Source organism: Paenibacillus glacialis (genome assembly GCF_001637205.1).
Classification (GTDB): Bacteria; Bacillota; Bacilli; order Paenibacillales; family Paenibacillaceae; genus Paenibacillus_AQ; species Paenibacillus_AQ glacialis.
The window spans coordinates 1-57,671 of sequence record NZ_LVJH01000029.1 but is presented as its reverse complement, the minus strand read 5'-3'; the positions used below and the strand labels follow the sequence as shown (position 1 = coordinate 57,671).

The following is a 57,671-nucleotide window of genomic DNA, read 5'->3' as shown; positions in this document are numbered from 1 at the left end:
CTCCCATTTTCAAGCACCTCCTGTGATTGGTTTTTTGTGTCCTCCGCCAACCGTCATCTCCCTTAAAGACTTTCTAACAAAAGAAAGCACCCTTACAGGGATCACTTGGCGTGTGTTTTTAACACCGACAATTAATATACCATAAGTTATAAGTCGTTGCAACCATTTTTCATCATGAAATATGGTTTATTTTTGTAAGTAAAGACGATGTGAAATGTAATCAACAAAAAAACCGTCTGCTATTCTTAGCGAGACGATTGTATTCTAATTTTGGATATAATAGATTCAATGTCTTCACCTTTATAAAACGTGTAACTCCCATCGCGAATCTTTCTATTTATCTTTTGATCTGCAGCTTGTTTAATAAATTGATGACTGCTTGCAATCACACCTATTTTTTCTAGATCCTCTGCAACACTTTTCAGGTTGCTTCCCTTTTTGATCTTATAGGCTACCGCTTGAGCATCATCTGTCTTTGAAGGAGCTACTGGCGTCTTCGTAGGTAAGGTACTTTGTACTTTGGTTGACTGAACACTAGAAGAATCACTCTCATTCTTCTTCACTGGTTGTGCAGGTGATGATGGTTGAACAGGTTCTGTAGCCGGTATCGCCTTCGTAGGTACTTCTGTCGACTTCCCTTTATCCTTCGTACTCTCGTCAGATGATTCAGTCACTTTTAAATCCAACGCTTTGGCGTTCTCTTCAATCTGTTCTCTAGTCAGAACAGCAGATTGATCCGAAATCGGTGAGTCTTGGCCCTCACCCATGATCATCAATTGAAGCAGGATGGCTCCTATAATGAGTCCTATACCTAACCCGCTCATAAATGAACGATTCTTCATCACAGAGACTCCTCCTGTTTCGCTAGTTGAAGAATAAGCTGAACTTCACCACGCTGTAATCCGACTGATTTGCCAATAATATCAATCGATTTCCCTTGGTTGTGTAGTTCGAACAGTTCCGAATAACGATGCTTGATAGAATTGACTGGTTCAGACACCACATCAGATTGCTCATGCTCAATTACTGGTACTTCAGTTATAGATGACACTTCTACACTACGAACCTCCGCTAAAGCTGTAACTTGACTTTCTGCATCCGTTATACGAGCGCCTTGTTGTGCTGAGTATTGTTCTACCTGAAGTAATCTTTGCCGCATTTCGCTCAGTTGCTCTTCCATTGCCAAATGTTTAACCGAAGTATCTTTCTTCATTTGTCCAACGAGTTCAACCAATGTATCATTTTCCTCTTCTATATCAGCCATATACTGCTCCAAAGTGGACTCCACTTCTTTGATCACTTGTTCCGAGGACATCTTCCCTACTTGTCTCGTAGGAAGCATTACAGCATATACCAAGGCTGCAGCCCCCAACATGACGATTATAATCCATGGTTCCAAAAGCCTCTAATCTCCTTTGGTCTGTCTTAGCAATATGTTTAAAGAGACAGATCGATATGATGACCCTTGTAGGGGTGCTCAGCCGGGTGATGCTCTGAGGAATGCTCTTGTTGATTGGAAGCTGATTGCCCGTCACTTTCAGAGGAATGTTGTTGCTTTCCCTCTTCCCGAATCAAGGACTTTGCTGTTTCAGCAACACCGGAGCTACGTTGTCGCATCTCAAGACTTTCTTTGATTTGTTGATTCATTAATAAACTTTGTTCTTGAGCGGATCTCTGATGAAACTCGTTTTGTATTTTCCCTGCTTCTTGGGTTCTCGGCACAGCGATTTGTAATTCTACCGATTTCATACTCACGATATCCACCTCACTCTGGAGAAATTTAATTCCCTAACCATTCCTTTATATGTAAGGAACCATCATTATATCGCCTTCGGAATAATAAAAGGAAACTCGTTCTGCAGTATCTTTAACAAATCGAGTATATCTACCAATGACAATCTTTGATCCTCCATAAATCGTATTGATGATTTCAACCTTAGATTTATTTGTATCTTCAAGCATCTTCTCTATATCCAATATCCGTTCTTTATTCTCAGACTGCTCTTTAACATGGGATTTGAGAGTTGCATTCAATTTAGCACGCATACTCAACTTGTCAGAAGACAATTGTCCTACCGAAGCTAGTTGGTTTAATAAATTTAGAGCCTGCTCCGATTTCACTATGTTATCGGCTTGAAACCTCATTTGATTCCGAAGCTCAGTTAGTTCATTCCTTAGTTCAGGTACGACACCTACTTCAATCGTAGTGATCGTGGACATGGTATTACCTACTGTCCGAGCGATTACTTTTTCACCAGCCTGAATACTTCCACCTACGATTAGACCCTTTACATCTTTACATATCACATTTTTAGCTGCTCTTATATTAGAGTGCATAATACTCTGAGATACAATCACATCTTCACCAGCGATCACATTCCCATCTTGTATGAAAGATGTTTTCACATTTACTCCTGCTTTGACATGTCCTTTGTTGTATCCAATAATGCCACTTGTAATTTCAACAGATCCATTTGCATCAATCTCAGCACCCTCAACTCCACCAATCACACGAATATCTCCAGCTGCTTTAATTCTAAAACCAGTGAGAACATTGCCACGGATGATAACGTTACCCACAAAATCAATATTTCCAACACTGTAATCCACGTCACCATTCACTTCATAAATTGGAAATACGTTAATTTTACTTTTGTCAGAAATCGTTATCATTCCATCAAGAGCAGCATACATGGCTGTTTTGTCTTCATTAACAACAACATTTTTTCCCACTTTAAAATTAGCTTCTTTACCTGTTTTAAATGGAATCGCTTCATTCATAACCGACATCCCTAATTTACCAGGTATAGGCTCTATTCGTTTAGCAATGATCTGGCCTTTTCGTACATTGTTGAGATTATTTATTTCCTTGTGATCGACCTTCCCATGGTCTGATTCCAACGGACTATGGCCTTTTCCCTCAGCTAATTTCATTACCATTTCAATTCGCCCATCTATTCCTTGAACAGGAGAAAACCCGAAAGCAATGGGAGTCTTAGCTGAATAGAATTTTTTAGGATTCTCTGAAATTTGTTGGAGTGTAGAACGATCTAGTCCATATTTAACTTGTTGCGTATGAATGAAACGTTCGAGATCTTCCTGAGTGCAACTAAACTCATCATCTTGTTTTAAGAACTGGAGGTACGCTTCAGTTTTGTCATCAGAAATACTCACTATTAAATATGTTTCGAGCAAATAGTGATCCGTCAAACTTATTCCCCCTTAATAAATCTCTTCAAACATCCGCTCGTTATCAACACTCTATTAATCGCTTTCCATCAATAATCCTTTATTTTTCTGTAACGTCCCTCTTAACCTGAGAATAGCTTTAGAATGTAGCTGTGAAATACGAGAGGGTGATAGAGACATCACTTCTGCTATTTCACTCAGAGAAAGATCTTCATAATATAGAAGTGATACAACGGTTCGTTCTTTATCCGTGAGTTTCTCAATACCTTTAATCAAAGATTCCTTCATATAAAATTCATTAATCTTATAATCTGGATTCTTAGCCTTATCATCAATCATCATGCTCAATCGAGTTTCTGATTCTTCCTCGCGAATCGGATCTTCTAATGAACACAACGTCATAACCGCCACTTCCTGAAGCATATTATGGTATTCCTTTTCAGACACTTCTAAGTACTGACTCATTTCCGAATCATTTACGGATCGTAAATATCTTTGCTCCAAATGCTGAAATGCATCTTCAATTTTTTTCGCTTTTTCACGAACAGAACGTGGCACCCAATCACCCTGACGTAATGAATCAAGGATAGCCCCACGAACGCGCCATGAACCGTAGGTTTCAAATTGAAAGCCGCGTTTATAATCGAATTTATCAATAGCATCGATAAGACCCATAACCCCATTACTGGCCAAATCGTCTATAGAAACATTCTTTGGGAGACCTATTGCCAATCGACTAGACACATAATCTACGATATGCAAGTAGTTCTCAATAAGCTTCTTCTTAGCTTCTATGTCGTCATGTTCCTTCCATGACATCCATAAGTCCATATGATTCAGGGTAGAAACTTTCTGCTCGATCAAGTCCTTTCACCCTCCTTATTTTTCTGTCAGGTGACGAACGGCCTTAGCCAATTGCTCAGGATCTTGCGCGGAAACTAATTTCGGTAGATTCAGCGGTGTAAATCCGGTGTCGCCTTCAATAGATGATTCAGGCTTTGGTGTTAACAGATCATTCAATTCTTCGCTGTCATCAGGTAACGTTAAGTCAAATCGTGTTCCACGTTGATCACTTGTCTGTTCGGCTTCAATCTGCCCCTGAAGATCATTATCTGCATGTGTTGTCATAACACCTAATACCCATCTAAAAACAACCGCAAGCAGAAACCATATAACAAAAGCGATCGAAGATCTTATTAAACTCGTCATGTAAAGATTATTTAAGGACGAAGTTATGAACGTGAGTATAAATCCAAACCCAGCAATCAACAAATTAAATCGCATATTTCTCATATTCGCTACAATTCCTTTACGCCCATTTGTACACTACGGATGAATAATATGCCGGTACTGCAGTCAAGTTCAATGGTACGTCCATAGTTGCCGCCTGTATCTTCCCCAATAAGTGGAATACCTAGCTCTTGCAATTTCGCTCTACATGATTCCGTATTTCTAGGTCCAATTCTCATGGTGTCGTTCTGTCCCCCAAAGGCAAACATCTGTGAACCACCCGCCATTTTCGCTACAAGATTGCTCTTAGAAGAACCCATTTTCTGTAGTCTCTCTAATAATGCAGGTAATGCCGTATCTGCGTATTTAGCAATATTAAGTTCGCCTTCTCGCGCAATTTCAGAAGAGGGTAACATGACATGTGCCATCCCAGCCAAATGAAGAATTGGATCATACATTGTAAGCCCTATGCAAGAACCTAATCCAGAAGTTCGAATCAGTCCATATTGTTTAATGACATTCAGGTCAGCCATAGCTACTTTTACAACATTTTGCTCAATCATTCTCGGTTGGCACTCCTAAAGATTCGAATATTATAGCAAACGATTCCGGATCAGGTATAAGGAAGAATTGACCTTCAACTTCATGATTTCCTTCTAAAAATGTAGTGTCAATAAGGAGTGCATCGTCTCCCATTTCACCGTACTGCAGAAGACCATAACTTAATATAGCTCCTGCCATATCAATAGCTAAAGACGGCACTGTTGGCGACATAGATAATTTCGTCAAATCAGCAAGAGCTGACAGGTATGAGCCCGATAGTATATTTCCGATCTCATTAAGAGCAGACATTTCCATATCATTAAATGAATCATCATTGGCAACTTTGATTCCTGCTAGCCGTTTCAGCAGACTCTTAGCGGATTTAGGACTTAAAATAAAAAACAAATTGCCAGGTGCGTCACCTTCAACCCGTAAAAATATAGCAACGACGACTTGTTCTGATCCCCCAACCTTGTCAGAAACCTCTTCAAACCGAAGAATTTGTACTTTGGGCACTGCCATATCAATAGGCTTGTTTAGAAGATGAGAAAGTGCCGTTGCAGCATTTCCCGCACCAATATTTCCAACTTCCTTAAGAACGTCCATCTTCAATTCTTTGAATTGCTTAAAGACTCGCATATTTATTCCTCAATACTTTCCAATTGAATAATCTCATTCTTATTCAGTACTTCAGATAGATTGAGCATAATGAGAAGGCGTTCTTCGTTGATCTTGGCAACCCCTTGAAGATATTTAGCTTTAATCCCCCCAACAACCTCTGGCGGATTCTCAATTTTGTCCGTATTCAGGTCAATAACATCGTTAGCCGAATCTACAATAAATCCTACTTCCATATCATTTACAGCCACAATAATAATACGTGTACTTTCTGTGTTCTCTATCAGAGGTAAGCTAAAGCGCCCACGCAAATCAATAATAGGTATTACAACACCACGTAAATTAATAACACCTTTTACAAAAGTGAACGTTTTGGGAACACGTGTGATGGGAACCATCCGCTCAATAGTCTGAACTTTATCCACTTCGATACCGTACTCTTCGTCTCCTAATTTAAACACGATGACCTTAATATCTTCTCCCATTTCAATAACCTCCTAATGATTTTCCGCTACCTAATTAATCTAGTACAACTCATCTGACTATTTGATAAATGCGTTCGGATCTAGTATCAAAGCAACCTGTCCATCTCCGAGTATAGTCGCACCAGACACCCCACTAATCTGAGGCAGGTATTTCCCTAGACTCTTCAGTACGATTTCACTTTGTCCTATGAAATCTTCAATAGCTAGAGCAGCCATTTTATCACCTTTTCGAATCACGATGATCTCCGACTCTTCTTCTTGACTCTCGTCGAAATCAGGAACGCTAAATATACGACTAAGAGAGATTAACGGAATTTGTACGCCACGAAACTCTACCATTTTATTACCGTGAACTGTGCGAATTTGATTGTGATTAATTACACCTGTCTCTACGATCGATGTAAGTGGAATAGCATATTTCTCTGATCCCAATTGAACTAACATTGCAGAAATAATAGACAACGTTAAAGGTAATTGAACTGAGAAATTAGTTCCTTGTCCTGGTTTTGAAATAATGGTAACATGACCGCCAAGAGCTGTAATCTTCGCTTTCACGACATCCAATCCAACGCCACGCCCAGACACATCTGAGATAACCTCGGCAGTACTGAACCCAGGGGCAAAAAGAAGCTGATGTACTTCTTCATCTGTCATAGCCGATCCTTGCGCTTCAGTTACAACACCTTTTTTAATCGCTGACTTAAGGACATTCTCACGGTATATGCCACGGCCATCTTCTTCAATTTCAATAAACACATGATTTCCACTATGAAAAGCACGTAAGTTTACTGTTCCTGTTTCTGATTTACCAGCGGCCAATCGGTCTGCAACTGATTCAATCCCGTGGTCAACAGCATTCCGAAGTAAATGTACAAGGGGATCGCCGATTTCATCAATAACGGTTCGATCTAGCTCTGTTTCAGAACCAGTAATAACCAAATCAATCTTCTTGTCTAAAGATTTGGCTAAGTCACGTATCATCCGCGGAAAACGGTTAAATACGGTATCTACTGGAACCATTCTAAGCTTCAGTACAATATTTTGAAGATCAGAACTTACACGACTCATATGCTCTACGGTTTCTGTTAGCTCACTATTACGAACCTCACTTGCTAACTGTTCCAACCGAACACGATCAATCAACAACTCGCTAAACAGATTCATTAAGACATCTAGTCGTTCAATATCGACACGAATAGTACGCGTTGATGCACTACTAGTTGTTTTGGCTACTTCCTTTGAAGCTTGCTTCGTAGGTTCCGTTGATAATTGAGGAGCTACGATGTTAGACTCAGTTGGTTTTACCATTTCTGCTGTTGTAGCAACTTCTCGGGTAGAATTATTTATCTCACCCATCAATTTCAAAGATTCATGATCTAATTCCACGACACTAACCTTATCGATTTCGGATAAGTTCAATATCATCCGCTGCATCTCATCCGCACTTTTTTGTGTTATGTAATATAATGAAAAGCTCCGTTCAAACTTCTCCTGCTCAATATCTTCTACGGACGGATGAGTCTTAATGACCTCGCCGGATCTTTCCAATAAATCAAACACCATATAGGCACGTACAGCTTTCAAATGACAATCCTCACGAATAAAGACTTCCAGATAAAGCGCTCGATGCCCTTCAGTAATAGACTGATCTAAGATCGAATATTGAAACTCATCTAACTGAATCAAATGATTCATATTGTCTTTCCGTTGATCTACTGTTGTACTCTTATTCCCACCTTGGGTAGATGGGGTCTCACCAAGGACGATCGCCTGTAAGGAAGTCACAATGGCTGACACATCCGCTTTTCCGGTACCACCGTTTGTAATATCTTCAACCATAGATTCAAGGGCATCCAAACTTTTAAATAATGTATCAAATATAAAATCTTGCATTGCTAGCTTTTGATTACGTACCAAATCTAGAACATTCTCCATTTGATGCGTTAGTGAAGCAAGATCTTCATACCCCATTGTCGCAGCCATACCTTTAAGGGTATGTGCTGATCTAAATATAACTTGTACAATACTTAAATCATCAGGATTGGTCTCCAGTTCAAGCATTTTTTCGTTTAGCGATTGCAGATGATCATTCGACTCGTCAATAAACATAGATAAATATTGATTCATGTCCATTGAGGTACACCTCCCTTATGAGATCACTTTCCATTATTTAATCATTCGAACTAGCATACTAGGAATATCTAATAGAGGTAAAACATGCCTCACACATTTCAATTCCACCGCAGAACGAGGCATACCATACACAACGCATGTTTCTTCACTTTCCGCATAGGTGTCGGTTACACCTGAATCATACAACGTTTTCATTGCTTTGGCTCCATCACTTCCCATACCTGTCAGTAGAACTACATGACGAGTTAGCGTATTAAATGGGAGCAATGAATCAAACATGGTATCAACGGAAGGCCGATGCCCATTACGCGGACCTTCCTCTGTTAAAGAAATCTCATAATGGCCAGCTGACGCCCGTACGATCTTCATGTGGAATCCACCAGGTGCAATATAAGCATACCCTCTATGCAAGACCATACCATGCTCCCCTTCTACTACTTCTAGAGAACTGAATGAATTAAGTCTTTGTGCTAATGATTTAGTAAATTTAGGTGGCATATGCTGCACAATGACTACTGGAGCTGGTAATTCCCCTGGAATACGCTCCAAGAGTTCCTTCAAAGCTCTAGGTCCACCGGTTGAACAACCAACCGCAACAAGATGTTGGAATGAACTGGATTTACCCTCTAATTCGCTTGAAATCTTGCTTGAAGAATTAGAAAATACAAGTGGCGTAGACTCTTTAGTCGATTTCGCTAGTTTGCTCGCCTTGATTTCCTTCTCCACAGACGGTTTACGATTTGATACTAACGGCCTACTAGAATCGTTATTGTTTGGTTTTTTTTCTGCCTTCTGAGAGATAGCTGTACGTTTCGTGTACGCATTCTCAGTATTTATAACTTCTGAGAGTGACTTATTTGGATCATGACTTGGTTTCGAGAGAATACCGTTTGCAGTCGGTTTTTCTATTCCGATACTACTTACTTGCTTCTTCATTCCTTCAGATCTTACAAGTTCTTTAGTTTGCCAAGCAGCTCTTCTTTTTTTAGCTTGCATGGCGACCTTCATTTTCTCAAGGAGAAGTTCCCCAACTTGATTAATATCATTAGAGACGCTTGCAGAAGGTTTTCGGATGAAGTCAAATGCCCCGGACTCCAGAGCTAGGATTGTTTCTTTCATCCCTTCCTCATTAATTCCAGATAACATGATCACCGGTATGGGATTATCCATCATAATAGCTTTTAATGCTTCCAATCCGTTCATTTCCGGCATCTCCACATCCATGGTGACAATGTCGGGCTTTAGTTCCGCTACTTTCATGAGTGCTTCATATCCATTAACTGCAGTTCCAACGACTTGGAATGAAGAATCTCTTTCAATGAGATCAGAAATGATCTTTCGCATAAAAGGAGAGTCATCCACAACAACGACCTTATAATGCATTATGGTTCATACCTCCCTGTGTCTTTTTACAGAAGAATCATTTTGTTCGACTTAACCATTTATGCATAAATCCTTTGATTCCTGTTAAAGTTTCTCGTTCTGAAGCGGAAGGAACTTTTACATAATACTTTGCAAGACGTTGAACATCTTTTGAAGCCACACTATTAGGAAAAGCCATGGAGAAAGGCACTTGTTTTTTCACGGCTTGAACCACATGGTAATCATCACTTATATATCCAAGCATCGTGATATCTTTATCAAGAAATTTTCGAGCTACAAGCTTGATTTTATTGGCTGTAAACATTGCCTCTTGTACATCATCCACTCGATTAACAATCAGTTGAAAAGCTACATCTTGATCGATACCATGAATGATTTTGATCAACGCATACGCATCTGTAATCGCTGTAGGTTCAGGTGTAGTTACCACAAGACATTCATCAGCGGAGGTAATGAACTGTATATTCTCTTTGGATAACCCTGCTCCAGTATCAAAAATAATATAGTCCACTTGACTCGCTAAGAGTTCAATCTGTGATGTGAAGTATTGGAGATCATGTTCTGACAGTGATATGAGATCAGTAATACCTGACCCCCCTGAGATGTAAGACAACCCATTAGGACCTATAGCGACAATCTCTTGAATACTTTTCTCGCGTTGAAGTAAATGATGCAGATTATACCTCGAAGTCGTTCCCATGAGCACATCGATATTCGCCATACCAATATCAGCATCAAAGATCAATACTCTATGCCCCAATGACTGTAAGGAAAGAGCGAAATTCAAGGTAAAATTAGATTTCCCTACACCTCCTTTACCGCTAGTAACAGTAATGAATTTCGCTAAGCCCGAATCCTGATTCCCCTGAGGATCCAATGAACGAGCTCTCTCACTGTTCGATACAAGTTTCCTCAAGGATTGAGCTTGATCATTCATGACTATCTTCCCTCTCTCCTAAAAGGAGATCACATAACATCTTTTGATTCGGCATAATCACGTCATCTGGGACATTCTGTCCATTCGTCATATAAGAAAGATGAAGTGGAAAGTTATTAAGTAAATTAAATATAGTTCCATAACTTCCAGTCTCATCTAGCTTCGTAAAAATCACCTTATCAAGACCATACTTACTGAAATGTTCCGTGATTTTCATCATGTCTTGGGACTTAGAAGTCAAGCTTAACACCAAGTAGGTTTCACTATCTCCAGCATGTGAAAGCAGGCTTTGAAGCTCCGATACTAATAATTCGTTGCGATAATTCCTACCAGCCGTATCCATGAGTATAAGATCACAGTAGTCAAGACGTTGCAGGGCTCGTTGCATATCACCAGGCGATTGGACTACCTCTAATGGTACATTTAAGATAGACGCATACGTCCTGAGTTGTTCCACGGCAGATATACGATAGGTATCAGATGTAATAAAACCTACCTTTCGCTGATATCGAAACAACTGCTCTGCAGCAAGTTTGGCTATGGTTGTTGTCTTTCCAACACCTGTAGGACCTGCAACATAAACAATTCTTGTATTAGCTTCAATACCACCACCGAATCGATTTGAAAGGAAAGAATAAGCTTTATCGTAAATAAATTGTTGGAGTTGATCATCCGTTAATGAATGCCCACTATCCTCCCATTTCTCAAAAGCGGCTTCAATCCACTCTGCTCTTAAGTGTATATCCACTTCCTGCTGGATTAGTTGTTCCTGTAATCTTTGAAGTGAATCAGGTAATTCCTGTTTCATCATAGAGTGCTTGGCCATTTTGGCCATCCACAATTTCATTTCTTTTATTTCCTGTAAAATCGGCTCGTTTGAAACTGTCTGATCTATCATCTTATTTGAGGTATCTGAATGATGTCGCTCTGTAATATCCCCCTTAAATAAGGATGATGATAAAGGACTATCTTGATCAGGTTTTTGCACTTCTGACGTCGCTGCAGCACTTAGAAATGAAGTTTCAAGATCGTCGGCGACATCATTCATACCTGCTTTAAGAACAGCGTTTGTTCTTTTATAAGCTTCCGGAACAGCCTTATACGGTACGCTCATTGTCGAAGGACCTGCTTTAGGCGTACTTTTAATTGAATTCACATCTCTCAATTCATCATTGTAATGTCCAGATGGTTTGTTCTCACTAACTGAATTAACTTTAGCTTCTTTTTCCACAGCAGCGACAACCTCAATCCTCTTCTTCTTAAACATTCCAAGGAAGCCGCCTATTTTTATTTCTTTAGTACTAAGAATGACAGCATCTCTACCTAGTTCACTGCGGATTCGCTGCATCGCATCCGGCATATGTTCGACTATGTACCGCCTCACTCTCATAAATTCACCACTCCAACGCTCTGAATTTCTACATTTGGCTCTAATTCACTATAAGAAAGAACCGGGATATCTTGCATAGTACGTTCAATGACTTGTCGCAAATACATACGAATTGTTGGTGATGTTAAGAAAATTGGTTGTTGTCCCGATTGCAACAATCGGTTAATTTGTTCATTTAATTTCTGATATATCGTCTGTGTAGACATCGGATCCAGAGCAAGATAACTCCCTTGGTCAGACTGCTGAACACTTTCCGATATTTTCTTCTCTAACGTAGGACCTAAAGTTATAACCTTCAGTGTCTCTCCTTCTTGTGAATATTGCTGAGTAATTTGTCTGGATAAAGATTGACGCACATATTCTGTTAGAACATCCGGATCTTTCGAATAGGTTCCACAGTCTGCTAATGTCTCAAAAATCGTTACCAAATCACGTACAGAAATTTTCTCGCGGAGTAATTTAGACAACACTTTTTGAACATCCCCCACAGATAATACTGAGGGAATTAACTCATCGACAAGAACAGGATAGTTTTCTCGCAAATTGTCGATAAGTGTCTTTGTCTCTTGTCGACCAATTAACTCGTGAGCATGTTTCTTAATCAATTCTGTCAAATGTGTTGCTACCACAGAAGGAGGATCCACTACAGTGTATCCAGATAATTCAGCACGCTCCTTAGTACTTTCATCAATCCACAGTGCTGGAAGACCAAATGCAGGCTCTAAAGTCTCGATACCTGATATGGATTCGTCATCATAACCTGGGCTCATCGCCAAATAGTGATTAAGTAATAATTCACCACCGCCAACGGTATTTCCTTTAATTTTTATGACATATTCATTCGGTTTTAGTTGAATATTGTCGCGAATTCGGATAACAGGGACCACAAGTCCTAATTCCAGTGCACATTGTCGACGGATCATGATAATCCGATCTAATAAATCTCCACCTTGTTGAGTGTCTGCTAGTGGAATAAGTCCATACCCAAATTCGAATTCAATAGGGTCTACTTGTAGTAGATTAATAACACTTTCCGGACTTCTAACCTCTTCAATTTGCTGTTCTTCTTCCAATTGTTCATCAGCTAATTGTCTCTTATCCAAATTCTGTTGCATCTTTCTTGCAGCGAATATTAATAACACAGCTATAGGTAGCGTCGTAATAACATGAATCGGTGTAAAGAAACCAAGCAATGCTATGGTCCCACCTACAATGTATATCAACTTCGGATACGCGAATAATTGCCCCGTTAAGTCATCTGCAAGATTCCCTTCGGATGAAGCACGTGTCACGATCAGACCAGCAGCTGTAGAAATCAATAACGCTGGAATCTGACTAACTAATCCATCCCCAATAGTCAGAATCGAGTATGTCGAAATCGCATCACCGAATGACATTCCATGAATGGTCATTCCAATAATAAATCCACCAACCAAGTTAATGATCAAGATAATAATACTAGCAATAGCATCACCTTTAACGAATTTACTGGCACCATCCATAGCACCATAGAAATCCGCCTCACGTTCCACTTTACTACGTCTATCTCTAGCTTGTTTCTCATTGATTAATCCAGCATTTAAATCTGCATCAATACTCATTTGTTTACCGGGCATAGCATCTAACGTAAACCTTGCTCCTACTTCAGCAACACGTTCAGATCCTTTTGTAATCACGATAAATTGCACAACGACAAGGATTAAGAATACGATAAACCCAATGGCAATTTGACCACCTGCGATCCAGCTACCAAATGTCGCTACAACTGTACCTGCTTCCCCATCCCTGAGAATCAACTTCGTTGTTGATATATTCAATGCCAGTCGAAATAACGTCGTAATAAGAAGAAGTGATGGGAAAATGGAAAACTCTAGTGCTTCCTTGGTATTCATAGATACCAATAAAATCATGAGTGCAATTGAAATGTTAATCACGAGCAAAATATCTAAAAGCCACGCCGGGATTGGAAGAATCATCATCATAACAATACCTATGATTCCTGTCAGGACGGTGATTTCTTTAATTTTCACGGGTCTCTTTGCCTCCAATCCCACATTTATGATTTTTTACCTTTTAGTTTATATACATAGGCCAGTACTTCAGCTACCGCCTGAAACAAATCCGCAGGAATCGAATCACCGATTTCTGCTCTTTGAAAGAGTGCGCGGGCTAGAGGCTTATTTTCCATTGTAATGATGCCATGTTCCTTGGCGATTGCTTTAATTCGTAGTGCCATATAATCTTGACCTTTAGCAATAATCGTTGGAGCTTCCATGGTAGAACCATCATATTTCAAAGCGATCGCAAAGTGAGTCGGGTTGGTGATAATAACGTCTGCTTTCGGGATTTCTTGCATCATTCGTTGCATAGCCATCCTTCGTTGACGTTCCCTGATCTTCCCTTTAATTAACGGATCGCCTTCCATTTTTTTGTATTCATCTTTGATGTCTTGCTTCGACATCCTTATGCCCTTTTCATATTCATAACGCTGGTAAATATAATCCAAAACAGCTAGAACAAATAAGGCAATTGCAATTTTAAGTCCTAAATTCATCGTTAAACCAGAAACAAACTTCATGATATTATCTAAGTTTATTTCAGACAATGACGCAATTTCTACCCTTTTACCCCATAACGTACTATAAACGAGATAACCGATAATCGTTAACTTGATTATCGATTTAGCAAATTCTACCAATGATCTCATTGAGAATATATTCTTAAACCCTTTGATCGGATCAAGTTTGCTGAATTCCATTTTTAGGCCTGTCAGCAAGAAACCCACCTGCATAAAATTGACTACAAGTGCCATGACGACCACCGTTAAAAACAAGGGGGCCATCATTAGCAATACTTGAACTCCATATTCTTTAAACATCATCATGACATTGTTTATCGTAATCTCTGTCAACAACCGGTTCATAAATATATCGCTATACAAATTAATAAGTCGTTCCTTAAAATAACTACTAAATATAAGGAGACAGAGAAAAGCAGAAAGAAGCGTGACGGAGCTTGAAATCTCCATACTTTTTGCAACTTGTCCCTTTTTTCGTGTATCCTGGCGCTTTTTAGGAGTTGCCCTCTCTGTTTTCTCTTGAGAAAATAACTGTAAATCCAAAGGATACCTAAAGGACACGATCAAATCCTCCATCCTGCTCAATTCGGCTGTTTCCCAATGACCCCTAGCAGGTTATGCATAGATTCGAACAAAATTTCAAAAAGGTTGCCGAATACATAAGAAAAGCTCGGGACGAGCAATAACAACATTCCCAATCCTAAGAAGATTTTCAGTGGAACCCCTATAACGAAGATGTTAAATTGAGGTGCAGTTCTCGCTAAGAAGCCAAGTCCAACATCCGTTAAAAACATCGCGACTACCAGCGGAGCTGACATTTGAAAAGCTAACACAAAGGATTGACTAAAGGTTCTAATTAAAAACTCCGTAATACTACCACCATACAATTTCATATAGAAATCATTGCTTAATGGAATCCATTCATAACTATCAAAAATGGCGTCTAATAAATACAGATGACCATTCATACTAAGAAAAAGCAGCATTGCAATCATGTATTTGAAGTTACCTAGCATGGGTACAGAAGCGCCTGTCATAGGATCTAATACATTGGCAATACCGAAACCAATCTGTATATCTATGAATGATCCCGCTGTCTGAATGGCTGTAATCAACATGTAGCCAACAAACCCAAGAAGTAATCCCACCATGATTTCACTTACGATGAGCAGAACATAAGTCATATCTTGTGGAATAGACTGATGAATACCATAGGTTAGATAAATGAGTAAACTGATAAAGAATGATAACCCAATCTTAAATTGATTAGGCACCCCTTTTGATGAAAAGACTGGTGCGACGACAAAAAAAGATGTAATTCGACAAAAAATAAGCAAAAAGATCGGGAAACCTTGCATTAATAATTCCATTGACATTCAACCTAACCGATATATTTATACAAATTGTCTAATATATTGAAGGTAAAGTCTACGAGTGTCGTTAAAATCCAAGGACCAAACAACAATAACGCTAACAATACTGCGATTATTTTTGGAACAAAGGCAAGTGTTTGCTCCTGGATCTGAGTGGTTGCTTGAAATATACTAATAATCAAACCAACCACTAGCCCCAAAAGTAACATTGGTGCACTTACTTTAAGTGCGGTATAAATCGCTTGTCCTGCCAGTCCAATAATAAAATCTGAGTTCATGACTGATCTCCCTCACCACATATACGTCCTACAGTGCACTATGTGTTAAAACTAAGTAGTAACGATTTAACAATTAAATACCACCCATCTACGAGTACAAATAGTAGAATCTTAAACGGGAGTGATATCATAACAGGTGGTAACATCATCATCCCCATTGCCATTAATACACTTGCAACAACAATATCAATAACTAGGAATGGAATAAAAATCATGAATCCCATTTGAAATGCTGTCTTAAGCTCACTAATTGCAAAAGAAGGTACCAACACCGTAAGCGGAATATCATTATATGTAGCAGGCTTCTCCATTTTGGTATAGTTCATGAACAATAACAGGTCTTTCTCCCGCGTATGTGAAAACATGAACTTTTTAATGGGTTCTGAAGCTTTGGTTAATGCTTCTGTTTGTGTAATGTCTCCTTTTAAATACGGTTGTAGGGCAACATCATTCATTGATGATAATGTTGGTGACATTACAAATAATGTTAGGAACAACGCAAGTCCAACTAATACCTGATTCGGTGGCATCTGCTGTGTTCCAAGCGAAGTTCTTACAAAACCAAGTACAATCACTATACGAGTAAAACTCGTCATTAACACCAATATAGCCGGAGCAATGCTGATCACCGTGATGAGGAGAATTATTGATAAGGAGCTTGTAGCTGGTTTCCCAGCACCTGAATCACCGATCTGAATATCAATATTAGGAATAGGGTCAGCAAAAGCTGCCGTGATGGAGAATAAGCTGACAATTCCTAATAATAAACATACTAATATGAGCTTTTTTTTCATGGATCCATCAACCGATCATTATTATTATCTTCTCGGAGCAGTTCTTCCATTTTGTCTTTTCGGCTAGACATCCGACGAATCTTGGAGTCAAACACTTCATGAAATGAAGTCCCATCGTCTAGTTCAATCTCCTGCGAAGGCTGCTCTCTTCGCAATTTACTAACTATTTTACTTAAGAATGGAGGCAGCACATTACCTTTCATCGCTGCCTCTTCCTGAAGTGCCGCCAATATAGAGATAACTTCATCTGGATCGGAAATTTTATCAACAAGGTTAATATTTTCACCTACGCCGATCAAGTACACACTATTTCCTACTTCAATCACTTGTAATGTTTTGTTTGGGCCGAGTCCAACACCACCAAGTATTCGGATGGTTGGATTACTGAACCAAGATTTGTTTTTAGTGCCCAAGAAACGAATCAACAAAATTATAAGTCCAATGATAACAGCCAATACAACTATCACATAAACAATATTCAACCCGTAATTCACAGTATCAAGTCCTTGATCCGTTTCACTCATAAACAGTCCTATACGCCAAGTGTTTTATTGATCGCTTCAACAACACGATCAGATTGAAACGGCTTAACGATAAAGTCTTTTGCACCTGCTTGAATGGCATCAATAACCATTGCTTGCTGACCCATTGCAGAACACATGATAACCTTAGCACTTGGATCAATTTTTTTAATCTCTTTAAGTGCTGCAATACCATCCATTTCTGGCATCGTAATATCCATTGTAATCAAGTCTGGACGAACTTCTTTGAATTTCTCAATTGCCTGAGCACCATCCTGTGCTTCTCCAACTACTTCAAAACCATTTTTCGTTAAAATATCACGGATCATCATTCTCATAAAAGCTGCATCATCCACGATAAGAATTCGATTTGCCATTGGTAAAAACCCTCCTCTAATTATGCTTATTGTAATTTCTGTATACGGTCCCACTGGCTAATGATATCTATCACACGCACACCAAAGTTTTCATCGATAACAACAACTTCACCTTTGGCAATTAGTTTGTTGTTTACTAAAATATCAACTGGTTCACCAGCGAGCTTGTCTAGTTCAACGATAGAACCTTGAGACAATTCAAGAATATCCTTTATTTGCTTATGGGTCCTTCCTAATTCTACGGTGATCTTAAGGGGAATGTCCATCAATAATTCCAAATTGTTTTGATCAATCTGATTAAATGGAGCTGACTGTAGATTAGCGAACTGCACTGGCTGTACATTTAGGTTACGATTTGGTGCCCCATAATGCTGTGGTGGCGCCGCATATTGCATTTGCTGATTCGGGTCATACCCAGGCATAATAGGTTGCTGCCCATATCCATTAGGCGGCACCTGTAACGGCGCATGATTGCTAGGGATAGGTGGAGCTGGCGTAGGAGCAGAATAACTCACAGGAGTCTGTACAGGCTCCACTGCTGCCGGCACCTCTAATGGTGCTGACTCTTCTGTTCCACTGATTAATATCCTCACCATTTCTTTTGCGAAGTTTACCGTGAGAAGTTGCATGATGGTCGAGTCAATTAGATCTCCGATAGTTAATCGGAATGAAATTTTGATCAACGTCTCCTCAGGAATACTTGACATTCCTTCACCGCTCTCAATATCTAAGATATTGATCCCTGGAGGTGAAATGTTTACAAAACGATTAAACAGTGTTGACATGGAAGTTGCAGAAGACCCCATCATTTGGTTCATTGCTTCTTGAACGGCACTGATATGTATCTCATTCAACTCTTCAGTAGAAGGATTCCCCTCACCACCAAGCATCAAATCTGCGATAACTTGTGCATCTCTATTCTTGATTACAAGTGAATTAATGCCTTCAAATCCTTCAACATACGTCACATGGACTGCAACATGAGGTTTAGGAAACTCATCTTCGAATTGCGATCGGGTAATGATAGAAACTCTTGGTGTTGTAATCTCCACCTTTTTCCCTAGCAATGTCGAAAGCGCTGTGGCTGCACTACCAAATGTAATATTACCAATTTCGCCCAAGGCATCCTGTTCAAGCGGGATCAGATAGTCATCAACTGTTTCTATGATTTCCGCGGAAGTATCTGAATCAGATTGTCTAAGAAGAGCATCAATTTCCTCTTGGGACAAATAATCTTTACTCGTCACGTTCTTCAACTCCTTCACTGACAATTTCATCAATTTGTACTGCAATGCGATCCTTCAAAGTTCCAGGACTACCAATAAACTTCAGCTTATCTCCTACTTTTATAGATAGTCCTGAGTTGACCGGCTTATTTAAACTGATGACATCCCCCACAGACAATCCCAAAAATTCAGATATAGACAATTTTGAATTACCCAATTCTGCTACAACCTTTAACTTCGCATGTCTAACATGTTGCTTTAAAGATTCGACTTCAACAGGTTCACTTATTTTCTTCTGTGATACAAACCATTGGTGTGCCGACAGTCTGGACATAATAGGCTCAAGAACAACGTGAGGGATACACAGATTTATCATCCCAGTTGTATCTCCGATTTTGGTGCTTAATGAGATCAATGCTATCGTTTCATTTGGTGAAACAATTTGCATGAATTGCGGGTTAGTCTCCATAGCTTCCATACGTGGAGTTATATCCAAAACCGTCTTCCACGCTTCTTGTAGGCTTTCAAATGCTCTACCAAAAATTCGCTCCATAATCGTCGTTTCTATCTCAGTGAGCGAAGTAATTTTGGAAGGCGCATTCCCCATACCACCGAGCAATCGATCTAACATTGCGTAAGCTACATTCGGATGAACTTCCATGACCATTCTTCCTTTTAGCGGCTCGGCTTCAAAAATATTAAGAATCGTCATCTTAGGTATTGAACGAATAAATTCATCATATGGAAGCTGTTCAACCTGAACGACGCTAATTTGCACAAAAGTTCTTAGCTGTGCTGAAAAATACGTTGTGAGATATCTCGCAAAATTTTCATGGATCCGTGTTAAGCTGCGTATATGATCTTTAGAGAACCGTACGGCTCTTTTAAAATCATAAGAACGGATTTTCTTCTGTGTTTCTTCCTTTTTGAGCTCTTCAGCGTCCATTTCTCCAGAAGATAGTGCAGCGAGCAGGGCGTCAATCTCGTTTTGTGATAATACATCTACCAATCATCTCACCCCCTTACAGGATTATCTCCAATGTTTCAATTATTACGTTGTTGCTAACAAGAAATCAGTGATCTCGATTTGAGTTAATTTCCCCTCGGTTAAGGTTTTATTTATCAAATTGATCAATTTTGCGCTTAATTGATCTTTACCATTCGCCCCTTTTAAATCCTCAGGTTTCGTATCTGCAAGTGTTTTGAGGATAATCGGTTTGATTTTGATATCTTTGATCTTGTCGAACTCTTCCTTAGACTTCTTGGTATCCAATTGAAACGCAAAATTCATCAATACGATATAATCGGGATCCGCGAGGTTTGTCTTAATTCCTGTGATTTCTGAAGTTACTTCTACCATTTGATCCGCTGTCAGATGTCTCATTTCAACAGAATTCACAGCAGCCGCGGTATCATCCTTAGGAAACAGAGTTGGAAACAACACAGCGACGGTTATAAAGATCAAAGTGATAGCTAATAGAATTGTAATCATCCAAGGTAACATCTTTTTCATGGGGTTTCCTCCGTTTGTTGTACTTTAATAGTTGCATTATTCAGGCCAATCTCTTGACTATATTGTTTCACAAGGGAGATTACCTCGGCAGCCTTCTCAAGTACAATTAATCTTTTTCCTGTGACTAAAGTAATGTAGGTATCAGGCGTTTCTTCTACCATTTCAATTAGAAGAGCGTTTAACCACATTTGCGAACCATTTATTCTTGTTACAGAGATCATTATTAGCCTCCTATGAAAATTTGGGAGAGGAGATTATCCCTCCCCTCCCGCTAAATCATTAACGTTTCAGATTAACCACTTCTTGGAGGATTTCATCAGATGTTGTAATAATTCGAGAATTGGCTTGGAATCCGCGTTGGGCAACAATCATCTCAGTAAACTCACCTGTGAGATCTACGTTAGACATTTCTAATTGTCCGGCAACGATAGCTCCAGTACCTGACTCAGCGTCATTTGCAGTACCTGGTACAAGTCCAGCATCACCAATCGCATTTAACGTCACACGGTATAAGTTGCCACCAATCTTCTCAAGGCCTTCAGGATTAACAACCTTGGCTACGCCAAGCTTCGTTTCACTGTCTGTTTGTCCATCAGATAATTTCTTAACAATAGAACCGTCTTGTGCAATGGAGAAGGATGTTACTTCTTCATCAATTGTTATATTTCCGCCCCCTGAATCTAATACAAAAAGTCCATCTGAAGTTACTAGATTACGAGCTGCGTCCAGATGAAAGTCACCCGCACGTGTCAGAAAAGGAGGCTCCTGGCCCGCCTCCATTGCTACTAAAAAGAAACCATCTCCGTCAATCCGTAAATCGGTTGGATTGTTCGTTGTCATGGCACTACCAGCCAAATGCAATGTGTCAATAGATCCAATCGATACACCTAAACCAATCTGCTTAGCATTCACACCACCCTGAGTATCATCCGTAGGAGGTGTGACACCAGAAACGGTTTGGCTCATAACATCTTTGAACATCACTCGACCAGACTTAAATCCAATCGTATTCACATTGGCAATATTGTTACCAATAACATCTAACTTTGTTTGAAAGCCTTTCATACCCGAAACCCCTGAATACATAGATCTTAACATGCTATTATTCCTCCTTATTAAGTACATGAACTGTATCAATCGATCAACAGTCCTCTGGCTTCCGGTTCGGGCCAGCCAGTTATGAAATAATGACAGCACTATCAATTTTAGTGAAGACGTTATCCTTCATCGATCCGCCGTCCATCGCCGTGACAACCGTACGATTCGGTATATTTACAATCAATGCCATGTCATTCAATAATATAAGTGATTCTTTACTACCTTTTGCTGCTGCCTGATCAACAGCATCTGATATTCGTGCCAACTGTTCTCCAGGAATTTCAATTCCTCGTTGCTCTAAGCGTTTTGTAGCATGATTGCTGAACTTGAGCATATTTTTCTGTAACAGTTGATCAAAGGAGGTCTTACCCAATTCAACCTGTGATTTACGGACGTTACTTCTGTTTGAAGTAGAAGCGAGATTTATTTGGGTAGGATATAACTGCCCAATCGTCATCCGTTCAGTCATGGGGTTACCCCACTTTCTTCTGCATCAGGTTCTACTTCAGGTTTCGTATCGGGCTGTACGCTAGGATCCTTGATCACTTCTTTGGGATTCGCTATTTCGAGTATTAGATTAACTGGAATAGCTTCTTTTCCTACCGTTGCATACTGTACGCCATCACGTACAACAATTGAACTCACAGTACCTGTTTTCACTTCCGAGGTAGTTCCAGACGTTTCTTTACTGACCCAACTGATGTCCTTGCCAATAAGTCCAGATACACTACCAAGTGATTGGTTCAATGTCGTTAATTGACCAGAGATATTCATCAATTGCTCAACGGATGTAAACTGAGCCATCTGTGCAATGAATTCCTTATCTTCTAGCGGTTGCATCGGATCTTGATTCTTTAGCTGCGCCATCATAATCTTTAGGAACTGATCCTTACCCATCGTTGATGCATCCTTTTTACTTGCTGTCTGGACGTTACTTGTAGAATAATTAGGCCAAATATTTTTTGTTGAAATGTTATCTGAAGCCACATGCTCACCTCCTATCCTTAAGCCTTCGCTGTAAATGAATTACCTTTATCTGATTCAACTTGATCTAATAATCTTTGATTCCATTCTTCCGTCAGTTCAGCTACCACTAATGAATCATCAGATTGGCCTTCACGTTCTTTGGATCGACGATTAGATTGTTGTTGACCTGCACTAGGTTGACGACCATCTTGGTACATATGTGATTGAAGTGATTGATTCTGCGTCACTTCCAACTTCTCGACTTGCAGTCCTTGAGACTGTAGTGCGAATCGAAGTTGAGACATTTGCTGTTCAAGCAATTCTTTTGCACCAGCATGCTCCGTCATAAACGTAGCTACCAATTGTCCATTCAACATCGTAATCTTAATATCTACTTGTCCCAAATGTTCTGGATAAAGAGATATTCTTGCTTCACTCATCCCATTTTGCTTCACAATGTCCAGCTTATTAACTACAAAACTAGTCATTTCTTTGGCAAATTGTTCAACAGGAATAGCCGCTGCAGCTGCTTTCAAAGGATTCTTTATACCTTCTCTCATAACGAGTTCACCAGCTGTAAACGTTCCTTCACTTGAGCTTAGAGCATCAACTTCCTGAACTGTCGATTCTTCATCCACAAGAGTACCCATTAGTTGGTTACTTTCAGTAAATAAAGTCCCTTGTAGCGTCTTAACGGATGGATCAGCTTGCACAGCTGTAGACGTCAGAGCTACATTCAGATTACTCAAGACAGCCGCTCTACTCGAAACAGATGTCCCCTGACTATCGCCTAATCGACTCCCATTAACATTTTGGTATGAAGAAGCTTGTCCAGTCGTTGTATTACCTTGAACAGTACCCAAGGACTTCTGTGGATCGACAACTCCTGCTTCTTGCAATACACTCTGAAATGCAGCTAATAATTGTACCGCTTGACTAGAAGTATTCGTAGTAACCTCTTTATTCTGCAGTAAAGCTACTAATTGACTTACCCCATCTTGCAATGCAAATCTTATCGTTGCAGGATCTTCTGCTAGAGCGGGTATAGTAGAGGAATCTTCTACATCAACATTCTGGGAACCCATTTCATTAGTGCTTAACAATGTATTTACTTGTTGTATCCAACCTTGAAGAATCGCCATAAGTGCTGGGTCTTCCGTTATGACTTCATCAAGTTTAGACATTTCTTCATTAAGCCCTTGCAGTAGTTGGACGAGCGGATCCGCTTCTGTTAATGCATTCTCTGGTAGAGAAGTATTCTGAAGCAATCCTTCCAACAACGTAGCTGCATCAGAAAGAGAAATCAGTGGTTTTGTAGTCTCTCCTCCTCCCAATAGTTGAGAGAACGATTGATCTAGCATGGGAACAGAGCCATCACTAGCGTTAACGGAAGCTTCAGCCGAAACTTTCCCACTTGCCGTTGTGCCCGTACTCACATTGGAGGTGCTACTCGCCATATTTTGAAAAATGAGCGTCATTGTATTTTTCACCTCCTTTCACATCATACAAAGTTAATGCTTCTACCTACTTACTCATAAGTTTATTAAGTATTTTGGCTGTCGTCACTGAATCTATAGAAGACATTTTGCCAAGTATAAATGAACGTGTCTTATCGTCCACAGAATTTAATATGGTTAACGTCTTCTCTGGACTAATTTTGTATGTCTGAAAGAGTAGGTCTGCAGCACTCTGTGGCGTCATGGTAGCAAAGGTCTGACTCAACTGACTCTTATTTAGCTTATCTGAAGTTTCTTTTGTTACTGTATCATTCTTCTTCACTCGCGATTGAAGTGCAGCAATTTGTAAATCTTGAGCTGGTTTAGCATCCTTCATCAACATTGTCACTTCTGCTGCAACTTTCGGATCCATTTTCTCAAAGATAGCGATTCTTTTATCACTCTTCATGGAATCGAACATGAGCACCATCTCTTCCAATGTCAAGTTTTGTATGATGGGTGCTGCTTTACTTGGACTCAAGTTTCCGTACATCTTAGCTAGTTCATCAATTTGCTTTTGATAGTTATCAACCGTTTGTTCTGGATTTTCAGCCAGAATGGTTTCATTTTGCAACGTTTCTATCTGATTCTGCAAATCTTTTAACTGCGTATCTTGTTGAGTTTTACCTTCAGTTACTTGCTTCAACTCAGTTTCCTGTACAGTCAATTTGTCTTTTAGCTCTTCAATCGTAGCTTCTGCACTTTTCACCGCTTCTTTACTCTCTTGTAGCTTCGTTTTTTCCGGATCTAGATTTGGAGCAGGTACCCAATTCTGTACAATCGGAATTTTATTAGCAAATTCAAGAACTGCATTTCGCATATTCATATTAAATAGAATTAATAATACGCCTATGAGAATAATTGTGAAAATTATAGGGATCATTAACACTAGGAATCGCTCAAAGCCCCCTGCAGATTCCTTCTCAACTTCTTCAAAATCATTATAATTACGAGCCACTGTTATTCCTCCCTAAGGGGCAAGACATTTGGTACACCTTCCATATGGTGACTCTAACGAACATTCATAGCAAATCGTACCGTTGCTATTTCATCAAGTTCGTTTTGTTCCCGAAGGTTACATTCAAATTGAAACTTGTCTTTTGCTTTCTCACGCGACTTCACCCATACTTTTTCATCCACCATTTTATCAGTCAAATGACTCTGACTCTTACGAACGACCACGTTTGCTTTACGAACATCTAGGAGTTTATTGATAATACACTGGTCTAGATGCTCTATGTAAGTCTGAATCTCCCGGATTTTAGCAACTGAAGCTGCATTCTCGACCTCTAATTGAAGTTGGTCCGTCATATTCATTCTAATATTCTCATATTCATGTAATGACTTTTCTTCTTCTTGAAGTTTAACGATGGCATTAGATAACAACCATTCTGCTTGGGCCTTCTCATTCCCCTTCAGATTCACAATATTCTGAAATGCATAATGAAATCTCACGCTTTAGTAGTCATCTCCTCGAAAATTCAGAAATCAAACGTTCCTTTACTTCTTCCAACGTTACTTTCTCATCTACCTTTTGCCTGCTGAAATCCCATATCTGTTGAATAAAATCAATAGATTCATCGATACTATCGTTAGATCCTCGTTGATACGCACCAATGTTAATTAAATCCTCAGAATCCGTATATACTGCAAGCAATCGTTTTAAATTCTCCGCAGCCCCAGTATGTTCGTCCGTCGAGATATCCTTCATAACACGACTGATGCTTGCTAGAATATCAATGGCTGGAAAATGTCCCTTGTTCGCAATATTTCTATTCAACACGATATGACCATCAAGAATACCACGAACGGCATCTGCGATAGGTTCATTCATGTCATCTCCATCCACCAAAACGGTATAGAAAGCGGTTATAGAACCCGTAGGCCCTGTCCCTGCTCTCTCTAGCAGCTTCGGTAGATTAGCGAATACCGATGGTGTATACCCTCTCATCGCTGGTGGCTCACCAATCGCTAGACCCACTTCACGTTGTGCCATCGCATAGCGAGTGACAGAATCCATCATTAACATGACATTCATGCCACGATCCCGGAAGTATTCTGCAATCGTTGTTGCTATGAGAGCACCCTTGATACGAATTAATGCAGGTTGATCAGATGTCGCTACAATGACTACAGAGCGCTTCAATCCTTCAGGTCCTAGATCTCGTTCAATGAAATCTAATACTTCACGACCACGTTCCCCTATCAGAGCAATAACATTAACATCAGCGGAAGTATTACGGGCAATCATCCCCATGAGCGTACTTTTACCCACGCCCGAACCTGCAAAAATACCAACCCTTTGCCCTTTACCAATGGATAGCAATCCGTCTATCGCTCGCACACCAATACTTATAGGTTCAAGTACTCTTGGACGATTCAGTGGATTTGCAGGAGGTCTAAACGTTGAACTATATGCCATTCTTGTTGGTATCAGCGATCCATCCAAGGGTTGACCTAATCCATCCAAAACCTTTCCTAGCAATTCCGATCCTACCTGCACACTTAAAGGTTTTCCAGTTCCAACCACGTCACAGCCAGGTCCAATGGACTGAAGGTCTCCTAAAGGCATTAGAAGCACTTTATTATCACGAAAACCTACGACTTCAGCTTGTAGAGGCTTTGAGCTTTTACTAGGATAGATGTAGCAGACTTCACCAATATTAGCATCCGGACCTTCAGACTCAACCATTAATCCAATGACCTGTGTCACTTTGCCATTGACTCTCACAGGGTCCAATTGATCAAGATGATCCTTGTACTGCTGACTATCAAGCACCTTCATCCTGATTTCTCCGATCCTCATTATCTAGTGCAATACGAATCAACTCTTTCTTGATCTCAGCGAGTTGCGTATCGATTCGAGCGTCTACACTCCCAAATGATGAGCGGATAACACAACCATGATCCTTTACAGTGGCATCAGGCAGTATTTTGAGTTCAGCCTGGGAATCAATCGCAAGACTTAGCTCTTCCCTAGCCGCTTGTATAAAAGCAAACTGTGTCGGAGCTACACATAGAATGATCATCCCTTGTTCTCTTTTTCGAGATAGATTCTTTCTAATCAAATCAATCATATACTCACTCTCGATGGTCAATTGTTTGTCTATGACTTTTTCAGCTATCGCAGTACTTAGCTCTACTAAGAATGGCTCAGCTTCCTGAATAATTTGATCTTTCGCATGATATGCCTCATCCAACACCCTTTGAGCCTCGGCCATCATTTCTTCTACTCTAATTTGAAGTTCTTCTTCAGCCTTGATGCGACCCTCGTTATAACCTTGTTCATACCCTTCTGACCTCAGTGCATCAACTAAATGTTCATCTTGTTCTCGACGCTCTTTCCACCAAAGATCGATGTTTTCAGTTGCATCTGACAACATTTGTTCAGCTTCTCTTGATGATTCACGAACTTGGCGCTCCGCAAATTCCTGAGCATCCTGTAACATTTCTGCCTTTAATCTTTCTGTTTCTTCATCGACTTTAATTACAATCTCTTGAATTTCAGGCGTTACTTCCTCTAATGAAGGTTCTTCTTCTAAGAAGTTGTACTGTTTGGCTAAATCCAATTCCTTCAGCGCTTCCACAGACACATACTGGGAATGCTTAATCAAATTAGACAATGATGTCATCCCCTCCACCGCGTGCAATTATGATCTCACCGGCTTCTTCCAATCTGCGAATGGTTCCTACGATACGCGTTTGTGCTTCTTCAACATCACGCAATCGTACAGGACCCATGTATTCCATTTCTTCTTTGAATGTTTCCGCCATACGTTTGGATACATTTCGGAAAATAACGTCTCGCACTTCTTCACTAGCCACTTTAAGTGCAAGTTGAAGATCTGCGTTCTCAATATCTCTAATGATACGTTGAATGGATCTATTATCCACATTGACGATATCCTCGAATACAAACATACGTTTCTTGATATCCTCTGCCAATTCCGGATCCTGAATTTCTAGTGAATCGAGAATGGTCCGTTCGGTACCACGGTCAACCCCATTCAATATTTGAACGATAGACTCAATACCACCAGCATTCGTATAATCCTGTGTAACCGTTGAAGAGAGCTTCTGTTCCAATACTCTCTCTACTTGATAAAGGACTTCAGGTGAAGTACTGTCCATAACCGCAATCCTTCGAGCTACATCTGCTTGCTTCTCCTGTGGTAAGGAAGACAGGATTGCTGCTGATTGTTCGAATTGTAAATAGGAAAGTACCAAAGCTATCGTCTGAGAATTTTCATTTTGGATAAAGTTCAAGATCTGGTTTGGATCAGCTTTACGTGCAAAATCGAACGGGCGAACCTGTAGAGTAGCTGTTAATCGGTTAATAATTTCAAGTGCTTTATTCTCTCCAAGTGCCTTCTCCAATATATCCTTGGCATAGTTAATGCCACCCTGTGAAATATATTCTTGTGCAAGACAGATCTGATGAAATTCAGCCATAATGGTATCTTTTTCAATGCTATCCACTTTATGAACATTGGCAATTTCGAGCGTAAGTTGTTCGATCTCTTCATCACGTAAATGTTTGAATATTTGTGCAGAAACTTCAGGTCCCAAGGTGATGAGTAGAATCGCCGCTTTCTGACGACCACTCAACCCTCCAGAACTAGTTGACCTTGCCAATACACTCACCTCTATTCGTCCGCCAGCCATGTACGTAGCAAGTTGACGAATTCGTCTGGTTTCTTCTTCGCCAGAGTTTCGAGCTGTTTACGCACTTGACTTTCATTAGTCATACTTTCCAAGCTAATCGAAGGGAATTCTGTTGGAACTTGAAAAGGAATATCCTCTTCGAACTCTTCTTTTTGTTTGCGACGTCGGTACAATAGAAAGCCACCTAGTCCCAATAAAGCTAATGCAGCTAAACCTATCCCCCATAAAACACCTTTGGAAAGTTTCAAACCAGTTGATTGAACTTCAGTATCACCAAAATTTTGAGAATAGACTGAAACTTTTTTGGTTAAATCAGCGTCTGTATATGTAATACCAGAATCTGCAACAGATGCTCTTACGATATTTCTTAAAATGTTCTCTATCGCATCTTTTGTTGCTGGGTCTAAACTTTCTTGCCCTGTAGGTGGTTCAACCGCAACATTAATGGTTAAATCTTTTACAGAATAAGGACTAGATATAATATCTCTTGTAATACGGTTAACATCATAGTTCACAGTTTCAGATAATTCCTCAGAAGTCGTGTCGCCTGAAGTCGTAGTACTCGGATAACCCGGAACTTCTTCTTCACCCGTTCCAGCCACACCACTTTCTGGACTTCCTGCACCAGAATAATTCTTAGATATCTTTTGAACGCTGATTTCTATACCCTTCATATCCTCTTCATTTACAGGGGTGACCAGTTTTTCATTACTTTGGATTTTGTCGAAGTTTAGCTTTGATGCTACAAGCACTTCCACTTTGTTTTCACCCATAAATTTAGATAAGAATTGTTTAACATTTTGACGAACATCATTCTCAAATCTTTTTTGCAGTGCGAAGTTAGCCTCAATGGCTGTCTCCATGACACCTTGACCACCCTTTGCCGTAGATGCAAGTTCAACTTCGTCATTCGAAATTGTTATGTTCTCTATCGGTAAATTCGGAATAGCATTCTTCATAAGATTGTAATAACCATCAATTGCTTCTTGATTCGGACGATATCCCGCTTTAAACTTCAATACCGCGGATGCAGAAGCTTTATCCAGGCCATCTCCACTGGCAAAGACACTTTCCTCCGGCAGATTGATAAGCACTTTAGCACCTTGAATACCTTTCATACCCTTCAAGAGCTGTTCCACTTCTCCATTTAATGCATTATTGTACTTAACATTAAATTCACTGTCCGTCATACCTATCGCAGATGAACTCTGTTCAAAGATCTTGTATCCGATTGAGCCGTTCTCAATAATATCCTGGGATCCAACATCTACCTTTACACGAGCCGCCTCTGTACTTGGTACAGAAATACTTTTACCATCAGCACTCAACTTATATGGAACGTTGCTTCCATCCAGAAAGGTCATAATCCCTGCTGCATCATTTGAGCCCAAATCTGTAAATGCGACTTCATATTCTGTCTTTGAGAACATCATTGTCACAATAATAAATGCAAGAATGATTAACGATACTGTAGAAATAAATATTATTTTTTGAGTTTTGCCAAATTTATTCCAATATTGGATTATCTTGTCCTTATATTGGGAAATTCTTTCATTCACAATGTCACCCCACCCGAAGCTTAGCTAGAAACAACTATATTTGTGTTCTCATAATCTCTTGATATGCCTCAATCACTTTGTTTCGAACTTGTGTTGTAAGCTGTAAGCTTAACAAAGCCTGTTCGGAAGCAATCATAACCTGATCTACATTCACTTGTCCGAGTAACAATTTGTCACTCATCATATTTGAATTTTTTTCTTGGTCAGCCACTTGTTGAATTGCGTTTTCCAAAAAGGATCCAAAATTACTAAGCGATTCTGCAGGTGTAGTCGTAACTTGCTCTTTATTAGCTTGTAGCTGAAGTGGCTTCAATGCCTGGGTGCTGAACATCGTATTCTGGATCAAAATTCATTTCCCTCCTCTTTCTCTAATTTTCTAAGCACTACATGTTATTTCCCGATTTCTAAAGCTTTCATTATCATAGATTTAGATGCGTTAAGAGCTGTTACGTTAGCTTCATAAGCACGTGATGCAGCAATCATATCAACCATTTCTTTTGCAATTTCAACATTCGGCATGGATACATATCCTTCTGAGTTAGCATCTGGATGTGTTGGATTATAGACTAACTTTAAAGGAGAGCTATCTTCTTTAATCGCCTTCACTCTAACACCTGTACCGCTACCTTTTGATGCTTCACTACCCATTTGCGATTGTAGCATACTAGAAAATTTCGACTCATTTGGTGTGAACACAACCATTTTCCGTCGATAAGGAACCACTTCCCCATTAACTACACTGGCTCTTGTTGTTTCTGCATTCGCAATATTAGAAGAGATAATATCCATCCGAAGTCTTTGTGCTGTTAAGGCAGATGCACTAATACCGAAACTATTACTAATCGTCATTTAGGTCTATCTCCCTTCCACAGCTGTACGCATCATTCTAATCTTCTCATTCATCAGTGAAATATATGAATTATAACGGAGTTGATTATCTGCTAATAATGACATTTCCTGATCAATATCCACATTGTTTAAATTATTGTTCATAGTTGTCGAATCATCCTGAGAAATGACAGGTGTAGGAACTGATGAGATGGGCCCAATAGAAAAATGTCGTGAGTCAGTCCTAATCCCTTTGAGAACAGGCATGTCTCCGCTCATTTCTTGTTGCAGCAAGCTTTCAAAAGATACTTCAGAACGTTTAAAATAAGGTGTTTCATAATTGGCTATATTGTTTGAAATAACTTGCTGTCTTGTATTCGCTGCATTCAAGGCTCCTTGCAACTTTTGAAAAGTTGCGCCATTCAACAATTCCAACCCCAATCCCCTCTTTCCTTGACTTCCAAGTATATACATTTCATTTACAACTTTTTTTAAATACATCTACAACTTTAAAATAATTCTACAGCGATGCTTAAAACCCTCTTTTTTTTCGACAAAAATAAAAATAACCGTGAAAAAACTCGTACTTTAGTGAAAAATGAGGTTTTGTTGTATAGCTTAAGTTTCTTAGAGATTAGGGTTTATTACAATAAGAAAAAAGCCCTATTTTTTTTAGAAATAGGGCTTCTTTTTCTTAACACTTACTATATTTTTTTCATTTAGTTTCTAAATAGGACAGTGTAAGGGTCTAGGGGTATGACAAACGATGTTTTTCGAGTAAGCCGTGTCGAAATTTGTAATAATTCCTTATATTCAACATGCACAATAGCGAAAACCAGCTACTTATTACCCATTTTCGCTAAAGATAACATTATAGCTTATTTGCGATTATAGAATATATTGACTCAAATCTCGATCTTGAGCGATATCCCCAAGTTTTTCGCGTACATATTCAGCGGTGATCGTCAAGCTTTCTAGTGTTAGTTCAGGAGCTTCAAATGATAAATCCTCCAGTAACTTCTCTAGAATCGTATGCAGTCTTCTCGCACCGATGTTCTCTGTGTTCTGGTTCACTGATGCTGCCATCTCTGCAATAACACGAATCGCAGCTGAATCAAATTGGAGATCAATATCTTCCGTCTTAAGCAAATTCACATACTGTTTCGTCAGCGCATTTTCTGGCTCAGTTAAAATAGATATAAAGTCTTCTAACGATAAGCTATTCAACTCCACACGAATCGGAAAGCGTCCTTGCAGTTCAGGAATCAGATCTGAAGGCTTAGCGATATGAAAGGCTCCCGCTGCAATAAAGAGTACGAAATCAGTCTTTACAGGACCGTATTTCGTCATAATGGTTGATCCCTCAACAATCGGAAGGATATCACGCTGAACTCCTTCACGCGACACATCAGGTCCAGAACCTTTCCCAGGGCTAGCAACTTTATCTATCTCGTCAATGAATATGATCCCCGATTGCTCTGCACGTCGAACGGATTCCGTTATCACTTCATCCATGTCTATAAGCTTGGTTGCTTCTTCTTGGATGAGAACTTCACGTGCTTCTTTGATAGGAAGCTTCCGCTTCTTCGTTTTGCGCGGCATGAGATTCCCCAACATTTCTTGCATATTCATGCCCATTTGTTCATTTCCTTGACCAGCAAATAGATCCATCATCGATGAACTACTATCCTCAACATCTATTTCAATGACATCATTCTCAAGATTACCTGACAGTAAGTTGAACTTCACTTTCCTTCTACGTTCAACCACACTACTATCCTCTTTCTCCTCCGGCGGACTCTGTTGACTATTGTTGTTACTCCCGCCAAAGAGCATATCGAAAGGATTACGTTGGCTTTTAGAGCTTGAACTTGAAGGAACAATGATTTCAATAATACGGTCATTAGCCAACTCGATCGCTTGCTCATGGACTTTCTCGGTGCGTTCTGATTTCACCATACGAATCGATGTTTCAACTAAATCCCGCACCATCGACTCCACGTCACGCCCAACGTATCCAACCTCTGTAAACTTCGTTGCTTCTACCTTAACAAAAGGAGCGTTCACCAGTTTAGCAAGTCTCCTTGCGATTTCTGTCTTACCGACACCGGTAGGACCGATCATAAGGATGTTCTTAGGGACAATTTCGTCTCGTAAATGGTCTGGAAGTTTATTGCGTCTATAACGGTTGCGAAGTGCTACCGCCACAGATTTCTTAGCTTGCTTTTGTCCAACAATATATTTATCCAGCTCGGCTACAATCTGTCGAGGCGTCAAAGATTGATTAATCATCATGGTTTCCTCCACCCTCTTGGGTATTCTCAATCACAATCTTACAATTCTTCCACCACAATATTTCCATTCGTGTATACACATATCTCAGAAGCGATTTGAAGCGCTTCTCTAGCTATCTCTTTAGCCTCAAGCTCCGGAGCATGCCTTTTGAGAGCTCTACCAGCTGCTAAAGCAAAATTACCGCCTGAACCAATCGCAATCACATCATCATCAGGCTCAATAATTTCTCCGCCACCAGATATTAGTAACATGCCATCTTTGTTCATGACAATCATAAGAGCTTCCAATTTGCGAAGAATACGATCTTGACGCCAATCTTTTGCCAATTCCACAGCTGCTCGTTGCAGATTTCCATGATGTTCTTCAAGCTTACCCTCAAACTTCTCAAACAATGTAATCGCGTCAGCCACCGACCCCGCAAATCCAGCAATGACCTGTCCACGGTAAAGACGACGAACCTTTTTGGCTGTCGTCTTCATAATGACGCTCTCACCAAAGGTAACTTGACCATCTCCAGCTATGGCTGAATTGCCATCATGTCGAACTGCACAGATCGTTGTAGCATGAAATGTTAGATCCATTTCTATGGCCTCCTAAACTTTTAATTGAACCATTGAATTCACAAACTTTATTCTGTAGCGTTCGCTAGTCCATTCTGTTCCTTGAAGGATTCGATACTCTCTAGAGCTCTTGCTGCTAGCGCTGCATTCTTATCTTGCTTGCTGCGCATTCGCTTCTCTAGGCTAGGCAATAATCCGAAATTTGCATTCATCGGTTGGAAATGGTCTGGATCCGCATTCGTAATATAATGTGCCATACTTCCTAGTGTAGTTAGCTCTGGAAATACTAAGCATTCCTCACCCAATGCCATTCTAGCAGCGTTAATGCCTGCTATAAGACCAGAAGCTGCCGATTCGACATAACCTTCCACTCCTGTCATCTGACCCGCAAAGAAGAGCTTCTCATTGCTTTTCAGTTGATATGTAGGATGAAGGAGTCTTGGTGAATTAATAAATGTATTGCGGTGCATCACACCGTAGCGAACAATTTCAGCATTCTCAAGTCCAGGAATCATGCCAAACACACGCTTCTGTTCGCCCCATTTAAGGTGAGTCTGAAATCCAACCAGATTGTAAAGTGTACCCGCTGCATTATCCTGGCGTAACTGAACAACCGCAAACGGAAGCTCACCTGTATGTGGATTTACCAAGCCCACGGGTTTCATTGGGCCAAACAGAGCCGTCTGCTTACCACGTTTCATCATGACTTCTATCGGCATACAACCTTCGAAGTAGATTTCTTTCTCAAATTCTTTAAGTTCCGCAACCTCTGCAGCAATCAGAGCATCATAAAATGCATTAAATTCCTCTTCATTCATAGGACAGTTTAAGTATGCAGCTTCACCTTTATCATAACGTGAAGCTAAATATACTTTATCCATATCAATAGAGTCTTTTTCTACAATTGGTGCTGCAGCATCATAGAAGTAGAAATACTCTTCACCCATTAATTCACGGATCTGAGCAGATAACGCTGGGGAAGTCAGAGGACCTGTCGCCATAACAACAATCTCTGATTCAGGTATATGTGTAAATTCTTCATTAATGACTTCTATTAAAGGATGATTATGAAGTGTATTCGTTATTTCTCCTGAGAAACCATCACGATCAACCGCAAGAGCACCACCAGCAGGCACTGCATTTCTGTCAGCTGCCCCAAGCACTAGAGAATTCAACATTCTCATTTCTTCTTTCAACACGCCTACTGCGTTAGCTAAACCGTTGGCACGTAAGGAGTTACTACATACTAATTCAGCGAATTTATCGGTATGGTGCGCCGGTGTCTTAACCACTGGTCGCATTTCATATAATCTTACCGGAACGCCACGGCTAGCAATCTGCCAAGCCGCCTCACTACCTGCAAGTCCTGCTCCAATAACCGTTACTCTTTGTATTTCTGTCAACTTCATTACCTCCTGCAATTGTTCATTCTGCATTATCATCGTTGTCTTCAACCATTTCAACATGGTCACACGCTGTACATTGTAATTTATTTCCTTGTTTATTTCGTTTCTCAACCATCATGGACTCACACTTTGGACATGGCTTCAGTGATGGACGATCCCATGACACAAAATCACATTCTGGGTATCGATCACAACCGAAGAAGATCCGCCCTTTCTTGCTACGTCTCTCTACTACATGACCTTCCTTACATGCAGGACAACTAACACCTATATCTTTAATTATAGGTTTCGTGTTCCTACAATCGGGAAATCCAGAGCAAGCTAGAAACTTACCGAATCTACCTAATTTATATACTAGGTGCTTCCCGCATTTTTCACAGATTTCATCGGATACTTCATCTTCAATTTCTATTTCTTTCATTTCTTCCTCAGCTACGGTTAGACGTTTCTCGAAAGATTCATAAAATTGTGCAAGTACTTTTACCCAATCTTCCGAGCCTTCACCCACATGATCTAAGTCTTCTTCCATATGTGCTGTGAATTCAACATCCAGAATTTCCGGGAAAAATTGTTCCATTTGCTCAATAATTAACTCACCCAACTCGGTTGGCATGAACTTTTTCTCTTCCATAGCGATATAACCACGTTTTTGAATAGTCTCAAGTGTCGGTGCATATGTACTTGGACGACCTATACCGAGTTCCTCAAGCGTTTTTACAAGACGCGCTTCCGTATACCGAGGTGGTGGTTGTGTAAAATGTTGTTTGGGCTCTATTTCATTTTTAATCAACGTATTCCCTGCTTCAAGAGCTGGTAAGAACTTATCATCATCCGTAGTCCCGTCGTCATTTCCTTCTACATATACCTTCATGAACCCAGGGAACCTCACCTTGGAACCCACTGCTCGGAATGTCGCTGTACCCACACTAATATCTACAGAAAGCGTATCCAGTATAGCCGATGCCATTTGGCTTGCAACAGCACGTTCCCAGACTAACTTGTAGAGTCGTAGTTGATCACGACTTAAGAATGCCTTAACGCTTTCAGGCTCTCGTAGAACTGATGTTGGACGAACGGCTTCATGCGCTTCTTGCGCATTTGCTGATTTCTTAGAGAATTGACGCGGAGTCACTGGCACAAAAGCTTCTCCAAATTTATTCCCGATAAATTCTTTAATTTCTTCTGCAGCAGAAGCAGCAAGTCGTGTGGAATCTGTACGCATATAAGTAATAAGACCCACGGTACCCTCTTTACCTAATTCAACACCCTCATAGAGTTGCTGAGCCACTGACATCGTCTTAGCTGCACGGAAATTAAGTTTTCTTGCTGCCTCCTGTTGCAATGAGCTCGTCGTAAAAGGAGCAGATGGATGACGCTGACGCTCTTTCTCTTTGACTTCACTTACCGTATAAGAAGCTCCCTCAATCTCTTTCAATACTTCTTGAACATCCTCTTCGCGAGATAACACCTTCTTCTCACCATGAAGACGATGAAACTTCGCTTCGAAATGGGTGTCTCCCTTAGCCAACTGCGCTGTAATACTCCAATACTCCTCAGGTACAAAGTCATCAATCTCATTTTCACGATCCATAATAATCTTAACCGCGACAGATTGAACACGTCCTGCAGACAATCCTTTTTTGACTTTCTTCCATAATAGAGGGCTAATTTTGTACCCTACTAATCGATCCAGAATTCTACGTGCTTGTTGTGCATTCACTAGATCCATATTAATTTTACGTGGTGTTTTAAAAGCATCCTTCACAGCTTGCTTCGTGATCTCATTAAACACTACGCGGCAATTCTGTGTTAGATCAACATCAAGTGCATGTGCCAAATGCCATGCAATAGCTTCACCTTCGCGATCCGGATCGGCTGCGAGATAGACATGTTTCACTTTTTTTCGAGCATCTTTCAATTCTTTCAATATAGAACCTTTTCCGCGAATCGTGATGTATTTAGGGTTGAAATCATTCTCAACCTCTACGCCAATCTGGCTTTTAGGTAAATCCCGTATATGACCCATAGATGCTTTAACAATATATTTACTTCCTAAGTATTTGCCTATCGTCTTCGCCTTAGCAGGCGACTCTACGATGACTAGTGAATCTGCTGCCATGGATTCATCTCCTCTTCAACAATCAACCATCAATCTGTCAAACAACCATATTATATGATCTTATATATAGCACCAGCTAATTGGGTAATTTGCTTTTTTATGATTAAAGATAACAGAACTGAATGCAAATGTCCAAAATCCCAATGGCTTAGTAACAGCAACTGATCCAGTGTAAAAGGTCCCTGCTCGAGTATATGGTATAGTTCAACCTCATCAGTTGTCAAATCTTCAAATGATGTACTAATACTTTTAGCTCCTCCTTCGCTCCCTACTTTAGGCGTTTTTTTACAAATTTCTGAAAGTTGAGATACGTACTCCTCAAGTATATCTTTACCACTCGTTACCATCTTTGCACCTTGCTTAATCAATTCTAGTGCACCCTTGCTCTTAGGAGAAGTTATGGGTCCAGGAACAGCATATACATCTCGACCTGCTTCCATAGCCGCATCCGCTGTTATCAGTGATCCGCTACGGACATCCGCTTCAACAACTAGCGTGCCTACACTTAGTCCAGCTATAATTCGATTACGCTGAGGAAAGAGCCCAGGATGGGATGGGGTACCCAGTGGGTATTCTGTCACGATTAAACCCAATTTGGCAATTTTCTCAAACAAAGAACGATTTTCTGCGGGGTAAATAACATCCATGCCTGTCCCCATAACTGCAATTGTATTCCCACCACACGCAAGAGCTGCTTCATGACATACGCTGTCTATCCCTTTTGCCATTCCACTTACAACGGTTACACCAGCATTGCACAGTTCTTCTGCTAGCACTGAACCTACTTTCCGTCCATATGCTGTCGGAACCCTTGTACCAACCATAGCGACACTAAGTGTATGCAGTAAATCACGTTGACCGAGACAGTATAATACCCATGGCGGCTGATGTATTTCTTTTAACAACTCAGGATAATGATCATCCCAAATCGTAATCACTTCTATTCCTCGTAAGGTAAGCTGTTCCCAACGTTTCTCCATCCGTTCCTTCGACAATTGTCTAACGACAGATTCCGCCCTTTCTCGCGTTAATCCAATAATCTCCCAATCTTGAGGGTTATAATTCAACATTTGATGCGAAAGAGTGCCATGTTTCAATATTCGATCAATACTTTTCCATCCGATCCCATCCAATTCATGTAACGCGACAAGCATCAATCTTTCTTCATTCATACTCATATTTACCTCCTTAAATGGTTCGAGAGACCCGCTCCCGCAATTGAATTAAACAACAATATAGAATAACGCAAAAAAAGCAACCTTCCATTCCTCAAAAGGGAATAAAAGGTTGCTTACCTTGTAGGCTCATTATACATGAACAAATATTACTGTGTCATACATTTGTCTAGCATGCCACGTTCTTCTAGAACACTAACTAAAGTAGATCCCATTTCTGATGGTGTAGGAGCGACCTTGATGCCACACTCTTGAAGCTTGGCAATCTTCTCAGCCGCAGTTCCCTTACCTCCAGATATGATCGCACCTGCGTGTCCCATTCGTTTTCCAGGAGGTGCAGTCACACCACCAATAAATCCAACTACAGGTTTCGTCATGTTCTCACGAATCCACTCTGCAGCTTCTTCTTCCGCCGTTCCGCCGATTTCACCAATCATAATCACTGCATAGGTATTCGGATCTTCGTTAAAAAGATTCAGAATATCAATGAATTCAGATCCTTTTACAGGATCTCCACCGATTCCTACAGCCGACGATTGGCCAATTCCACGAGTCGTTAGTTGATGAACCGCTTCATAAGTCAACGTTCCACTTCTAGACACGACACCAACATGTCCTGCACGATGGATGTAACCAGGCATGATGCCAATTTTACATTCCCCTGGCGTAATAACACCTGGACAGTTAGGTCCGATTAGTACCGTCTTCTTACCTTCCAGATAACGAGAAACATTAATCATATCTAATACAGGTATTCCCTCGGTAATACAAATGACAAGATCAAGTTCCGCATCTATAGCTTCCATGATCGAATCTGCCGCAAAAGCAGGTGGAACATAAATTACGCTTGCTGTTGCTCCTGTGGATCTTTTCGCTTCCACAACGGTATTAAATACCGGTAAGCTAACCGTCTCACCATTCTCCAATGTAATATCTACATTCGTACCACCCTTGCCTGGAGTTACGCCACCCACCATTTGGGTTCCATAATCCAATGCGCCTTTGGTGTGAAATAGACCTGTCGCACCCGTAATACCTTGGGTAATGACTTTTGTATGTTTATCGACTAAAATGCTCACGATTACTTCACATCCCCTATCGATTAAAAGTAAATGTTCAAAAAGTCGGCTATTCAGCACCGAAAAGGTTAGTTCAGACCGAAGAAGGAGTAGCAGAGTGTAGGTAACCTACATGAGCAACGGACTTCGAGGAATGAAATAAGATTTGATGCCGAATATTCTAGAGACGTTACTTCGTGATCAATAGACGTCTTTTTGAACAACCTCTAAAAAGTGATTATTTTACGAGCGCGACTATTTTTTGCGCACCATCAGCCATTGAATCCGCAGATACGATGTTAAGTCCCGACTCCGCTAAAATTTTCTTACCAAGTTCAACATTTGTTCCTTCTAGACGTACAACCAGTGGACGTGTTAATCCAAGCTGTTTAGCGGCTTCGACAACACCATCAGCTATAACGTCACAACGCATAATTCCACCAAATATATTAATGAATATTCCTTTAACTTGCTCATCGGATAAAATAATTTTGAATGCTTCCGTAACTTTCTCTGTGGTTGCACCGCCCCCAACATCGAGGAAGTTAGCGGGTTCTCCTCCATAATACTTAATGATATCCATCGTCGCCATGGCGAGACCAGCACCATTGACCATACAGCCAATATTACCGTCTAATGAAATATAACTAAGATCATATTTCGAAGCTTCAATTTCCTTCAAATCTTCTTCTTCTAAGTCGCGAAGTTCTAGAATGTCTTTATGACGGAGCAAGGCGTTAGAATCGAAATTAAGTTTGGCATCCAGTGCGATAACATCACCGGAACCTGTAATTACAAGCGGATTAATCTCGGCAATTGAACAGTCTTTATCAACAAATGCACTGTATAATGCCACCATAAACTTAGCAGCCTTGTTCACTTGTTCATTCGGAATGTTAATAGCGTATGCTAATTTACGAGCTTGAAACATTTGTAACCCTATTGCTGGATCAACCACTTCTTTAAAAATCTTTTCTGGAGTCACAGCAGCAACTTCTTCAATCTCAGTGCCGCCTTCCTCAGACGCCATCATTACAACACGGCCTGTATCACGATCAACAACAACACCTACGTAATATTCTTTTCGAATATCACAGCCTTCTTCAATTAATAGACGTTTGACTTCTTTACCAGCTGGACCCGTTTGATGAGTAACTAATACTTTTCCAAGAATCTCTTCTGCATAAGCACGTACTTCATCCAAACTTTTAGCGACTTTAACACCGCCAGCTTTCCCACGGCCTCCAGCATGAATTTGGGCTTTAACGACCGTTACCGGGCTTCCCAAAGATTTAGCTGCTTCTACCGCTTCTTCCACGGTGTAAGCAACCTTTCCATTAGGAACGGAAACACCATACTGTTTCAAAACTTGTTTTCCTTGGTATTCATGGATATTCATTAACGGATCCTCCTATCAACATGACTGCAACAAGTCGAGACTTCCAAGTAGAATGGGCTAGAATCTCTTTAATAAAGAAACTTTGCACTTTTCTTCAAGAAATATAAGTGAAGTATACCATTAAATGTATTCTACTTATATTTAAATTGGAAATTAATATAAACCCAACTCATTGTATCATGTTTTTAAAACGCTTTCCTTAATATATGGACATCAAATAGACACTCTTTTGATATCGGTTTCATCCCTTATTGCGAACAATTGGTAAAATAAGTAAATATAACTTGTTTCTACTGATTATTATATCTAATCGGAGGGACACCTTCCTAAATTTAAGTCATCATCCGCTAGTTTGACAAATCTTTCTATTCGATCTAAGATTTATCTAATCATTCCATTTGCACAAAAAAAGGAAGCACCTTTTTTCTAGTAAAGTATACGTTCTCCGACGTATCTACTTATATAGAAGAGAGGTGTTTTTATTTATGTACGGAAAAATGTTTAGCGCTTGTTTATATGGCATCGATGGCGTGATCATTCAAGTCGAAGTGGATATTTCAAATGGGCTACCACAGACTTCTATTATTGGTCTTCCTGACTCTGCCATCCGTGAAGCTGTTGAAAGAGTTCGAGCAGCCATCAAGAACTGTGGATTTCGATTTCCCAATCAAAGAGTTACGATCAACTTAGCGCCAGCCGACCTCCGCAAGGAAGGTTCAGCATTCGATTTAGCCATAGCGCTAGGTATTCTGGTTACCAGTGGGCAGATTGTTCTTCCTTCTGATATCCGATTACTGATGATCGGTGAGCTTGCATTAGATGGGACTTTGAGACCGGTGTCAGGCGTTCTATCTATGGTAGATCGTGCGAAGCAAGAAGGGTTTAATGCGGTTCTATTACCCGAAGAGAATGGTGCCGAGGCAGATTTAATCAAAGAAATAAATGTCTATAGCCTAGGACACCTCAGAGAATTGTTGTACCCCGGTGGCATTCTACTACCCAAGGCTGGGAGAAAGGAATCAGATCCCCCTGTCATTCTTCATTCATTGGACTTTCTCCGCAAATCACCGTCCTCTACGCCTATATTATCAGCTTCCTATATCTACTCTGCCAGTTATGAAGATTATAGCGATGTATTAGGACAACAACACGTAAAGCGAGCACTCACCATCGCTGCCGCTGGTATGCATAATATTGTACTTATCGGTCCTCCGGGTACTGGTAAAACGATGCTCATCAAACGTCTACCTACCATTCTACCTGCTTTAACCGAACAAGAATCTCTAGAGACGACCAAAATTTTCAGTGCGGCTGGCAAATTAAAAGAACCATCCACAGGCTTGCTGAAACAGCGTCCCTTCCGCTCGCCTCACCATACGATTTCCTCAGGAGGACTCATCGGAGGGGGAACTATTCCTAAACCAGGAGAAGTCAGTCTTGCCCACCGTGGAATATTATTTCTAGATGAACTGCCTGAGTTCTCTCGTAATGTATTAGAAGTATTACGCCAACCTTTAGAAGACCGTGCTGTAACGATTAGTCGTGCTCGCGCAGTTCATACATTTCCAGCACACTTCATGTTATGCGCTTCAATGAATCCATGTCCGTGTGGCTATCTCGGAAGCGATCATCCTGAGCACCGTTGTACTTGTAGTAGTACTCGTATTGCAAGCTATCGAGCCAAAATATCCGGTCCTTTATTAGATAGAATTGACCTTCAAGTGGATGTTCCACGGCCCAAAGAGTGGACTAAAGAGACCTTTAGTTTATCTTCGGAAGAAATGAGAGAACGTGTAATGTTAGCACATCGTATCCAACTACGACGTTACCGCCACTTACCTTTCTCCTACAATAGTGAATTAGGGGGTAGACATCTTCGTAACTTTGCAGCGCTCTCGTCTGATACAGCAACGATGCTACAAGAAACGTTGGAGGCTCTTGGTCTCAGCATGCGAGCTTATGACAGAATTCTAAAATTAGCGAGGACGATCGCAGATCTAGATGCCAAAGATACCATCGGATCTTCGCATGTCGCAGAAGCCATTCAATATCGGAATTTGGATCGGCAACAGAATCAGGCAGAGGAAGTAACGTGATATATCCAGGTGTTCTATTCTATAGCCGTGATAACCGTAAATATAAGAACGTCACTAAGACCCATCGTGGATTCCTTTCGATGATATTGCTAACTTAGAACGGATTGTTCAGATACTACAATTAAATAGAAACAAAGAAATAGACCACATTGGCGATTAAAATTCACCCTATAGAGTAGACACTTTAAAAAAGTCTACTCTATAGGGTATTTTTCTATATAATGAAAAAAAGAATACGGAGTGATTCATACTGAGTCATAAATTATTTAATAAGAAGGAAATCAAACCTCTAATTGCGAGCCCATTCGTGAAAAATATAAGTGAAAAAGGTATTACTTACACAGATGAATTCAAACGTATCTTCATCGCTGAATATGAAAAGGGAAAGTTACCGAGACAAATCTTCGAAGAATGTGGCTTCGATGTTGAGAGCCTCGGGATGGATCGTATGCACTCAGCTACGAAACGTTGGAGATCCGCGTATCGAAGAGATTGATTAGAAGGTCTTAAAGATACACGCAAAGGTAATTCAGGTAGACCAAGTGAACGGGAACTGTCCTTAGAGGAGAAATATACTCGGTTAGAGGCACAAAACAATTTACTCAAAGCAGAGAATGAATTACTAAAAAAGCTCGAAATGGCAGAGAGGATGATGAGAAAGAAATCAAAATAAGGAGTGATGAGAAGTTCCAACTGATCCAATTCGTTGACTCAAAATTTAAACTAAAAAATAAAATTAGCTATTTATGTAAAGTAGCTGGTGTGTCGCGTTCAGGATACTATCACTACTTCTCTGTGGCATCACAAGAACGCTGAACCAAGCGAGAGAAGCAGGACAATCTTGTGAAGGAGATCATCCTTAAAGCCTTCCGCTATCGTAGACGTAGAAAGGGTGTACGCCAAAAAAAAATGACATTAGCAGGTCAATTCAACACCGTATACAACTTAAAACGCATCCGACATATTATGAAAAAATATGGCATCATTTGCTCAATTCGCCAAGCCAATCCTTACCGCCAAATGGCGAAGGCAACGAAGGAACACCGAACGCTATCGAACCAATTAAACCGTCAATTCAAGCAGGATATACCTGGAAAGGTGCTTCTAACAGACATTACGTATTTATTTTATGGTAATGGCTAGAAGGCTTATTTATCTACTGTAAAAGATGCATCAACAAACGAAATACTGGCTTACCAGGTGTCATACCGTATCACACTAGATATCGCCACCGCCACGTTACTCAAGTTGAAAAATAATCGCCATGTTCAATTAGCAGAAGGTGCCTTCATCCACTCTGACCAAGGCTTTCACTATACTAACCCCACTTTTCAAAAACTTGTGAAAAAATACGGTTTAGGACAATCTATGTCACGACGAGGTAACTGTTGGGATAACGCTCGGCAAGAATCATTTTTCGGGAATTTCAAAGATGAAGCTACCATCAAACCTTGCGAAACACTGGATCAATTGAAGAAGTAAATTAAGAGTTTTATGATCTACTACAATCATTTCAGATATCAGTGGAATTTAACTAGGATGACTCCTGTACAATACAGAAATCACCTTCTTCAAATTGCCTAGTCTTTTTTAAATTGTCCTTTACAAAGGGTACATTTTATTTGTCTCAAGGCTTAAACTTCTAATAAATATTAATTCTGTACTTTCATCATTCCGATAATCTCAATATTATCTTGGAAGTCGTCCATTGCAGAAATAGTTGATTTAGCTTCTTTCACTATTGCTTCCTCATCGTTAATATCCGGAATACAGCCAACAGTGCAGGTTTTACTTTCTATATGTAGGTATAACCATATAGTCACTCCTATGGTTCACCTTCCTTTATAAAATTCATCCTATTATTTCTCATGAAATTATTAACCAATATTTCATTGCAATCGGAGATAGCCTTATCAAATTCTTCACGAGTCATAGAGGGTTCTTCGTCGGCATAATGAACTACTAGCTTCATATATCCTTTCTTTTTAGGGACTTTCCTTTTTATTTCTGTGAAATATTGTGTGTCAAAATGTAGAATACACTTGATATCTTCAATGGTGATCTCTTCTTCATCATATTGTTTGATTAGCTTTAGATTAACTATTTGATCGGAATTGATTAACTGGAACAGATTAAGAGATAATTTTCTTATTTTTTTTGTATCTCCTCAAAGGTTAAATTAGTCTCATAGTCTACATACTCTGTTTTAACAAATGTCTTATTATCTAAGCGCTGAAAGAAATATACTTGATCAAAAGAGATATGATTTACATATTCATTAGTACTTCCATGTAATCTTATGAAAATCTGACTATCTAGATATCTACCATATGCTTGTTTCACATCTAAAGAGGTTTGTTCATCAACTGTAGACTGTTTGAAATCATTCATATACTTGTACTCAAAAATTTCCTGCTTTATTGTAGTATCTTCGTGAGCAGGTTCATTAAATATGTTCAGCATCCTCATTTTAATATCAGTATTGTAACTGCTAAAACAGAACGTATTATCTCTCGCCTCAGCCCATTCATATTCTTTACCAGATGACAAATCCAAAGCTGTTCGAGTTCCATCCTTGTTCACTGTTCCGCAAGTGAAATATTAAATTTATATTTTTTGTTAAAAGAAAGCATATACCTCCTTGATAGGTTTCGCACTTCTCCTACATGTGTTTTTGTCATTTACCAATAAACCTCCGTAATTTTTGATATAAAGACTTAGATATATAAGAATTATTGAAAATATATGAAACTTGCATTTTATTAACAATATAATTAGATACCGACTATTTGTTGGTACCTTTACCCCATTTCTTAAATTTTCTATAGGGTTAAGATGTCACCCGATCTTCCGACCCATAATTATGTGTACCATTAACTTCTACTAATCTCTCCAGTGATACATTACTCTCGAAAAATCACTATTAGCTAAATCTTGTTCATTAATTAAAAAATTCGCAACTCCTCCTCGCATTCCATATCTGACTGTTTCACTTTCATCTGTATCTATTTGAAGTAATAATGTATCAAATGATTCATATCTGTTATCATAATATCTAGGATCATTATGAATGAAATAAGGATAACCTCCTATTTTATGACCCTGTGCAAAACTTGCAAAATAATTGAAATACTTCTCAATATCATCTGCATCCTCGAACAATTCTTCATCTTCAAAAAAATCAATTGGTTCTTTATTGAAAATTTTATTAAATGCTAGTTCATCAGTAGTATTAATGCACTCATTTACCATACTAAATTTTAAAGAGCACTCTGCTTGAATTGGGAATTCTTTGTTGTATTTGATAAATTTAAAATCTGATATTAAATCACTCTCATTATCCATAATTTCATCAAAATATAATACTTTAAAATCTTTTTGTACTATTTGATCTTTATAATTTACCCCTAAATGTTCTTTTTGAGATATGTAAAATTGAAGTATTCCTATTTGGGGAAAAGGTTTTATTTGGGGCATTTCTTCAAAATTAAATTGTGCTAATAAAATTAGAGGCAATCCACGCGAATCCAGTGGGTATTCAAAATTTTTGGGCAAATATGGATTGCCACCAAATTTACTTTCTTGCAATCTTGTTTGTCTTTTTTCAGTAACTATTCTTATAGTAGGCTTAATTGATCGTTCAAATTTTTCTTTAAAAGGTACAAGTTCTTTTGGAAAATTCATGGTTTCAAACATATCTATCACCCTTCCACCTTAACTTTGACTCCCGATTTCAATATGATTCATAAACTACTTATCATTCTCTTGAATTCTCCCAATCCCATTATCAGCAGCAATCAGCTTATGTCCATAACAAGTAACAAGTTTTTTGAGTGAGTTTATACCACCATATGGATATGAATGCGGATCAATTTCAAGCCGATAAGTCATTTCACCATAGTGCTTTACTCCGATGATATCATATTCGCCATTTTTAATTGCTTCAAACATCGAATAAATATCCCACTCGTCTTTCATATCCTCGTTTGAAGGAACAACCTTTATATATACATTCCCAAGTAACTTTCTCGTAACCTCATATTCTTCTTCAGTTGGCCAATTGAAACGATCTAGCTCTTGCTCTGTAAAATACTTGATCCATTTATTATCAATATCTTCCGTGTTTTTTTCCTTATCATATTGCATTTTAGCCGCAGTTTCTATTAATCTGGATAGGCTTTCATGACTACAGAATTCAAACTCAATATAGTAATATTCCATTTCTCACTCGTCGTCCTTCAACAATTTTTAATGAAACATGTCTTTCATTACCTAACTTCCACATAACAGCGTGTAATCGCGGCGTTGTAAGATCCTTTTAGTCGCAATAATCCCATTCATACAAAAAATAGTAATCTTTACTTTCACCAAAGTATTTATTATATAAATATTTTTTTTGAACATGTGCTACTTTTAAATCAGGTTCTATTTTTTGAAGTAAATCTGAACTGAGATCAGTCGGTACTCTTACTATTTTAAATTCAGTCCGTATATACTCCATAAACTTATTAGGATCTTCTTGAGTAACACATTCTTTCAAACTAAAATTATCTGGAATCCATATTTCTTTTAATGCTTTTATCCATTCTAGATTAGTGTGAATAGGTTAATTGAGTATATCCCACTCATTTGCTGTGTGTAGTCATTTATTAAAAATAAAAGCAAATGCTTCTTCTGTATTAGCATATTGATATTTAGGCGAAATTAATAAAAAGACAGCAGTACGGTCAGGATAAAATTCATGCTGAGTAAAATTTAATTGTTTTAAATCGGTTTTTGCTGATAGTAGCGCAAATCTATCTAAATCATTAAAAAGTCGCTGAATGGAGTGTAAGATTGTTTTCACCTCAAAGTAGAAAATGGCTTAATTGATTTTTTAGAAATTCTTCCTCAATCATAAATACCCCATTCATACAAGAAATAATGATAATTCCTTCGAATTTCTCAATATACTCAATCAAAAATAACTCCTCCTTTCCATTGTGAAATGTATGTTTCATTTTAATTCCATTAAATATTTTGATGGCACAAAATCAGCAAGCCATACTCCATTATTTGCAACATAAAACTTCACACCGTTTGCTAATGCTTCAGCAGTGTTTACTTCAAGAATAACCAGCTCTCCTCGTCTTTTACCTGCTAATGTTGCGAATTCAAGCGTCTCAGACAAGTGAACATATTTTCTTCCCATAGGTTTGATTCCCTCAATAAGAATCTTGTTAAGAACTTTTGTATTAGTTCCATGATAGAGAGCCGTGGGTGGGACAGATTCTTGGTAATCTAGTCTTCCTGCACTGTGTCCATAATTAGCGCGAATATAACCATTTACAATCTCATAGCGTTGTTTTGCACAGTTCGTTACTACTTGAATAACGTCTGCCTCTTCGATATCTGACCACCTGTTCTCCGAACGAAGCGCTTTAATTAATTCCTGAACGTCACAGTATCCTTCATGATCCAAAATAATTCCGAATTGTTCTGGTGTGTGCCTAAGTATTTTACTCATGAATTTACTTAGACTCTCTTCCTGCTTATTTGATAACATATAACCGCCTTCTTTTCAATGATATATTTGTTTTATGTAATTTTATATTAGCATCTATAAGATAATTGCTACCTGCTATCTTTATCTCTTTTCTTTTCGGCTCCTATCCATGTGTAATAAGATAACCAAAATAACAAAGGAACCACCATTACAGCATAACGTTCTCCTAGAGGTAGAAGGAGAAATGATATTACTCCAAGAGGAATAAAGATAGTTGCAAGTATGATGTACTTTTTCCAATGCATATCTATCACACTCCCTAATCCACCTATTTTCAAGAACGAATTTCTTCTTAAAACTCACATTTCATTCTTTCTTTCTAATAAGCTTAATCGTATGCTTTAAATACCATATTTCATCAATTTCAATACCTCCACATTTTTCAATATCTTCACCCACAGGGAACAATCTTGTGTAACCAGTGTTTGTCTTCAAAATTGTTCCATCCATTAACTCAATAATTATTTTCATTGGCATCGTAATCCATCTCCTATTCATGAATGATTCGTTTTATCTTGATTCAATTTGAGAGTTATCTTTTTCCGTTTCTTCATAGAATTTCCCTAGTGTTCTTTTTTTGATATAGGACTCTGGATCTCTAAAGAGTAGTGTCTTTGTTTCATTTTTCGATCTTTCCCAATCATGCTTTAGCAAAACGCTAACACAATCACGAAATTCATCTAATATCTGTTTATCGGGATCACCTTTTTCAATTTCTTTTAGAAGTTTGATTATATATAAATCCAACTTATTCCCTTTTTCAACTAATGGGTTCAGACTCACCATTACCATTGTAGCTAATTCTTTTAAATCATCTCCATCATATTTCCCAGAACAGATTTTTGAAGTAGTTTCCCTCATGACCTTTCTCCATACTGACCGTTCCTCAGTTATGTATTTTAAAGACATATTTTTGTCATTACTTATCTTAGCAACATAACTAGAAATTAGAGTAGCTATTACTGTTGAGGTAAGAAAAGTGGTAATAATTGCAGCCTCCATATTCACCATAAATCCTCTCTATATCTAACATGTGTATTTATTAATTCTAGGAAAGGCTAATTTTACAACATACTTTTTAATTCCTCTAAGTCTCTACGAATCAGTTTATTTATAGTTATCATTTCACTACACAACTTTTCTTTCATCTCTGAATTATATATTATTGCTAGATTTGTGAGTTGAGCCAAGGAATTATGGTTTTCCATTGCCCCTGCCGTACGAGTTAATTGTCTGATTAAAAGTGCATCTTTTTTTTGATTTAAAACATCTGAATTTAATATCATCCAAAGGGTTTGGCTCCAATATGGGGTAGTAAAAAAAAGGTGATATTCACTAATATCTCTTACTCCACCAGGAGGCTTACTGATTTCTATTTGTTCCTTCAAGGACTGGATTATTGCATTCCTCTTATCTGTTTGCTTTTTCTTCTCTACAATGAATAAAGTTATGATAGCTCCAATAATTAAACTTAATACTTCTGGATAAAATAAAAATATAAATTTTAATAAATCTTCCCACAGACCATTCATTACGATGCCCCTTATAAAAGACTCATTTGATAGAAGATTTCAACTGAAATTCTGATCATAGCATGTTTTAGTTTCACATTTAATTTTGTACCATCTATTACCATAGCTTTCTTTTTCTTGTATGACTAATCTATTTCTGCATCGTACGCAATTATTTGTTGCGCTGCTATCTAACTTATATTCTTTAAGATATGCTTCGGCATGTTCTACCTCTTTGATTTCCTGTTTAAGTGCTTGGTCACTAATGTCCAATTCTTTCTTGTCTCCTCTACTAGCAGAAATAGTTCGAGTAAACGCACCAAACCCTCCGATCAATTCGTGATGATGAATACTAATCTGTCCTCCACCTCTTTCAAATAATTTGATTATTGGCTCATATATATCATGAAATTTAATAGCAATTGGGTCGCCAACATCAAGTAGAGTGCACCATTGAAAATAATTGAAACAAATTATTTTAAAGACCGATAAATTTATTCCTTCAAGATTAGGACAAATTGTATACATATTATCATAATCGAGATTCTCTATTTCATTATTAATGATTTTCGACATGCTCGTAAAAATACTAACACTTTCTTTAGACATAAATTGCAATAAAACTCCAACTCTACGATAGTATTCAGCAATAAGTGTAGCGTCTGCCGTATATTCGCCTCTAGACCTAATATCTTCATACCTTTTATGAGAGATATCTAAATACTGCATTGAATCAATATTGTTAATTCGATTCACGGCTCTTGTATAATGGTTCTCCATAATAACTCCCCTTTTATTCAATCAATAATACACTTCCTTAACTGAATCTATTAAAGAATTGTTTTATAAAACCCTATTCGTCTTTATCAATTGAATGTTTCGCATTCAACACGCTGGTTAGATAATACTCAAACATTCCCCTAAATCTACTATTATCTATTTCTATCCATCTGAAATTCAATTTATTTAATAACAGATTATGAGCTTCATCCTCATTTGAACACTCAGGGTTTTCTTCGGAAATTCCTACATTGGACCAGCCAAGTAGCGAGTTCTTGAGTGGGGCTTTATAATAATAATCTCTTATGATACCATCTTTAGTCTTCCTCTTACTTCTCGTTAAATGTCCATTAAATATTCTTCCTTTTATATCTCTAGCTTTGCCGACATAATAACAATCAGAATCATCTTCCGAAGAAAACATATAAACACCAGGTGCTTCAGGTATTGTTTTTTTATTTCCATTCAATTTTATAGGAGGCTTTGCAAGAAACTTCTTTACTTCATCGTCTAGTTTCTTTTGCCAAGTAGAATCACGAACAATCAAAGTTAACACTCCCTAATATAAGTATTACTTTTATCCAGGAATTTCCACCACCTAAACAACTTACTTTTAGAAGGTGCCTTATTTTGCTTTCTAGAATTCTCATCTAAATAAATTTTAACTTTCTTGTATGGAACTACTGATAATGCCATCAAGTTAAAATCACTATCCAATTTAACTGCAACGAGATACCCCCACCTTTTATTGAGTTTTAGAGGGCTAGTACTTCCAACATTATTCTCCGCAGTAATTGTTTTTACTGAATATCTCATATGATCGATCTTAAAATCAAAACCTTCTTCGTTTGGCTTGCTCGCAAAAATGACAGTTTTTCCTTTGCTAATAAAATATTGTGAAGCATAATATTCGCCTATTCTACCAACAATATTGTCATTGTGGGGAATTCCTAGAGCAATTAAGTCATCGTTAATGTCTTTTCTTGCTTTGCAATATTGAGCAATTGTCTGATTAATAGAAATCATTTTTCACCTCAGTATGAAATCATCGTTTTACCTACTTAGTACTTTATATAAAATGGATCTTTTATTTATCTCCTTTACTGATCAGTTTCAGCAAAAGTATGCAATCTTACATATGAATCTCAACTTTAGAAGTTAATATCTTAATCAGAGTTTGTTCGTTGACTATTATCTAATTTAAACAACTCTTTCATCATCTTGTGATTTACTTATTTTTCACATTTATCAATAAAATCTTGTACTGTCTTTATTAAAAGTTTGGCATCACTAAGTGTAAGATACAATTCACTTTCATAATTAGCCTCACCTGTTTCTTTATTAACAGCAATTTTTTCCAAATTCAATATCTCATTTTCATCGTGATATGCTTCAAAAAAAGTTCGATATATTTTATGATCGTTATCACTTATTAAAACATGCCCTTCAACTCCACGCCTTTTAATTGCTACTTCATCTAACGGCTGATTTCTCATCGTGATAACAACTCCTTATGAATCTAGTAGATCAATCAAATCCCAAAAATCTCTAAGTTAAAACCAAATGATTCATATATTGATCCTTGATCCAAATAGTTGAACAAACATAATTAATTAAATTTTTCTACTATCCTTTGTTATCGAAATGTATAGGATTATTTTACCACATGAATAGTACGTTAGTGTGGTAGTTGAAATGAACTATTTATAATTATTGTTATATTTAGCATATTGTACAAGGGGAACGAAATTTCATGCTGCCTTTACAAAATATGATTGATGCACACGTCCAAACGAATCGTATAATTGAAGCATCTTATGGTCGTATATATGTTTTACTTCAATATAAAAAGCCTTGAGGTAATTAAAATGTACCCTATAGAATAGACACTTTAAAAAAGTCTATTCTATAGGGTGTTTTTCTGTATAATGAGAAAAAATATAATGTTGGAGTGATTCTTAATGAGTCAAAAATTATTTAATAAGAATGAAGTCAAACGATTAAGTACGAATTCATACGTGAAAACCGTAAGCGAAAAAGGTATCACTTACACAGATGAATTTTAACGCCTATTCATCGCTGAATATGAAACAGGAATGCTACCGAGACAAATCTTTGAAGTGTGTGGTTTCGACGTCGAAATCCTGGGGATGGATCGCGTTCACTCAGCAGCGAAGCGTTGGCGTTCTGCGTTTCGAAGAGTAGGATTAGTGGATCTTCAAGATACACGAAAAGGTAATTCAGGTAGACCAAGCGAAAGTGAACTTTCTTTAGAGGAGAAATACGCACGCTTGGAGGCGCAAAACAATTTACTTAAAGCTGAGAATGAATTACTAAAAAAGCTCGAAATGGCAGAGAGGCGGATGAGGAAGAAATCAAAATAAGGGCGGGGGAGAAATTTCAACAGATCCAATCGGTTGTCACGAAATACAATCTAAAGAATAAAGCCAGGTATTTATGTGAAGTAGCTGGTGTGTCACGTTCTGGCTACTATAACTACTTCTCTGCCGCATCACAAGAACGTAAAGCGAAGCGAGAGAAACAGGACAAGCGTGTGAAAGAAAGGTGCACGCCAACTAAAAATGACATTAGCAGGTCAATTCAACATAGTATACAACTTAAAACGTATCCGACGTATTATGAAAAAATATAATATCATTTGTCCGATTCGCCAAGCCAATCCTTATCGTCGAATGGCGAAAGCAACGAAGGAACACAGAACATTTCCGAACCTATTAAACCGTCAATTCAAGCAGAATATACCTGGGAAGGTTCTCCTAACAGACATTACTTATTTATTCTATGGTAAAGGCAAGAAGGCCTATCTATCCACTGTAAAAGACGCATCCACAAACGAAATACTATCTTACCAAGTATCAGATCGTATCACATTAGATATCGCGACCGATACTTTATTGAAGTTGAAAAAAAATCTCCGGGTCCAATTCGTAGACGGAGCCTTCATCCACTCTGACCAAGGCTTTCACTATACAAATCCAAACTTTCAAAAGCAAGTGAAAACATGTGGTTTAGGACAATCCATGTCCCGACGAGGTAACTGTTGGGATAATGCCCCCAAGAATCATTCTTTGGGCATTTTAAAGACGAAGCTGACATCAAACCTTGCGAAACACTAGAACAGTTGAAGAAGGAAATCAAAAGCTATATGATTTACTACAATCATTTCAGATATCAATGGAATTTGAAGAAGATGACTCCTGTACAGTACAGAAATCATCTTCTTCAAATTGCCTAGTCTTTTTTAAAATGTCCTTTACAAAGGGTACACATTAAATTGGACTTCTGTCAATAGACTGGACACAAAAAGAAAGACTAAATTAGGCCGATAAGGACAAGAAATCTTCCATCTGCTGAGGAGTTTTATACCCAATAGAAGAATGAATGCGGTTGCGATTATAGCGACCTTCTATATACTGGAACAACTTTGTTCGAGCATCATCAAAAGAGGTGAATATGGTTCGATAGACCATTTCTTTCTTTAATATGGCGTGAAAGCTTTCAATAGGAGCATTATCATAGGGACAACCTTTGGCGGAGAAGGACTGTCGTATTCCCAGTGTCTTGAGCTCTTCTCGATACTCATGACTCGTATATTGACTGCCTCGATCCGAATGGAGGATAACTCCCTTAGTAGGCTTTTGAGTGGATACAGCTTGATGAAGTGCAGATAACACACAGGCTTTATCCATCGTTTGACTGAAACACCAACCAATAATTTTATTTGTAGACAAGTCCATAATCGAAGCTAAATAGCACCAACCCTTATTAAGGACGTGGATATAGGTGATGTCACTTACCCATTTTTCATTTCTCTGGCTTACTTTAAAGTCTCGCTTGAGTAGATTCTCGCCACCGTTATACACGGCATCCAATTTGTAGGGCCTGTATTTTTTGATCACAACAGATCGAAGTCCTAAGCTTCTCATGATCCGTTGTACTCGTTTCTCACTCATTTTAAATGGGAGTTGAAGCTTAAGAAGTTCTTCTCTGATTTTAGGCGCTCCATAGACACCATCTTGTTCGTGATAGATCCGGATGATCTCTTGTCTTAACCAATTGATTTCCTGCTTTAATCGACCTTCAGGACGTTTTTGAGTACAGTAATAATAGTTGCTACGTCCAATCCCTAGCACCTTACACAATTTACTTTTGCTATGTTGGTCAGACTGGGATACGGCCACATCCACAACCTCACGAACGCTTATCTTTTGGCGAATATGGTCATAGCTTTTTTTAGGATCTCGTTTTCCTCTTCAAGTTCTTTAATTCTAGATTTGAACTTTTTGACCTCTACGACGGAGACTTGTTCATTGTCTACTTTAATCTCTTTACCTTCATTAATCCATTTGTAAAACGCCGTTTTGCTTAGACCATATTCACTCATAATTTCAGATGCTGTTTTCCCTTTACGATGGAGTTCAACGATCATTGCCTTGAACTCATCACTATATCTCCCTTGCTTGGTTCCCATAGATGAACACAACCCTTCAATATTATTTTAGTAGTCCTCCTTTTTGTGTCCACTACTTTATACTAGATCCATCTAGTATTATTCTTCATCATATACTTTACTACTTCAATAGGAGCAAATTCGTTTATTCCTTTGCTTTCAACGATTACCTTAACTGCTACTAACAATTCGTCTCTACACGTTGTAACACCCATTTACTCGCCTCATTTATTTGATTTTCATTATCGTATCAGAAGAAATTAAAGCGAGATAGTAATCGATGTGTTATGTGTATGCTGTTGTGATTGGAGTGTGTGATACAATTTCATGGTACAATATACCTATTACATACTAGGAGGAAAATAAGTTGAAAAAAGTAGCTATATTTTTAACCACATTTTTAATAGCATCCACTCTCTTTGGATCTATTCAAAGTGTATCAGCAAGTTCAAACTCTACAAAGGTTGTTAAGAGTAGTGTGGCAAGTAAAAAGGTGATTACAGATAGAGAAATGCTTGCTTATTATAATAAGATGATGCGGCAAATAGATGATAAGATACGTTCATTAAGACTACAAGAAGGTCGATATGCTAAGTCTTCTCAGGCTTATCGTGATGTTATTCAACAAGAAATAGATTTGATGAAGAAGAAAGAATACTGGCTTAATAAGGCAATCGATCTACTAAAATAATCGCCATGTCATATGACAAATCAAAAGACCACCAAGAGAGAATGAACTGCACCCCAATTGTTAGACACAACTAACATTGGGAGGTGCAGTTTTTTTATGACCAGGTACAGTACAGACGATAAAATTCAAGCTGTTATACGTTACCAAAAAGGAGCGGACAGCTTGAAAACCATCGCAAAATCCATAGGGGTTCACCATTCTGTCTTCTCAAATTGGATTAGTCAATATGAACATCATGGTGAAGAAGCTTTTAAAAAGGGCTATACATCATACCCTGCACAGATTAAACTAGACGTACTTAATTATATGAACGAATTCGGGACGTCTGCTAGAGAAACGGCTGCAATATTTAATATTGCGAGTCATAGTACCATTTTAAGCTGGCAAAGGAGCTTAGAATTACATGGAATTGACGCCCTAAGGCCAAAGAAAAAGGGGCGTCCATCCATGAAAAAAGAATCTATAAAACGGAAGAATCAAACGTTAGTAGAAGGGTCTGTAGAGGCCTTACATGCAGAGGTAGAACGTTTACGAATGGAGAATGCATATTTAAAAAAGTTGAATGCCTTAGTTCAAAACAAGGAAAAATCACCAAACAAGACAAAGCTCAAGTAGTCTATGAACTAAGGAACGAATTTTCGGTGAAAGCACTCCTACAACTAGCAGATATCCCTCGTAGCACGTATTATTACGTGGTAAAAACGTTTGGTATGCCGGATAGAGATACGGAGCTAAAAGACCTTATTCAATCGATTTATGAGGAGCATGAGGGACGTTATGGTTATCGTCGTATTCGCGACGAGTTAGTGAACCGCGAACACCATGTGAATCATAAAAAGGTACAACGTTTGATGAAGGTATTGGGATTAAAGTGCTTGGTACGTATGAAGAAATATCGTTCGTATAAAGGGACTATTGGCAAAATCGCGCCAAACATATTAGAACGTAACTTCCACGCTGAGAAGCCAAATGAGAAGTGGGTTACGGATATCACAGAGTTTAAATTATTTGGAGAAAAACTGTATTTATCTCCAATACTAGATCTATATAATGGCGAAATTATTACGTATACGATCGGCTCAAGACCGGTCTACTCGCTAGTTTCAACGATGTTAGATCAAGCATTTGGTCGATTAACAGATGAAGATAAGCTCTTTATTCATTCGGATCAAGGCTGGCACTATCAGATGAAACAGTATCGTCATGCCCTTGGAGAACGCGGCATCAAGCAAAGTATGTCTCGTAAAGGTAATTGCTACGACAACGCCGTCATTGAGAACTTCTTTGGCATCATGAAATCTGAATTTCTGTATTTAAAGGAATTCGAAAGTATCGCACATTTCAAACAAGAGCTATCAAAATACATCGATTATTACAACAACAAG

The 57,671-nt window shown here is 38.8% G+C and carries 64 protein-coding genes and 2 pseudogenes (1 of these 66 running past the window's edge); 5 read left to right on the top strand and 61 right to left on the bottom strand.

Going from position 1 to position 57,671, the window contains the following annotated elements:
- The 45 genes from rpsB to sucC form a co-directional block, all read right to left on the bottom strand.
- On the bottom strand, positions 1-7 hold the 5' portion of the coding sequence (gene rpsB / locus PGLA_RS16275; RefSeq protein ID WP_068534617.1) for a 30S ribosomal protein S2. The gene continues 692 nt to the left of window position 1, outside the view; 7 of the gene's 699 nt are visible here — the first part of the coding sequence; it begins with the start codon at positions 5-7; its stop codon lies off the left edge, out of view.
- A gap of 238 nt (positions 8-245) precedes the next feature.
- A complete protein-coding gene (locus PGLA_RS16270; RefSeq protein WP_068534615.1) occupies positions 246-845 on the bottom strand; it encodes a hypothetical protein in 600 nt (199 codons plus the stop codon).
- On the bottom strand, positions 842-1,399 hold the full coding sequence (locus tag PGLA_RS16265) for a hypothetical protein (protein ID WP_245700007.1): 558 nt from the start codon (positions 1,397-1,399) through the stop codon (positions 842-844). The genes PGLA_RS16270 and PGLA_RS16265 overlap by 4 nt, the downstream gene beginning before the upstream one ends.
- A 38-nt stretch (positions 1,400-1,437) precedes the next feature.
- Positions 1,438-1,749 carry a hypothetical protein gene (locus PGLA_RS16260; RefSeq protein WP_342671692.1) on the bottom strand — a complete coding sequence of 104 codons (312 nt, stop codon included), beginning with the start codon at positions 1,747-1,749 and terminating at the stop codon, positions 1,438-1,440.
- A gap of 51 nt (positions 1,750-1,800) precedes the next feature.
- A complete protein-coding gene (locus PGLA_RS16255; RefSeq protein WP_068534610.1) occupies positions 1,801-3,210 on the bottom strand; it encodes a flagellar assembly protein A in 1,410 nt (469 codons plus the stop codon).
- Between the two features lie 54 nt (positions 3,211-3,264).
- Positions 3,265-4,053 (bottom strand): FliA/WhiG family RNA polymerase sigma factor, encoded by a 789-nt coding sequence (locus PGLA_RS16250; protein WP_068534604.1) that lies wholly within the window; start codon positions 4,051-4,053, stop codon positions 3,265-3,267.
- 15 nt (positions 4,054-4,068) lie between these two features.
- Positions 4,069-4,482 carry a hypothetical protein gene (locus tag PGLA_RS16245; RefSeq protein ID WP_068534601.1) on the bottom strand — a complete coding sequence of 138 codons (414 nt, stop codon included), beginning with the start codon at positions 4,480-4,482 and terminating at the stop codon, positions 4,069-4,071.
- Positions 4,483-4,487: 5 nt separating this feature from the next.
- Positions 4,488-4,982 (bottom strand): chemotaxis protein CheD, encoded by a 495-nt coding sequence (locus tag PGLA_RS16240; RefSeq protein ID WP_068534599.1) that lies wholly within the window; start codon positions 4,980-4,982, stop codon positions 4,488-4,490.
- Positions 4,975-5,601, bottom strand: coding sequence for a chemotaxis protein CheC (locus tag PGLA_RS16235; protein WP_068534597.1), 627 nt, complete (start codon positions 5,599-5,601; stop codon positions 4,975-4,977). The genes PGLA_RS16240 and PGLA_RS16235 overlap by 8 nt, the downstream gene beginning before the upstream one ends.
- Positions 5,602-5,603: 2 nt before the next feature.
- Positions 5,604-6,065 carry a chemotaxis protein CheW gene (locus PGLA_RS16230; protein ID WP_068534594.1) on the bottom strand — a complete coding sequence of 154 codons (462 nt, stop codon included), beginning with the start codon at positions 6,063-6,065 and terminating at the stop codon, positions 5,604-5,606.
- A 57-nt stretch (positions 6,066-6,122) separates the two neighbouring features.
- Positions 6,123-8,198: a chemotaxis protein CheA gene (locus PGLA_RS16225; protein ID WP_068534591.1), complete on the bottom strand. Its 2,076-nt coding sequence runs from the start codon at positions 8,196-8,198 to the stop codon at positions 6,123-6,125.
- 33 nt (positions 8,199-8,231) lie between these two features.
- Positions 8,232-9,581, bottom strand: a complete 1,350-nt coding sequence (locus PGLA_RS16220) for a protein-glutamate methylesterase/protein-glutamine glutaminase (RefSeq protein ID WP_068534589.1) — start codon at positions 9,579-9,581, stop codon at positions 8,232-8,234.
- A 37-nt stretch (positions 9,582-9,618) separates the two neighbouring features.
- Positions 9,619-10,518 (bottom strand): MinD/ParA family protein, encoded by a 900-nt coding sequence (locus tag PGLA_RS16215; protein ID WP_068534587.1) that lies wholly within the window; start codon positions 10,516-10,518, stop codon positions 9,619-9,621.
- Positions 10,511-11,908: a flagellar biosynthesis GTPase FlhF gene (flhF, locus tag PGLA_RS16210; protein WP_068534585.1), complete on the bottom strand. Its 1,398-nt coding sequence runs from the start codon at positions 11,906-11,908 to the stop codon at positions 10,511-10,513. Before flhF ends, PGLA_RS16215 begins: the two co-directional genes overlap by 8 nt.
- On the bottom strand, positions 11,905-13,938 hold the full coding sequence (gene flhA, locus PGLA_RS16205; RefSeq protein WP_068534582.1) for a flagellar biosynthesis protein FlhA: 2,034 nt from the start codon (positions 13,936-13,938) through the stop codon (positions 11,905-11,907). Before flhA ends, flhF begins: the two co-directional genes overlap by 4 nt.
- Positions 13,939-13,964: 26 nt before the next feature.
- Complete coding sequence (gene flhB, locus PGLA_RS16200) at positions 13,965-15,047, bottom strand: flagellar biosynthesis protein FlhB (protein ID WP_245700004.1); 1,083 nt, start codon at positions 15,045-15,047, stop codon at positions 13,965-13,967.
- A gap of 20 nt (positions 15,048-15,067) precedes the next feature.
- Positions 15,068-15,856 (bottom strand): flagellar biosynthetic protein FliR, encoded by a 789-nt coding sequence (gene fliR, locus PGLA_RS16195; RefSeq protein WP_068534576.1) that lies wholly within the window; start codon positions 15,854-15,856, stop codon positions 15,068-15,070.
- Between the two features lie 11 nt (positions 15,857-15,867).
- Positions 15,868-16,137, bottom strand: coding sequence for a flagellar biosynthesis protein FliQ (fliQ, locus tag PGLA_RS16190; RefSeq protein ID WP_068534574.1), 270 nt, complete (start codon positions 16,135-16,137; stop codon positions 15,868-15,870).
- Positions 16,138-16,175: 38 nt separating this feature from the next.
- Positions 16,176-16,931 (bottom strand): flagellar type III secretion system pore protein FliP, encoded by a 756-nt coding sequence (gene fliP, locus PGLA_RS16185; RefSeq protein WP_068534572.1) that lies wholly within the window; start codon positions 16,929-16,931, stop codon positions 16,176-16,178.
- On the bottom strand, positions 16,928-17,455 hold the full coding sequence (locus PGLA_RS16180; RefSeq protein ID WP_068534570.1) for a flagellar biosynthetic protein FliO: 528 nt from the start codon (positions 17,453-17,455) through the stop codon (positions 16,928-16,930). The genes fliP and PGLA_RS16180 overlap by 4 nt, the downstream gene beginning before the upstream one ends.
- A gap of 8 nt (positions 17,456-17,463) precedes the next feature.
- Positions 17,464-17,829 (bottom strand): response regulator, encoded by a 366-nt coding sequence (locus tag PGLA_RS16175; RefSeq protein WP_044877583.1) that lies wholly within the window; start codon positions 17,827-17,829, stop codon positions 17,464-17,466.
- A 26-nt stretch (positions 17,830-17,855) separates the two neighbouring features.
- Positions 17,856-19,076, bottom strand: a complete 1,221-nt coding sequence (fliY, locus tag PGLA_RS16170; protein ID WP_068534567.1) for a flagellar motor switch phosphatase FliY — start codon at positions 19,074-19,076, stop codon at positions 17,856-17,858.
- Positions 19,066-20,064: a flagellar motor switch protein FliM gene (gene fliM / locus PGLA_RS16165; RefSeq protein WP_068534565.1), complete on the bottom strand. Its 999-nt coding sequence runs from the start codon at positions 20,062-20,064 to the stop codon at positions 19,066-19,068. Before fliM ends, fliY begins: the two co-directional genes overlap by 11 nt.
- Positions 20,065-20,106: 42 nt before the next feature.
- Positions 20,107-20,568, bottom strand: coding sequence for a flagellar basal body-associated FliL family protein (locus PGLA_RS16160; RefSeq protein ID WP_068534562.1), 462 nt, complete (start codon positions 20,566-20,568; stop codon positions 20,107-20,109).
- Positions 20,565-20,789, bottom strand: coding sequence for a flagellar FlbD family protein (locus PGLA_RS16155; protein WP_068534560.1), 225 nt, complete (start codon positions 20,787-20,789; stop codon positions 20,565-20,567). Before PGLA_RS16155 ends, PGLA_RS16160 begins: the two co-directional genes overlap by 4 nt.
- A gap of 58 nt (positions 20,790-20,847) precedes the next feature.
- Complete coding sequence (flgG, locus tag PGLA_RS16150) at positions 20,848-21,666, bottom strand: flagellar basal body rod protein FlgG (protein WP_068534557.1); 819 nt, start codon at positions 21,664-21,666, stop codon at positions 20,848-20,850.
- A 79-nt stretch (positions 21,667-21,745) separates the two neighbouring features.
- Positions 21,746-22,135, bottom strand: a complete 390-nt coding sequence (locus PGLA_RS16145; RefSeq protein WP_068534554.1) for a TIGR02530 family flagellar biosynthesis protein — start codon at positions 22,133-22,135, stop codon at positions 21,746-21,748.
- The gene (locus PGLA_RS16140; RefSeq protein ID WP_068534551.1) at positions 22,132-22,653 is read right to left on the bottom strand and encodes a flagellar hook capping FlgD N-terminal domain-containing protein; all 522 of its coding nucleotides are present in this window, start codon (positions 22,651-22,653) and stop codon (positions 22,132-22,134) included. Before PGLA_RS16140 ends, PGLA_RS16145 begins: the two co-directional genes overlap by 4 nt.
- A gap of 17 nt (positions 22,654-22,670) precedes the next feature.
- Positions 22,671-24,110 (bottom strand): flagellar hook-length control protein FliK, encoded by a 1,440-nt coding sequence (locus PGLA_RS16135; RefSeq protein WP_068534549.1) that lies wholly within the window; start codon positions 24,108-24,110, stop codon positions 22,671-22,673.
- Positions 24,111-24,156: 46 nt separating this feature from the next.
- Entirely contained in the window at positions 24,157-25,086 is a 930-nt protein-coding gene (locus PGLA_RS16130) for a MotE family protein (protein ID WP_068534546.1), read from the bottom strand.
- 53 nt (positions 25,087-25,139) lie between these two features.
- Positions 25,140-25,583: a flagellar export protein FliJ gene (fliJ, locus tag PGLA_RS16125; RefSeq protein ID WP_068534544.1), complete on the bottom strand. Its 444-nt coding sequence runs from the start codon at positions 25,581-25,583 to the stop codon at positions 25,140-25,142.
- 10 nt (positions 25,584-25,593) lie between these two features.
- Positions 25,594-26,913, bottom strand: coding sequence for a flagellar protein export ATPase FliI (gene fliI / locus PGLA_RS16120; protein ID WP_068534543.1), 1,320 nt, complete (start codon positions 26,911-26,913; stop codon positions 25,594-25,596).
- Positions 26,900-27,751 (bottom strand): FliH/SctL family protein, encoded by an 852-nt coding sequence (locus PGLA_RS16115; RefSeq protein WP_068534540.1) that lies wholly within the window; start codon positions 27,749-27,751, stop codon positions 26,900-26,902. Before PGLA_RS16115 ends, fliI begins: the two co-directional genes overlap by 14 nt.
- Positions 27,744-28,793, bottom strand: coding sequence for a flagellar motor switch protein FliG (gene fliG / locus PGLA_RS16110; RefSeq protein WP_145939579.1), 1,050 nt, complete (start codon positions 28,791-28,793; stop codon positions 27,744-27,746). The genes PGLA_RS16115 and fliG overlap by 8 nt, the downstream gene beginning before the upstream one ends.
- Positions 28,775-30,352 (bottom strand): flagellar basal-body MS-ring/collar protein FliF, encoded by a 1,578-nt coding sequence (gene fliF, locus PGLA_RS16105; RefSeq protein WP_068534533.1) that lies wholly within the window; start codon positions 30,350-30,352, stop codon positions 28,775-28,777. The genes fliG and fliF overlap by 19 nt, the downstream gene beginning before the upstream one ends.
- A 34-nt stretch (positions 30,353-30,386) precedes the next feature.
- Positions 30,387-30,698, bottom strand: a complete 312-nt coding sequence (gene fliE, locus PGLA_RS16100; protein ID WP_068534530.1) for a flagellar hook-basal body complex protein FliE — start codon at positions 30,696-30,698, stop codon at positions 30,387-30,389.
- Positions 30,699-30,742: 44 nt separating this feature from the next.
- Positions 30,743-31,201, bottom strand: coding sequence for a flagellar basal body rod protein FlgC (gene flgC, locus PGLA_RS16095; RefSeq protein WP_068534527.1), 459 nt, complete (start codon positions 31,199-31,201; stop codon positions 30,743-30,745).
- A gap of 6 nt (positions 31,202-31,207) precedes the next feature.
- Entirely contained in the window at positions 31,208-31,615 is a 408-nt protein-coding gene (gene flgB / locus PGLA_RS16090) for a flagellar basal body rod protein FlgB (RefSeq protein WP_068534522.1), read from the bottom strand.
- Positions 31,616-32,068: 453 nt separating this feature from the next.
- On the bottom strand, positions 32,069-33,472 hold the full coding sequence (hslU, locus tag PGLA_RS16085) for an ATP-dependent protease ATPase subunit HslU (RefSeq protein ID WP_068534519.1): 1,404 nt from the start codon (positions 33,470-33,472) through the stop codon (positions 32,069-32,071).
- 41 nt (positions 33,473-33,513) lie between these two features.
- A complete protein-coding gene (hslV, locus tag PGLA_RS16080; protein WP_068534516.1) occupies positions 33,514-34,056 on the bottom strand; it encodes an ATP-dependent protease subunit HslV in 543 nt (180 codons plus the stop codon).
- Positions 34,057-34,103: 47 nt separating this feature from the next.
- Positions 34,104-35,438, bottom strand: coding sequence for an FADH(2)-oxidizing methylenetetrahydrofolate--tRNA-(uracil(54)-C(5))-methyltransferase TrmFO (trmFO, locus tag PGLA_RS16075; RefSeq protein WP_068534513.1), 1,335 nt, complete (start codon positions 35,436-35,438; stop codon positions 34,104-34,106).
- Between the two features lie 22 nt (positions 35,439-35,460).
- Complete coding sequence (gene topA / locus PGLA_RS16070; RefSeq protein ID WP_068534510.1) at positions 35,461-37,560, bottom strand: type I DNA topoisomerase; 2,100 nt, start codon at positions 37,558-37,560, stop codon at positions 35,461-35,463.
- 50 nt (positions 37,561-37,610) lie between these two features.
- Complete coding sequence (dprA, locus tag PGLA_RS16065; RefSeq protein WP_068535081.1) at positions 37,611-38,732, bottom strand: DNA-processing protein DprA; 1,122 nt, start codon at positions 38,730-38,732, stop codon at positions 37,611-37,613.
- Between the two features lie 152 nt (positions 38,733-38,884).
- The gene (sucD, locus tag PGLA_RS16060; protein WP_068534507.1) at positions 38,885-39,814 is read right to left on the bottom strand and encodes a succinate--CoA ligase subunit alpha; all 930 of its coding nucleotides are present in this window, start codon (positions 39,812-39,814) and stop codon (positions 38,885-38,887) included.
- A 217-nt stretch (positions 39,815-40,031) separates the two neighbouring features.
- Entirely contained in the window at positions 40,032-41,192 is a 1,161-nt protein-coding gene (gene sucC / locus PGLA_RS16055; protein ID WP_068534503.1) for an ADP-forming succinate--CoA ligase subunit beta, read from the bottom strand.
- A 485-nt stretch (positions 41,193-41,677) separates the two neighbouring features.
- Between sucC and PGLA_RS16050 the strand changes: the two genes are divergently transcribed.
- Together PGLA_RS16050 and PGLA_RS26960 are read left to right on the top strand one after the other, a co-directional pair.
- Positions 41,678-43,288: a YifB family Mg chelatase-like AAA ATPase gene (locus PGLA_RS16050; RefSeq protein WP_068534500.1), complete on the top strand. Its 1,611-nt coding sequence runs from the start codon at positions 41,678-41,680 to the stop codon at positions 43,286-43,288.
- Between the two features lie 250 nt (positions 43,289-43,538).
- A pseudogene (locus PGLA_RS26960) lies at positions 43,539-44,872 on the top strand (IS3 family transposase).
- A 68-nt stretch (positions 44,873-44,940) separates the two neighbouring features.
- Here PGLA_RS26960 and PGLA_RS28105 read toward each other — a convergent pair.
- From PGLA_RS28105 to PGLA_RS15980, 14 genes are all read right to left on the bottom strand, one after another.
- Complete coding sequence (locus PGLA_RS28105; protein ID WP_161487934.1) at positions 44,941-45,111, bottom strand: hypothetical protein; 171 nt, start codon at positions 45,109-45,111, stop codon at positions 44,941-44,943.
- Positions 45,112-45,436: 325 nt separating this feature from the next.
- Entirely contained in the window at positions 45,437-45,871 is a 435-nt protein-coding gene (locus PGLA_RS16035; RefSeq protein WP_161487933.1) for a hypothetical protein, read from the bottom strand.
- Positions 45,872-46,171: 300 nt separating this feature from the next.
- The gene (locus PGLA_RS16030) at positions 46,172-46,984 is read right to left on the bottom strand and encodes a YwqG family protein (RefSeq protein WP_068534492.1); all 813 of its coding nucleotides are present in this window, start codon (positions 46,982-46,984) and stop codon (positions 46,172-46,174) included.
- 54 nt (positions 46,985-47,038) lie between these two features.
- Positions 47,039-47,509: a hypothetical protein gene (locus PGLA_RS16025; RefSeq protein WP_068534489.1), complete on the bottom strand. Its 471-nt coding sequence runs from the start codon at positions 47,507-47,509 to the stop codon at positions 47,039-47,041.
- Positions 47,510-47,930: 421 nt separating this feature from the next.
- Entirely contained in the window at positions 47,931-48,134 is a 204-nt protein-coding gene (locus PGLA_RS28100) for a hypothetical protein (protein WP_161487932.1), read from the bottom strand.
- 150 nt (positions 48,135-48,284) lie between these two features.
- A complete protein-coding gene (locus tag PGLA_RS16015; protein ID WP_068534478.1) occupies positions 48,285-48,833 on the bottom strand; it encodes an RNA 2'-phosphotransferase in 549 nt (182 codons plus the stop codon).
- A 68-nt stretch (positions 48,834-48,901) separates the two neighbouring features.
- Positions 48,902-49,111 carry a hypothetical protein gene (locus PGLA_RS28095; protein ID WP_211269563.1) on the bottom strand — a complete coding sequence of 70 codons (210 nt, stop codon included), beginning with the start codon at positions 49,109-49,111 and terminating at the stop codon, positions 48,902-48,904.
- 28 nt (positions 49,112-49,139) lie between these two features.
- Positions 49,140-49,310 (bottom strand): hypothetical protein, encoded by a 171-nt coding sequence (locus PGLA_RS28090; RefSeq protein ID WP_161487930.1) that lies wholly within the window; start codon positions 49,308-49,310, stop codon positions 49,140-49,142.
- A 33-nt stretch (positions 49,311-49,343) separates the two neighbouring features.
- Positions 49,344-49,835: a hypothetical protein gene (locus PGLA_RS16005; protein WP_145939578.1), complete on the bottom strand. Its 492-nt coding sequence runs from the start codon at positions 49,833-49,835 to the stop codon at positions 49,344-49,346.
- A 62-nt stretch (positions 49,836-49,897) separates the two neighbouring features.
- The gene (locus PGLA_RS16000; protein WP_068534472.1) at positions 49,898-50,365 is read right to left on the bottom strand and encodes a hypothetical protein; all 468 of its coding nucleotides are present in this window, start codon (positions 50,363-50,365) and stop codon (positions 49,898-49,900) included.
- A gap of 39 nt (positions 50,366-50,404) precedes the next feature.
- Positions 50,405-51,100, bottom strand: a complete 696-nt coding sequence (locus PGLA_RS15995) for a hypothetical protein (protein ID WP_245700002.1) — start codon at positions 51,098-51,100, stop codon at positions 50,405-50,407.
- 97 nt (positions 51,101-51,197) lie between these two features.
- Positions 51,198-51,671 carry a GIY-YIG nuclease family protein gene (locus PGLA_RS15990; RefSeq protein WP_068534468.1) on the bottom strand — a complete coding sequence of 158 codons (474 nt, stop codon included), beginning with the start codon at positions 51,669-51,671 and terminating at the stop codon, positions 51,198-51,200.
- A 2-nt stretch (positions 51,672-51,673) separates the two neighbouring features.
- A complete protein-coding gene (locus PGLA_RS15985) occupies positions 51,674-52,150 on the bottom strand; it encodes a hypothetical protein (RefSeq protein WP_068534466.1) in 477 nt (158 codons plus the stop codon).
- A gap of 206 nt (positions 52,151-52,356) precedes the next feature.
- Positions 52,357-52,620: a hypothetical protein gene (locus PGLA_RS15980; RefSeq protein WP_068534464.1), complete on the bottom strand. Its 264-nt coding sequence runs from the start codon at positions 52,618-52,620 to the stop codon at positions 52,357-52,359.
- Positions 52,621-53,085: 465 nt separating this feature from the next.
- Between PGLA_RS15980 and PGLA_RS15970 the strand changes: the two are divergent.
- Positions 53,086-54,380, top strand: a pseudogene (locus PGLA_RS15970) (IS3 family transposase).
- 82 nt (positions 54,381-54,462) lie between these two features.
- Here PGLA_RS15970 and PGLA_RS15965 read toward each other — a convergent pair.
- Both PGLA_RS15965 and PGLA_RS29445 read right to left on the bottom strand, forming a co-directional pair.
- Positions 54,463-55,616, bottom strand: a protein-coding gene (locus tag PGLA_RS15965; protein WP_145939577.1) for an IS3 family transposase whose coding sequence is annotated in 2 segments (ribosomal slippage) — positions 54,463-55,373 and positions 55,373-55,616 — 1,155 coding nt in all. Because the reading frame shifts where the segments join, the coding sequence is not laid out codon by codon here.
- Between the two features lie 62 nt (positions 55,617-55,678).
- Entirely contained in the window at positions 55,679-55,810 is a 132-nt protein-coding gene (locus PGLA_RS29445; RefSeq protein ID WP_281197365.1) for a hypothetical protein, read from the bottom strand.
- Between the two features lie 152 nt (positions 55,811-55,962).
- Here PGLA_RS29445 and PGLA_RS15955 point away from each other — a divergent pair, with 152 nt between their 5' ends.
- Positions 55,963-56,286 carry a hypothetical protein gene (locus tag PGLA_RS15955; RefSeq protein WP_068534459.1) on the top strand — a complete coding sequence of 108 codons (324 nt, stop codon included), beginning with the start codon at positions 55,963-55,965 and terminating at the stop codon, positions 56,284-56,286.
- Positions 56,287-56,382: 96 nt separating this feature from the next.
- A protein-coding gene (locus PGLA_RS26955; protein ID WP_145939576.1) for an IS3 family transposase occupies positions 56,383-57,671 on the top strand; the annotation gives its coding sequence in 2 pieces (ribosomal slippage) (positions 56,383-56,836 and positions 56,836-57,671; 1,290 coding nt annotated over the 2 pieces). This gene is flagged as partial in the annotation.

Coding starts and splice junctions, on each gene's coding strand:
- fliG (WP_145939579.1), bottom strand. CDS start 28,793: ATGGCTGGCGGACGAATAGAGGTGAGTGTATTGGCAAGGTCAACTAGT.
- PGLA_RS16145 (WP_068534554.1), bottom strand. CDS start 22,135: ATGACTGAACGGATGACGATTGGGCAGTTATATCCTACCCAAATAAAT.
- flhF (WP_068534585.1), bottom strand. CDS start 11,908: ATGAGAGTGAGGCGGTACATAGTCGAACATATGCCGGATGCGATGCAG.
- PGLA_RS16050 (WP_068534500.1), top strand. CDS start 41,678: ATGTACGGAAAAATGTTTAGCGCTTGTTTATATGGCATCGATGGCGTG.
- PGLA_RS16260 (WP_342671692.1), bottom strand. CDS start 1,749: ATGAAATCGGTAGAATTACAAATCGCTGTGCCGAGAACCCAAGAAGCA.
- flgC (WP_068534527.1), bottom strand. CDS start 31,201: ATGACGATTAGTAATAGTTTCGGTATTAGTGCATCTGCCTTAACAGCA.
- PGLA_RS16230 (WP_068534594.1), bottom strand. CDS start 6,065: ATGGGAGAAGATATTAAGGTCATCGTGTTTAAATTAGGAGACGAAGAG.
- PGLA_RS16155 (WP_068534560.1), bottom strand. CDS start 20,789: ATGATCTCTGTAACAAGAATAAATGGTTCGCAAATGTGGTTAAACGCT.
- PGLA_RS15985 (WP_068534466.1), bottom strand. CDS start 52,150: ATGATTTCTATTAATCAGACAATTGCTCAATATTGCAAAGCAAGAAAA.
- dprA (WP_068535081.1), bottom strand. CDS start 38,732: ATGAATGAAGAAAGATTGATGCTTGTCGCGTTACATGAATTGGATGGG.
- hslV (WP_068534516.1), bottom strand. CDS start 34,056: ATGGATCTAACATTTCATGCTACAACGATCTGTGCAGTTCGACATGAT.
- PGLA_RS16015 (WP_068534478.1), bottom strand. CDS start 48,833: ATGTTATCAAATAAGCAGGAAGAGAGTCTAAGTAAATTCATGAGTAAA.
- PGLA_RS16245 (WP_068534601.1), bottom strand. CDS start 4,482: ATGAGAAATATGCGATTTAATTTGTTGATTGCTGGGTTTGGATTTATA.
- PGLA_RS28090 (WP_161487930.1), bottom strand. CDS start 49,310: ATGCCAATGAAAATAATTATTGAGTTAATGGATGGAACAATTTTGAAG.
- PGLA_RS16135 (WP_068534549.1), bottom strand. CDS start 24,110: ATGACGCTCATTTTTCAAAATATGGCGAGTAGCACCTCCAATGTGAGT.
- PGLA_RS16030 (WP_068534492.1), bottom strand. CDS start 46,984: ATGTTTGAAACCATGAATTTTCCAAAAGAACTTGTACCTTTTAAAGAA.
- PGLA_RS16005 (WP_145939578.1), bottom strand. CDS start 49,835: ATGGAGGCTGCAATTATTACCACTTTTCTTACCTCAACAGTAATAGCT.
- fliP (WP_068534572.1), bottom strand. CDS start 16,931: ATGAAAAAAAAGCTCATATTAGTATGTTTATTATTAGGAATTGTCAGC.
- PGLA_RS16235 (WP_068534597.1), bottom strand. CDS start 5,601: ATGCGAGTCTTTAAGCAATTCAAAGAATTGAAGATGGACGTTCTTAAG.
- fliQ (WP_068534574.1), bottom strand. CDS start 16,137: ATGAACTCAGATTTTATTATTGGACTGGCAGGACAAGCGATTTATACC.
- PGLA_RS16000 (WP_068534472.1), bottom strand. CDS start 50,365: ATGAATGGTCTGTGGGAAGATTTATTAAAATTTATATTTTTATTTTAT.
- fliR (WP_068534576.1), bottom strand. CDS start 15,856: ATGGAATTATTAATGCAAGGTTTCCCGATCTTTTTGCTTATTTTTTGT.
- PGLA_RS16240 (WP_068534599.1), bottom strand. CDS start 4,982: ATGATTGAGCAAAATGTTGTAAAAGTAGCTATGGCTGACCTGAATGTC.
- fliI (WP_068534543.1), bottom strand. CDS start 26,913: ATGAAGGTGCTTGATAGTCAGCAGTACAAGGATCATCTTGATCAATTG.
- PGLA_RS16025 (WP_068534489.1), bottom strand. CDS start 47,509: ATGGAATATTACTATATTGAGTTTGAATTCTGTAGTCATGAAAGCCTA.
- PGLA_RS16220 (WP_068534589.1), bottom strand. CDS start 9,581: ATGCATTATAAGGTCGTTGTTGTGGATGACTCTCCTTTTATGCGAAAG.
- PGLA_RS15980 (WP_068534464.1), bottom strand. CDS start 52,620: ATGAGAAATCAGCCGTTAGATGAAGTAGCAATTAAAAGGCGTGGAGTT.
- PGLA_RS16180 (WP_068534570.1), bottom strand. CDS start 17,455: ATGAGTGAAACGGATCAAGGACTTGATACTGTGAATTACGGGTTGAAT.
- PGLA_RS16175 (WP_044877583.1), bottom strand. CDS start 17,829: ATGGCAAATCGAATTCTTATCGTGGATGATGCAGCTTTTATGAGAATG.
- PGLA_RS16160 (WP_068534562.1), bottom strand. CDS start 20,568: ATGAAAAAGATGTTACCTTGGATGATTACAATTCTATTAGCTATCACT.
- PGLA_RS16215 (WP_068534587.1), bottom strand. CDS start 10,518: ATGAATGATCAAGCTCAATCCTTGAGGAAACTTGTATCGAACAGTGAG.
- flgG (WP_068534557.1), bottom strand. CDS start 21,666: ATGTTAAGATCTATGTATTCAGGGGTTTCGGGTATGAAAGGCTTTCAA.
- hslU (WP_068534519.1), bottom strand. CDS start 33,472: ATGATTAATCAATCTTTGACGCCTCGACAGATTGTAGCCGAGCTGGAT.
- sucC (WP_068534503.1), bottom strand. CDS start 41,192: ATGAATATCCATGAATACCAAGGAAAACAAGTTTTGAAACAGTATGGT.
- topA (WP_068534510.1), bottom strand. CDS start 37,560: ATGGCAGCAGATTCACTAGTCATCGTAGAGTCGCCTGCTAAGGCGAAG.
- PGLA_RS16225 (WP_068534591.1), bottom strand. CDS start 8,198: ATGGACATGAATCAATATTTATCTATGTTTATTGACGAGTCGAATGAT.
- PGLA_RS29445 (WP_281197365.1), bottom strand. CDS start 55,810: ATGGGTGTTACAACGTGTAGAGACGAATTGTTAGTAGCAGTTAAGGTA.